This is a genomic window from Ruegeria sp. AK4, from assembly GCF_056541025.1.
Map to the genome: position 1 here is coordinate 167420 of NZ_JBQFXS010000007.1, position 55956 is coordinate 223375.

Consider the following 55956-nt stretch of genomic DNA (forward strand, 5'->3'; position numbering starts at 1 on the left):
CCGGCCAGAGCGCCCGAGATCAGCATGGCGATGATGGTGATCCGCACCGGTGAGATGCCCGCATACACGGCGCCGGTTTCCGAATGGCCATAGGCGCGGATTTCATAGCCCAGACGGGTGCGCCAGATCAGCGCCCAGACCACGAAACAGGCCAGGATCGCCACGAAGAACGAGATATTCGCAGGCGCGCCCCGGAACACCACGTTTTCGGCGGTCGAGAACATCGACTGGAAGGTCGGCAGATGCACCGCCTCGGGGAACCGCGCGGTGGCCGGGTCCTGCGAGCCTTGCGGGCGCATCACGTTGACCAGCATGTAGTTCAGGAAAGCCGCGGCGATGAAGTTGAACATGATTGTGGTGATCACGATATGGCTGCCGCGCTTGGCCTGCAGATAGGCCGGAATCGCGGCCCATGCTGCGCCAAAGATCATCGACCCGACACAGGCGGCCAGCAGGGCGATGCTCCAATGCGGCCACGGGATGTACAGGCAGACCATCGCAACGCCCAGCCCGCCTAGCATCGCCTGACCTTCGCCACCGATGTTGAACAGCCGGGCGTGGAAGGCCACGGCCACCGCCAGCCCGGTGAACATGAAGTTGGTGGCGTAATACAGCGTATAGCCCCAGCCATAGGTCGACCCCAGCGCGCCCGTGACCATCAGGTTCACGGCCTCGACCGGGTTTTCACCAATGGCGAGGATCACCAGCGCCGACAGGATGGCGGCCAGCATCAGACTGATCAGCGGGATCAGAACGACATCGGCCCATTTTGGCATCTTTTCCATATCTTACGCGGCCTCGCCCGCAACACCGGCCATCAGCAGGCCCAGTTCTTTTTCATCGGTCTCTGCGGGCAGGCGCTCGCCCATGATATGCCCGTCGAACATCACCGCGATCCGGTCGGATAGCGAGAAGATTTCCTCCAGTTCCACCGAGACCAGCAGGATCGCCTTGCCCTGATCGCGCAGGGCGACGATCTGTTTGTGAATGAACTCGATCGCGCCGATATCCACGCCGCGTGTGGGCTGGCCGACCAGCAGCAGGTCGGGATTGCGCTCGATCTCGCGCGCGACGACGATTTTTTGCTGGTTGCCGCCCGAAAAGCTTTTGGCCGCAAGCCACGGGTCGGGCGGGCGGACATCGAATTTCTCGATCTTGGCTTCGGTGTCGGCGCGCAGGGCGGCGTTGTCCATGAAAATGCCGCGCTGATAGGCCGGGTCGCGGTGATAGCCGAAGGCGACGTTTTCCCAGGCGTGGAAATCCATGATCAGACCTTCGCGCTGCCGGTCCTCGGGCACATGGGCGATATGCTGGGCGCGCCGCGCCTGCCCGTCCGATCCCGGCCCGCTGAGCGCCAGCGGTGCGCCGTTCAGCCGGATCGTGCCCTGACCGGGGCGCATCCCGCCCAGAACTTCCAGCAGTTCCGACTGACCGTTTCCCGCAACACCGGCAATGCCCACGATCTCACCGGCGCGGACGGTCAGGTCGATGCCTTTGACCCGCTCAACCCCGGCCTGATCGAACACGCGCAGGTTTTCGACCTCGAGAACCGGCTTGCCTGGCCGCGCGGGAACCTTGTCGACCTGCAACAGCACCTTGCGGCCCACCATCAGCTCGGCGAGGTGTTCTGGGCTGGTCTCAGAGGTTTTGACCGTGGCCGTCATCTCACCCCGGCGCATCACCGACACGGTGTCGGTGTTTTCCATGATCTCGCGCAGCTTGTGCGTGATCACGATGATCGTCTTGCCCTCGGACCGCAGCCGGTCGAGGATGCGGAACAGCTGATCCGCCTCGGCAGGCGTCAGCACGCCGGTGGGCTCGTCAAGGATCAGAATCTCGGCCTTGCGGTATAGCGCTTTGAGGATCTCGACCCGCTGCTGCATCCCCACGCCGATCTCGTCGATGCGCTTGTCGGGGTCGACGAACAGCTCGTATTCTTCCTCGAGCTCTTTCAGTTCCTTCCGGGCCTTGGCCAGCGACGGGGCCAGCAGCCCGCCATCCTCGGCCCCCAGAACGATGTTTTCCAGAACGGTGAAGTTTTCCACCAGTTTGAAATGCTGGAACACCATCCCGATACCCGCAGCAATCGCCGCCTGGCTGTCGGGGATGTCCGTCCGGGTCCCGTTGATCCAGATCTCGCCCTTGTCGGCCTTGTAGAAGCCGTAAAGGATGCTCATCAGCGTGGATTTGCCCGCACCGTTTTCACCGATGATCCCGTGGATCGTGCCGGGGGCGACGCTGATGGAAATGTCTTTGTTGGCCTGAACCGGCCCAAAGGCCTTGGAAATCCCTTTGAGCTCTATGGCGGGGACGGTCATGTCTTGTCCTCAGTTGCCGAAAGGGCCGCGCGGATCGCGGCAGAGTGGAAAGCGGGGCGGCAGCCAGACCCACCGCCCCGCATGATATCAGAACTGCAGTGCCGGGCAGCTGTCGTTCTCGTAATAGCTGACGACGGAAATGTCGCCATCGATGATGCTCTTGCGTGCGGCATCGACCGCATCGCTCATCTCGCCCGAGACAAGCTCTTTGTTGTTGTCATCAATTGCAACGCCAACGCCATCTTCGGCCAGACCCATGGTGAACACACCGGTTTCAACGCTGTCACCCGCCTTCATCGCTTCGTAGACGGCAACGTCCACGCGTTTCAGCATCGAGGTCAGGACCTTGCCGGGGTGCAGGTGGTTCTGGTTGCTGTCCACGCCGATCGACAGGATGCCTTCGTCGGCTGCGGTCTGCAGAACGCCCACGCCGGTGCCGCCTGCGGCAGCATAGATCACGTCAGCGCCCTGGCTGATCTGCGCCTTGGTCAGTTCGGACCCCTTCACCGGGTCGTTCCACGCTGCCGGAGTGGTGCCGGTCATGTTGGCGACCACGTTGATATCCGGATTCACCGCCTTGGCCCCTTGCGCGTAACCGCAGCCGAAATGGCGGATCAGCGGAACGTCCATGCCGCCGATGAAACCGACCGTGCCGGATTTCGAGGCCATCGCGGCCATCATGCCGACCAGGTACGAGCCCTCATGCTCGGCAAAGCCCACCTGACGCAGGTTCGGCGCGTCCAGCCAGGTTACGTCGACCACAACAAAGGTTGTATCCGGATAATCGGGGGCAACGGCGCTGAGCGGATCAGCCATGCCAAATCCCATGGTGATGATCGGGTTCGAACCCGCTTCGGCAAAACGGCGCAGCGCCTGTTCGCGCTGGGCTTCGGACTGCATTTCGATCTCGCGATAGGTGCCGCCGGTTTCATCCGCCCAACGCTGCGCACCGTTATAGGCCGCTTCGTTGAACGACTTGTCGAACTTGCCGCCCAGGTCAAAGATCAGGGCCGGTTCGGCCAAAGCTGCGCCAGCCGTCAGTGCAACCGCAGCGGCCGCGCCCATCAAAGATTTCATCAGGGTCATTTGTTACTCCCGTTGGTTTTATCGGTTCCGGACCAAGATAGCCCTGTTTACCCACTCAGAGCGAGCATAACCGTTGTGATGGCGGGAATTAAGGACGTTTGCAACAGGAAGGGTCAACTGGTTTTTGACCAGTTGGTCGAAAAATATGCGTTTGCAGTCAGGGCAGGCTGCGTTCCATCATGATCGCATCGGTGTTTTCACCGTTTTTGCCGGCGTAATAGGCTTTGCGCAGGCCGCAGGGGCGGTAATTGCAGCTTTCGTAGAGTGCAATTGCGGCTGCATTATCTGCCGCCACGTCAAGAAATGCGCGCCGCGCGCCCAGTTCCCGGGCGCGGATATGCCAGGTTTCCATGCCCTGCCGCGCCAGACCCTGCCTTTGATGAGCGGGGTGAGTCGCAATGGTCAGCAACTCGGCCTCATCCGCGATGACTTGAAACAGGGCGAAGCAGTGCGCGTTGCCTGTCGCATGGGTGAATCGGTTGGCCAGAAGGTCGGCGAACTCGTCAGCGGTCCACGGGCGCGCCTGTGTGAAGGCCGCGGCGTGGATCAGGGCCATGTCCTGCGGGGTCATCCGTCCAGAAGCGCCGGCGGAATATCGCTGGACGGCGCGGCGTCGGCGGGGCGCACATATAGCGGTGCCGGAGAGGTGCGCGTGTCAGGCCAGCGCTGCGCTGCGATCCGGGCGATGGCCTGTGCTTGCCGAGCCGGATCGTCGTTGAAATACAAGGGTCCCAAGATTTCCGCCTCGGCCCTTGGCAGCAGGCGCGACGCGGTCTCGGGCAACTGGACATAAACCTGATCTCGGGGCGCGGAAATGGCCGGAAGCCGTCCTTGCGGGGCAAGCGCGGTCAGGGCGTCGAACCCTGAAACGCCCACAGCGGGAACACCCAGCCCAAGGGCGAGCCCGCGCGCTGCTGAGACCGAGATGCGGATGCCGGTGAAGTTGCCGGGGCCAACGCCGACGCCGATAGCATCCAAGGTGCGCCACGTGCAGTTCGCCTCGGCCAGAACCTCTTCCAGCAGGGGCATCAGCCGTTCTGCCTGCCCGCGCGACATTGCTTCGGCGTGCGCGGTGACAATCTCATCACCACGCAACAAAGCGGCCGCGCAATGCGCGGCCGATGTGTCGAAAGCCAGTATCGTTGCGTCAGACAGCAACAGGGCGTACCTCGGTCACTTCGGGAATGTAGTGGCGCAGCAAGTTCTCGATGCCCATTTTCAGCGTCAGGGTCGAGGACGGGCAGCCCGCGCAGGCCCCCTGCATGTGCAGATAGACCACGCCGCGATCAAACCCGTGGAAGGTGATGTCGCCACCGTCCTGAGCCACCGCCGGACGCACCCGGCTGTCCAGCAGGTCTTTGATCTGGTTGACGATTTCGGCGTCCTCGCCGGAATGCTCGGCATGGCCCGAGGCGGTTTCGGCACCGGCACCCATGACCGGCTGACCGGACTGGTAATGCTCCATCACGGCACCAAGGATCGCGGGTTTGATGTGATCCCACTGCACGTCGTCGGATTTGGTCACGGTGACGAAATCATTGCCGAAAAACACGCCGGTGACGCCGTTCACCGCAAAGATGCGCTTGGCGAGCGGGGATTTCTCCCCGGCCTCGGCGGTTGGAAAGTCCGCAGTTCCGGCCTCAAGCACCGTTTGGCCGGGCAAAAACTTCAGGGTCGCCGGGTTCGGGGTGGATTCGGTCTGAATGAACATGGGGACAGCTCCGTCTATGGTGCCCCTGATATGCGGGCAGGCGCTTGGGAAGTCAAGATTTGGAACCGTTCTAAATTGCCGTGGCGTGGTTTATTGCGCTCTTAAGCCGGTCATCGCCCCAAAACAGCTCATCCCCGACCACAAAGCTGGGCGCGCCGAACAGGCTGTTTTCCTTGGCGCGCGTGGACTGATCAAACAAGGCGGCTTTGATCTCCGGCTCTTTTGCGCGATCCATCAGGTCCAGCGGCAGCCCTGCCTTGGCAAGGCAGTCGCCAAGCACATCTGAATCCGAGATATTGCGGCCTTCCCCAAACTCCGCCGCATAAACCGCCCGCACAAACGCCGCGCGCTGGTCGGCATGGTCAATCACCAGGGTCAGGCGCGCCGCGTGCAGGCCGTTTTGCGGAAAGGGATCGGGCCGGTGGAACGGCAAACCGCGTTCGGCACACAGCCGTTCCATGTCGCGCCACATATAGCGCCCCTTGGCGGGGTAGATATTGAACGGAGAGTTATCCCACCCCTGTTCCGCAAAGATCGGCCCCAACAAGAACGGCTGCCAATCGACAGAGACGCGTTTCTCCGCCGCAAGCCGCTCGATGCGCATCGCGCTCAGATAGGAGTAGGTCGAGGCGAATTCGAACCAGAACTGAACCGTTGCGCCCATAGCCAGACCTCAGGTGATTTCTTCCAGCTTTTCCTTGCTCAGATCGCCGGGCACGATGGTGATCGGAATCGGCAGGCTGCCCGAGTTGCGGGTCAATTGGGTGACCAGCGGGCCGGGGCCTTTCTTGTCGGTGCCGGCGCCCAGCACCAAAACACCGATTTCCGGGTCGGCCTGGACGTGTTCGATGATCTGCGGAACCGGGTCGCCTTCGCGAATGGCCAACTCGGGTTCAACGTCCTGCTTGTCGCGCATCCATTTCGCAAAAACCTCGAAATGGGCGTGGATACGTTCGCGCGCTTCTTCGCGCATGACCTCGGCAACACCGATCCAGTGGTTGAACTCATCGGGCGGAATGACCGACAGGATGGTCACACCGCCGCCGGTATGCGCCGCGCGCATCGCGGCAAACCGCATCGCGTTCAGGCATTCGCGGCTGTCATCCAGAACTACTAAGAACTTGCGCATGGGTGTCCTCTGTACTTTCGGGGATCATGCCCCACCGCGTGCGGGCTGGCAACTCGGGCGATCCCTCTACCCGTGCTAGCGTTCACTTGCCGCCCAATCCCAGTAAAGCGCGCGGGCGCGGCGGGCGATAGGGCCAATCTGGAATTGTGTATCGTCCAACGCCGTGACCGGGGTGATCTTGTTCATGTTTCCGGTCATGAACACCTCATCCGCCTGATGGAAATCGTCGAAGCCAAGGATGTCTTCGTGCACCGTCACCCCATCGGCGCGCAGGTTGTCGATGTGGCGCGCACGGGTGATCCCGGCCAGGAACGTGCCGTTGGGGACCGGGGTGAACACCTCACCATCCTTGACCAGAAAGATATTGGCGGTCGCGGTTTCCGCCACATTCCCCATCGCATCGGCGACTAAAGCGTTGGAAAAGCCCTTGGCGCGCGCCTCTGTCAGCATCCGCGCATTGTTGGGGTAAAGGCACCCGGCCTTGGCGTTCACCACGGCGTTTTCCAGAACCGGACGCCGGAACCGCGTGGTCGTCAAAGTGGCCGAGGCGGTTTCCGGCGCCATCGGAATTTCCTCAAGGCAGATTGCAAAGCCGGTGCTGTTTTCCTGCGGGACGATGGCGGTATGATCGCCGTCCAGCCCCCAATACATCGGCCGGATATAGACCGCAGCGCCAGGCGCATAGGCCTGCAACCCGTCCCGGACCAGATCGACCATCTGCTCGGCCGTAACAGTCGGGGTCAGCATCAGCGCCTCGGCCGAGCGATTCACGCGGGCGCAATGGGCCAGAAGATCGGGGGCCAGACCCTCGAAAAACCGCGCGCCGTCAAACACCGATGACCCCAGCCATGCGCCGTGGTCCGCCGCCCGCATGATGGGGGCGTCGCCGTCATGCCACCGGCCTTCGAAATAGGTTCGGATGTTTTGTCCAACCGCCATGGTCCCCTCCGCTCGTTCCGGCGAAACCTAGGAGCGTGCGGCTGAGACGTCCAGAAGATTATCCCACCGGCAGCGGCAGAGCCTCGCGCTTGACCATCGTGCGCAGGGCAAAGTTTGAGCGGAGGTTGCGTATGCCCCGTATCTGCATCAGCCGATGTTCCAGAAACGCATCAAAGGCTTTCAGGTCCTTGGCGACAACGCGCAGCAGAATGTCACGCGACCCGGTCATCAGATAGCACTCCATCACCTCATCACAGCGGCGGATGGCCTTTTCGAACGAGTCGATGGCGGATCGGTCCTGCTTTTCCAGTTCGACCGAGATGAAGATCGTGACCCCGTAGCCCAGCAATTCGGGATCGACCTGCGCAGCGTAGCCCGTAATCAGCCCGTCGCGCTGCAACCTGTCCAGCCGTCTGGCGCAGGGGGTCGGCGACAGGCCGACATGCTCGGCCAGATCGATGACGGTCATGCGGCCATCTTTCTGCAACGCGCGTACTATTTTCCTATCAATTTTATCCATAGAGAAATTCTCCAACCAATCCCGCCAATGTAGAGTATTTCGCCAAAGTCGGTCAACACGAGGGCGTGCATTGGCGAAATTCGTTCCGATATTCGTGGCAGACTCGGTTCAACTTTTTCGGAGGAGAGCCATGGAAGTCACCCAGATAGACGCGCCGGGGCACGAGCGTGTGGTGGAATTCAAAGATCAAGCCTGCGGTCTTTCGGGCTATGTCGCAATTCACTCGACACAGTTGGGCCCGGCGGCGGGCGGCGTACGGATGCGGCATTACGGGCATCCCGCCGAGGCGCTGAATGACGCGCTGCGCCTGTCGCGGGGGATGACGTTCAAGAACGCCGCTGCGGACCTGCCATTGGGTGGTGGCAAGGCCGTGATCATCGGCGATCCGGCCTCGGACAAATCGCCGGAACTGCTGCGGGCCTTCGGGCGCGTGGTCCAGCACTTGGGCGGCCAGTACTGGACGGCCGAGGATATGGGCATGACCCCCGCCGACATGGCGCAGATCGGGTCCGAGACCAAATTTGTCGCCGGGCTGTCCGAGGGTGACTTTGCCAGCGGCGATCCGTCGCCGATCACGGCGCGGGGTATTTTCAACGCGATCCGTATTGCGGCGGCGCATCGGTTCGGCTCAGCCGATCTGACGGGGCACACGGTCTCGGTTCAGGGGTTGGGCAATGTCGGCTGGCACCTGTGCTGTCTGCTGCATGACAGCGGTGCGCACCTGATCGTCACAGATATCGATGCGCAGCAGATGGCGCGGGCAGAACGCCAATTTGGGGCGACATTGGTGGAAACGCACGAGATTTACGGCGTCGACGCCGATATCTTCGCCCCCTGCGCAATTGGCGGCATTCTGAACGACTCCAGCATCCCTCTGCTTCAGGTCGGGGCCGTTGCAGGCGGGGCGAACAACCAGCTTGCCACGGATGCGGATGCGGACCGGCTGCACGCGCGCGGTATCCTTTACGCTCCGGACTTTGTGGCAAATGGCGGCGGGATCGTGAATGTTGCCACCGAAATCCTGCAGGTCGCCGAGCGTGAGGTCTGGGTGAACCGCAGATTGCGGGCGCTTGAGCAGACGATGGACCGCATCCTGACCCGCGCCCGGGCCGAAGCGGTCAGCCCGCATGCCGTGGCGGAATCGATTGTTCAGGAGGTGCTGCGCCCGCAGGCCGCCTGACAAAAAACGCCGCCCCTTGGGGCGGCGCTTTCTTTGATTTGGATCAGGACTTTCCTGCGCCGACCATTCCGACAATGTCATAGGTCTGCTTCAGGATCGGCGCGGCAACCGCACGGGCCTTTTCCGCCCCGCGTGCCAGAATCCGGTCGATTTCAGCCTCTTCCCCCATCAGCCGCGCCATCTCGGACGAGATTGGCGACAGTTTCGACACGGCCAGCTCGGCCAGCATCGGCTTGAACTCACCGAACTGCTTGCCACCGACCTCGGCCAGAACCTGCTCGGCGGTCTGATCGCTTAGCGCGGCGTAGATATTCACCAGATTGCGCGCCTCGGGACGTTCGGACAGACCGTCGATTTCCGAGGGCAGGGCCTCGGGGTCGGTCTTGGCCTTGCGAATCTTCTTGGCAATCGCATCCGCATCGTCGGTCATGTTGATCCGGGTCATGTCGGACGGGTCCGAGGATGACATCTTGCGCGACCCGTCGCGCAGGTTCATCACTCGCGGCGCAGGGCCGCCGATGACCGGTTCGGTCACCGGAAAGAAATCGACGCCATAGTCATGGTTGAACTTGATCGCGATATCGCGGGTCAATTCCAGATGCTGTTTCTGATCCTCACCCACCGGCACATGGGTGGCGTGATAGGTCAGAATATCCGCCGCCATCAGCGCCGGATAGGCAAACAACCCCAACGAGGCGTTCTGGGCATTCTTGCCCGCCTTGTCCTTGAACTGGGTCATCCGCTGCATCCAGCCAATGCGGGCGATGCAGTTGAAGATCCAGGCCAGTTGTGTGTGCTCGGGCACCTGGCTTTGGTTGAACAGGATCGATTTTTCAGGGTCCAGACCTGCGGCGATAAAGCCCGCGCAGACCTCGCGCGTTTTTTCGCGCAGACGGGCCGGGTCCTGCCAGACGGTGATCGCGTGCAGGTCGACCATGCAATAGATGGTCTGGAAATCTTCGCCCTGCATATCCACAAAACGCTTGAGCGCACCCAGGTAGTTGCCAAGGTGCAGGTTTCCCGAAGGCTGGATGCCGGAAAACACGCGCGGCGTGAATTGGGTTTCGGTCATCGAAGGGAACTCCCGTCTGGAAAAATCAGCCCCCGTCGCTTACCCATGAGGCCAAGGGACGTCAACAGCCGCGAAAGGCCAGCCCAATGAGCAGTGAGCATTATACGCCGCCCGTGAACCCTTTGCCGCCCGTTGTCGTGGCGCTGACATTGTTCATCATGGGTATCGAGGTGATCCTGTATCTGGGCTCACGCGGTCTTGTGGGCGGGCCATCGGCGGTGGGCTGGCGGCTGGATGCGCTGCAGCGATATACGTTTTCGCCCGATATCTTCGACTGGATGGTGCAGAACGGGCGCTGGCCGTTCGAGCATGTGATCCGCTTTGTCACCTATCCCTTTGTTTCGGCCAATTTCACGCAGGCGATCTTTGTCTGCGTCTTTGTTCTGGCCATGGGCAAGATGGTGGCCGAAGTCTTTGGCAGCGTCGCCATGCTGATCATCTTTGTGCTGTCCGGTGTGGGCGGTGCGCTGGCTTATGCGCTGCTGCTGGACCCGGCCTATCCGCTGGTCGGAGGGTTCCCGCCGGTCTACGGCCTGATCGGCGCATTCACCTGGCTGCTCTGGCGCAAACTGTCGCTGGTGGGGGAAAATCAATCCCGCGCTTTCAGTCTGATTGCGGTGCTGATGGGGATCCAGTTGCTGTTTGGCCTGATCTTTGGCGGAACATTGGATTGGGTGGCCGATCTGGGTGGGTTTGCCACCGGGTTCGGCCTGTCCTTCTTTCTGGCACCGGGCGGATGGGCGCGGATCCGGGGCCGTATCCGGCGCGATTGATCACGACCGGCGCAGGCTCTGTTTGAACTCGGACAGTTTGAACGCCCCCAACAGGTGGCCGAGGATGAAATAAGCGGCTGCCGCGATGGCGATCAGCATCAACAGCGCCAGATAACGCCAGCCCGGCACCTCGAACGTCCAGCCGAACAAGTGGATTGCAGCATAAAGCACGATACCCATCCCGATTGAGGCCCCCACGATCCGCCCCGCGCGCTGCCGGAACCGGTCATCAAAGCGCGCTTCCTCCCCCATCCGGCGCGCGCCGAGGGCCAGAAGCGCGACCATGGCCCAGCCTGCGGCTGAGGCGGCGATGGCCGGTGCGATCCAGCCCACGATCGGGTAAAGGCCAAAGGCCAACGCCGCATTGACGATCATCGCAACGACGGCATAGCGGAACGGTGATTTTGTATCCTCGCGTGCGAAGAACAAAGGCTGCAACAGCTTTTGCAGCATGAAGGCGGGCAGCCCGACGCCATAGATCGCAACGGCTAGAGCGGTGGCGGCGGTATCTTCGGCACTGAACTGACCGCGCTGGAACAGGACCGAGACCAGCGCGTTGGGAATGATCAGAAACGCCACCGTTGACGGCAGGGTCAGTAGCAACGTGAACTCTCCGGCGCGGGAAAAGGCATTGCGGGCCCCGTCCTTATCGCCCGCACGCAAACGGCGCGAGAGGTCGGGCAGCAGGACGATGCCCACGGCGATGCCAACAACACCGAGCGGCAATTGATACAACCGGTCTGCGGCAAACAGCCAACTGACGGCCTTTTCGGTTTTCGAGGCCACCAGTTGCCCCACGACCAGATTGACCTGCGTCACCCCCATCGCCAGCGCGGCAGGGATCGCGATGCGCACCATGCGGCGCATCTCGGGCGTCAAACGCGGCAGGCCGGGGCGGATGCGGATACCCGCGCGTTCGGTGGCGACCCAGACCAGCGCCAGCTGTGCAACGCCTGCGATGGGGATGACGGTGATCAGCCAGCGAATGACCTCGCCCCCCGAGACGGCTCCGGCGATCAGGGCAGTGCAGGCAAAGATGTTCAGCAGGACCGGGGCCGCCGCTGCCGCTGCGAAGCGGCCCGTTGCATTCAGAACGCCGGAAAACAGCGCCGCCAGCGACATGAACAGGATGTAGGGGAAAACCACGTAACCATAATCGACCGCCAGATCGAAGCGTTCGTCGCCATAGAACCCCTCGGCCGTCAGCCAGACCAGGCCCGGCATGAACACCATCGCCAGCCCGACCAGCGCCAGTACAGCCACGGCCAGCAGGTTGAAGGCATCCTGTGCAAAGCCCTGCGCGTCGTCCTCCCCTTCCAGCCGCTTCGAGAACATCGGCACGAAGGCCGCGTTGAACGCGCCTTCGGCGAAGAAACGGCGGAACATGTTGGGCAGGCGGAAGGCGGCGACAAAAGCGTCCATCACCGGGCCGGGGCCGATATAGGCGGTTAGCAGAATCTCGCGCAGGAAGCCTAGTATCCGGCTGGCCAGAGTCCAGAACCCGACCGTGAACAGGCCCGAAAACAGCCGGATTTGCTTCATGACGCGGCGCGCTCCGCACCTTTGGTGATGGCATTGCGCAGCTTGGCCTCAAGGCCGCTCTGTTTGCTTTCCGAATGGTATTTCAGGCCGAACATGTCCTTGACATAGAACGTATCCACCACCTGTTCGCCATAGGTCGCTATCACCGCGTTGGCGATATAGACATTGGCGGCGGCCAGCGTGCGGGTCAGATCATAAAGCAGACCGGGCCGGTCACGGGTGTCGACCTCGATGATCGTGTAGATCTCGGACCCGTCATTGTCGAAGGTGATATGGGTCGGCACGTTGAAAGCCCGCTCGCGTTTCTTGATCTTGTCGCGGGATTTCAGCGCGTCGTGGGCGACGACTTCGCCCTTGAGGGTCTTGTGGATCATCTGGGTCAGGCGGGGCAGGCGGCTGGATTCGAAAGGGTGGCCTTCGGCATCCTGTATCCAGAACGCATCCGTCACATAGCCGTCCTTGGTGGTGTAGCTGCGCGCATCGACCACATTAGCACCGACCAGCGCCAGAGCACCCGCGATGCGGGCAAAGATGCCGGGGTGGTCCGCCATGGCGAAACAGGCCCGCGTGGCGTCGCGGTCTTCATCCGGGTGCAGGCGGATTTCCATCGCGCCGGGATCGCCGCTGGTTTCCAGCGCCAGCAGCATTTCGGCAAATTCCACATGGGTTGACAGGTTCAGACCCTGCCAATAGGGCGCATAATGCCGGCCGGTTTCGGCCTTGAGGTCCGCCTTGGACCACGACCCAAGCTCTGCGCGCAGGGCCTTTTTGGCCTCGGCCCCGCGATTGGCGCGGTTGAGGTCCTCCATCCCCGTCTCAAGCGCCCGCTTGGTTTCGGCATGCAGGGCGCGCAGCAGCGTGGCTTTCCAGTTGTTCCAGGTGTTGGGGCCGACGCCGCGAATGTCGCAGACTGTCAGCACCGTCAGCAGGTCCAGCCGCTTGACCGTCTGCACCGCCTTGGCGAAATCGCGCACGGTGCGCGGGTCCGAGATATCGCGCTTTTGCGCCATGTCCGACATCAGCAGGTGATAGCGCACCAGCCATTCCACCGTCTCGGCATCGGATTTGCTCAGGCCCAGCCGGGGCGCGACCTTGCGCGCAATCTGCGCCCCCAGAATCGAGTGATCTTCGGGCCGCCCCTTGGCGATATCGTGCAGCAGCAAAGCGACATACAGCACCTTGCGGTTGACCCCGCCCTTCAGGATTGACGAGGCCAGCGGCAGCGATTCCACCAGCTCCCCCCGTTCAATCTGGGCCAGGTTGACGATGCACTGGATCGTATGCTCATCCACCGTATAGCTGTGATACATGTTGAACTGCATCATCGCCACGATGTGTTCGAACTCGGGCAGAAAGGCCGACAGCACGCCCAGTTCGTTCATGCGCCGCAGGGCCCGTTCCGGGTTGCCGTGTTTCAGCATCAGGTCCAGGAAAATCCGCTGCGCCTCTTTGTCGTTGCGCATGTCCTTGTCGATCAGCGACAGGTTCGCCGCCACCAGACGCATGGCATCGGGGTGGATCAGCATGCCGGTCCGCAGGCCTTCTTCGAACAGGCGCAGCAGGTTCATCTTGTCGGACAGGAAGGCCTCGGGGTCGGCCACGTCCAACCGGCCATGCACCACCTTGTAGCCCGGTTTGACCCGCGGACGGCGGCGAAAGATGCGCTCCAGCAACGGCGCGGTCTTGATATGCTGCGCCTCGAGCTTGGTGAGGAAAATCCGGGTCAGTTCCCCCACGCGGGTGGCTTCGCGGAAATAGCGCTGCATGAAAACCTCGACCGCGCGGCGACCGGCCATGTCGTGGTATCCCATGCGATCGGCCACTTCGACCTGCAGGTCGAAGGTAAGCTGCTCGGTCGCCCGCCCGGTCACCAGATGCAGATGAGAGCGGACGGCCCAAAGAAAATCCTCGGCCCGGACAAAGGTCTGGAATTCTTCCGGCGTGAACAGGCCCAACGGCACCAGTTCGGCCACATCGTGCACGCCATAGACATATTTTGCGATCCAGTAGAGCGATTGCAGATCGCGCAGGCCGCCCTTGCCCTCTTTCACATTGGGCTCGACCATGTAGCGCTCACCCTGTTTCAGGTGGCGCGCATCCCGTTCCTGCAGCTTGGCTTCGATGAACTCGCGCTCGGTGCCTTTGAACAGATCGGATTTGAGCTGCGCCTCCAGCGCCTCGGCCAGCGCCCTGTCACCCGCAAGGTAGCGCTGTTCCAGCATGGCGGTGCGGATGGTGAAGTCATCGGCCCCCAGACGCAGGCAATCCTTGATGGTGCGCGAGGAATGACCGACCTTCAGCCGCAGATCCCACAGGATATAGAGCATGGATTCGATCACGCTCTCGGCCCAGGCGGTGATCTTGTAGGGTGTCAGGAACAGCAGATCAACATCGGATGCCGGGGCCATTTCCCCCCGCCCATAGCCGCCAACGGCCAGCACCGCGATCTTTTCCCCCCGCGTGGGCGTGGCCAGGGGATGCAGCCGCTGGCTCGAGATGCGCATGGCAGTACAGACAAGTTGGTCGGTCAGATAGGTATAGGACCGGGTCAGCGGGCGGGCGCTGAAGGGATGGGCGGCAAAAGCATCGGCAATTGCCTGACGACCCGTCTTTTGAGCCTCGCGCAGGATGCGTACGGTTTCAGACCGCATGGCGGCGTTGTCCGCACAGGACCTGAGCGCTTCGGCAAGCTGTGCCTCAACCCCGGTGCTGTCGAAAATGTCTTCGGCCGGGCAGATCAGGGTGCCGTCGGGCGGGGTGATCACGCCGGGCCGGTCAGAAACCGGCGCCAGAGAAGCTTTGTGGGGCAGGGTCAATCACAACCACCTGTTTATTCTGGATCGTGGCAACAGCCAGACCGCGTTCGTTGGTGCCGTTCGCGCGCAGGCGGAAGATGCCGCCGACGCCCTGAAAACCGGCGTTCTGTGTCAGGGCCGAGGCGGTCAGCGCATCGGATTTGCCCTGGCTCACCAGCGCTCCGATGGCGGCGATCCCGTCATAGGCCAGCCCGCTGATCGGGTGCGGGGCCTGACCGTAGGTGTTGTTGTAGCGCTGGCGATAGGCTTGTGCCTTGGCCGGATCGGGAAGCGCGAACCAGCCGCCCTGCACGCCGGGCAGTTCCAGCGTCTGGGGCGGGATATCCCAGCGGGTCAGGCCGATGAACTGCGTGGTCGACGGCGACACGCCGGCCTCGGGCAGCAGTTGCGAATACAGCGGCAGTGCTCCCGCCGTGGTGGCGGTCAGGAAAATGGAATCGGCCCCGGTAGAATCGACCGTGGCCTTGATCGCAGGAACCGAGTTGATGACCCCCTGCTGCGAGCGGTCATATCCGACGGTTCCGGCATTATTGACCCGGCTGCTGGCCAGCGCGCTGGCAATCGCCGCCTGGCCCAGTTGTCCGGCGGCATCGTTGCTGTGCACGATCACCGTGCCGGTCTTGCCTTGGCTGCCCGCATAGCGGACCAGCCGGTTGGCCGTGTTGTCGAAGGTCGGACCCAGAACAAACACATTGCCACCTGCGATGCTGGTATTGTTCGAGAAGGACAGCACGTTGACATTGTTGCTCAGCACCGCAAGGCCCGCCGCATTGGCGGCCTGCGCATAAACCGGCCCGAGGATGATCTTTGCCCCATCCGCCACCGCCTGCTGCGCCACGGCGGTTGCGGTGCTCGGGTTGCCCGCCGTGTCATAGACGCGCAGGTCGATCTGAACATTCGGCAGATCGGACATCGCCATGCGGGCTGCGTTTTCAAGGCTTTGCGCCAGCGCGGCATCGCCGGATTGCGGAACCAGCAGCGCCACGGGGACCGGATCGGAGGTGTTGATCGACGGCCCGCCGCCCAAGCCGCCCGGTTCACAGGCTGCCAGGAATACAGCGGTGGTCAGGGCAGCAGCGGCCTTCGCCAGCTTGCTTACGGGCTTGCAAACGGTAAACATCTAAATGAAAACTCCCTGATCCGGCGGCGCGGGGCGCTGCTGTTCTATCGAGCCGCGATAATAAACGTCACGCTGTGAGGGTCCAGCTTTGAATTTCCAAAAGATCAGATTGGCTGCGGGCCTGTATTTTGTTGCCACTCCGATCGGGACCGCGCGCGACATTACGCTCAGGGCACTGGATGTTCTGGCCTCGGCGGACATGATCGCCGCCGAAGACACCCGCAGCCTGCGGCGGCTGATGGAGATTCACGGCGTTCCCCTGGAGGGGCGGCGCATTCAGGCCTATCACGATCACAGCGGCGCAGGCGCGCGCGGCAAAATCCTTGAGGCTCTGGAACAGGGCCTCTCGGTTGCTTATGCGTCCGAGGCCGGAATGCCGCTGATCGCCGACCCCGGATACGATCTGGGGCGGCAGGCGTCCGAGGCCGGCCACAGCGTGACCTGCGCCCCCGGCCCGTCCGCCGCGCTGGCGGCGCTGACACTGGCGGGCCTGCCCACGGATGCGTTCTTTTTTGCCGGTTTCCTGCCCAATGCCGCTGGCGCCCGCCGCGCCCGCATCGAAGCGCTGCGCGACATCCCGGGAACGCTGGTGTTCTACGAATCGCCCAAGCGCGTGGCCAATTGCCTGTCGGATCTGGCCGAAGTGCTGGGCGCGGACCGGCAGGGTGCGTTGTGTCGCGAATTGACCAAGAAATTCGAAGAGGTCCGGCGCGGTTCATTGGGTGAGCTGGCCGAAGAGTATCGTGACAAAACCGTCAAGGGCGAGGTCGTCCTGCTGGTGGATCGCAGCCATTCGCAAAGCGTTAACGAATCTGACGTAGAAGAGGCACTTGTAAGAGCCCTGGAAACCCATTCGGTTCGGGACGCGGCGGATTTTGTGTCAGAGATGTACGATCTGCCGCGCCGTCCGATCTATCAGAAGGCTCTGAAACTGGGAAAGGGATAACATGGTCAGGTGCTCGGCTCGCGGTTCGGTTTCTTATCATGCGGGGCATGCCGCGGAATTGCGGGTCGCGAGCGACTATGAACGGCGCGGTTTTTCAATCGCCCACCACCGCTGGCGCGGCGCGGGGGGTGAAATTGATCTGATCGCCCGGGATGGCGACGATCTGATTTTCATCGAAGTCAAGGCAAGCTCCAGTTTCGACGCGGCCGCTGCCCGGATCAACCCGCGCCAGATCAAGCGCATTTATGCCTCTGCGGCGCAGTTTCTGGAAAACGAGCCGGGCGGGCAACTGACGAATGTGCGTTTCGACGCGGCGCTGGTGGACGGAACCGGCGCTGTACAGATCATCGAAAACGCTTTCGGGCACGCCTGACCCATTGAACCCTTTGGCTGGCTGCGCCATGTATCTGCCACACAGCTAAAGGGACACGCCATGAAAATCGCCTTTCAGATGGACCCGATCGGGGCCGTGGATATCAACGCCGACAGTTCCTTCCGTCTGGCGGAAGAGGCGCAGGCCCGCGGGCATCAGCTGTTTTTCTACAGCCCGGATCAACTGGCCTATCAGGAAGGCCGGATTACCGCGCGCGGACAGGACATGACGGTGCAGCGCGTACCGGGCAACCCGGCGGTTCTGGGCCCCGAGCGTGAGGTCGATCTGGCCGAGTTCGACGTGATCTGGCTGCGTCAGGACCCGCCGTTCGACATGCATTACATCACCTCGACCCATCTGCTGGACCGGCTCAAAGGGCAGGCACTGGTGGTCAATGATCCGTTCTGGGTCCGCAACTATCCCGAAAAGCTGCTGGTTCTGGATTTCCCGGACCTGACCCCGCCGACCACGATTGCCCGCGATTTGCAGACCATCAAGGCGTTCAAGGAAAAGCATGGCGATGTCATCCTGAAGCCGCTCTATGGCAATGGCGGTGCAGGTGTGTTCCGGCTGGATGCGAACGACCGCAATCTGACTTCGCTGCACGAACTGTTCACCGGCTTTTCACGAGAACCCCTGATAGTACAAAAATTCCTGCCCGATGTGCGCAATGGTGACAAGCGCGTGATTCTGGTGGACGGGGACCCTGTTGGCGCAATCAACCGGGTCCCTGCCGAAGGTGAGACCCGGTCGAACATGCATGTCGGCGGCCGCCCCGAGAAGATCGGCCTTTCGGATCGCGACCTGGAAATCTGCGCGGCCATCGGGCCCCTGCTGCGCGAGAAGGGGCAGATTTTTGTTGGGATCGACGTGATTGGCGACTACCTGACCGAGATCAACGTGACCTCGCCCACCGGCATTCAGGAGTTGGAGCGGTTCAACGGCGAGAATATTGCCGAAAAGATATGGCAGGCCATCGAGGCGAAGCTTTAGGCCATCACGCGGGCGCTGATGCGAAAGCTCAGCGCTTCGGCAATATGGGGGCGGCGGACGTCTGGCGCATCTTCAAGATCCGCGATGGTGCGCGCGACCCGCAGGATGCGGTGAAAGGCACGGGCGGACAGGCCGAACTTGTCCGCCGCTTTCAGCAACAGCTCTTTGCCTTCGGCATCCGGCGCGGCGACCTCGTCCAGCAGTTTGCCCTCGATATCCGCGTTCTGACGGACCGAGGGCGTGTCGCTGAAGCGCGCGGCCTGAACGGCCCGCGCCTTTTCGACCCGCGCGGCGACCGTGGCAGAGCTGTCGCCCGAGGGCGGCAGGTCAAGGTCCGTGAACCCCACGGGCGGCACTTCGATCCGCAGGTTGAACCGGTCCATCAGGGGGCCGGAGATGCGGTTCAGATAATCCTCGCCGCAACCCGGCGCGCGGGAACAGGCGCGCGCGGGATCGGTCAGATATCCGCATTTGCAGGGGTTGGCCGCCGCGACCAGCATGAAGCGACAGGGGTATTTCACATGGGCGTTGGCGCGGGCCACCATGACCTCGCCGGTTTCAATCGGCTGGCGCAGGGTTTCCAGAACCGTGCGGGGAAATTCGGGGAACTCGTCCATGAAAAGAACGCCGTTATGGGCCAGCGAAATCTCACCGGGTTTGGCCCCCTTGCCGCCGCCGACAATGGCGGCCATGGATGCGGTGTGGTGCGGCTCGCGAAAGGGGCGGGCGCGGCTGATGCCGCCTTCGTCCAGCAAACCGCAAAGCGACTGGATCATCGAGGTTTCCGGCGCCTCGACCGGGGTCAGAGGCGGCAGGATGCCCGGCAACCGCGCCGCCAGCATGGATTTGCCGGAACCGGGTGTGCCGATCATGATCAGGTGATGTCGCCCGGCAGCGGCGATTTCCAGCGCGCGCTTGGCCCGTTCCTGCCCCTTGACGTCGCGCAGATCGCGGGCGCTGGGGGCCAGATTGACCTCGCCGGGCTGCGCTGCTGGCAGTGGCGACTGGCCCGAGAAATGGCGGACCACATCGCCCAAAGACCCGGCCCCGATCACCTGCGTGGCGTCGACCCAAGCCGCCTCGGCGCTTGAGGCGCGGGGACAGAGCAGGGCGCGATCCTCGGCGGCGGCGGTCATCGCAGCGGGCAGGGCACCGACGACGGGCACCAGCGATCCGTCCAGTGACAATTCACCCAGCGCAACGGTTCCTTCGGCGGCGTCCGAGGGGATGATGTCCAGCGCCGATAAAAGCGCTACAGCGATGGGCAGGTCGAAATGGCTGCCCTCTTTCGGCAGGTCGGCCGGAGACAGGTTGATGGTGATCCGCTTGGACGGCAGCGCGATGGCCATCGAACTGAGCGCGCTGCGCACCCGGTCGCGCGCCTCGGACACCGCCTTGTCGGGCAGTCCGACAATGGAAAAGGCGGGCAGGCCGGGGGATACGGCGCATTGCACCTCGACCGGGCGGGCATCGACCCCCTGAAAGGCTACGGTGTGGGCACGGGCGACCATGGCAATCCTGTTTCTTGGTTAACAGGATGTTGCTGCCATGGCGGCGGTTTAGGAATCGTTAACGGCCTCGCGCAGGGCGGTGAATTTGGGCCAGGCCTGCGGATCGGCCACGGTTTTGTCGCGGCAGAACGGGTTGCAGAAGCCCCAGCGCTGCCCGTCGAGCTCCAGAAAATCCGTGACGGGTTTGCCGGAATAGGGGCAGGCGGGGTTGATCGATGGCCCCTCGGTGACCGCTTTGGCCGAGGATTCTCCTCCGATGGGCCACGGCGCGGATGGCAAGTCCTGGGGATAGGGAAACGGATCGTAGGACACCGTCAGACCCATCGCGCGCCATTGCCGGGCGGATATATCCGACAGCAGGTGCAGGCAGTAGTCGCGAGTGGCGGACGACACCGGCAGGCCATAGCCGATGATCCGCGCCGCCACCGGCGTATAGAACACATCCGCCAGCGAATAGGCCCCGAAAAGCGGGCCACTTTCGGCCCCGGAGACCTGCCGCGCGTGCGCCCAAAGCGCCTCGATCCGCTGCAAATCGGCCAGCGTTTCCTCGGATGGGGCAAACCCCTGCCAAACATGCCGCAACTGCATCGCACATTCGCCGCGCAGGGCGTCGAACCCGGCCACCATCTCGGCACACAGCCATCGGGCGGTTGCGCGCGCGGCGGGGTCTTGCGGCCACAGGCCGGCCTCGGGGTGGCGTTCGGCCAGCGTCTCGGCGATGGCCAGGCTTTCGCCGACCACCGTGCCGTCGGGCAAGCGCAGGGCGGGCACCAGACGGGCCGGGGCCAGCGGTTTCATATCTTCAGCCATCGTGCCCGAATAGAGCCCGATCATGTGGCTGCGATAGGGCAGGCCGAACTTTTCCAGCATCAGCCAGCCGCGCAGGGACCAGCTTGAAAACAGGCGGTCGCCGATAAAGAGGTCATAGGTCATGACCCGACGATGGCGCAGGCCCGCGCTTCCGTAAATCAGAGTTTTGTGCGTGGCCGCATCACGGAAGGTGATTGATCGCCCCTGCCGACCATGTCTGACCGTCAAACATGACCTCGGTGACCGAGAGGTTGTCGATCCGATGCGAAAACGCCTGTTGCGCGTTCAGATTCAGGGCGCGCTGGATCTGGGTCAGGATCACGCCGAAATGCGCCACGACCACCAGATCGGACCCCCTATGGGTTGCGATCAGCCTGTCGATCATCGCATCCACCCGTGCGCGCACCTGATTCCAGCTTTCGCCCTGCGGCGGGCGCACCTCGCCGGGGGCGTCCCAATAGGCGAAGGCGAGATCGGGGTCTTCGGCTTCGATTTCGGCGAACGAGCGCAGTTCCCATGTGCCGAAATTGATCTCTCGCAGGTCGGGATGATGTGGCAGTCGGCGGCGCGCGCCTTGAATGGCTGACGCAGTGTCGACGGCGCGGGAAAGGTCTGAGGATACGACCAGCGCATCAGGCGGAAGATGGTTGTGCAGCCGGGCCAGCGCGGCTTTGTCGCTGAGGTCGGCGGGGATGTCGGACCAGCCGACCATGGTTTTGGCGTGCGTCGGCCCGTGCCGGACAAGATGCAGCCGCGTCACGGCAATTGCCCCTTCAGCACCAGCGGCAGGCCCGCCGTGACCTGAACCACCAGATCGGCTTGCGCCCCCAGCGCGATGTTCAGCCGCCCCTGCGCCTCGCGAAATTTACGGGCCATCGCGTTTTCGGGGACGATCCCGTGGCCGACCTCGTTCGAGACGATGACAATTGGCGCAGCGCAGCTACGCAGCGCCCCAAGCAGTGCGGTTTGGGCCTGTTCCAGATCGTTTTCGGCCAGCAGATGGTTGGTCAGCCACATCGTGGCGCAGTCGATCAGGCAGGCCTGATCCGCCGTCAGACCGGCCAGAACCGGAGCAAGGTCAAAAGGGGCCTCGACCGTTTCCCAGCCATCGCCCCGCTGGGCCAGATGGCGCTGAACCTTCTGCCGCATCTCATCATCAAACACTTGTGATGTCGCGATATAGACGCGTTTTTTCCCTGATGAAACAACAAGTTGTTCTGCCAAAACAGACTTCCCCGACGCGGCCCCACCCAGCACAAAGGTTAAATTGGGATACACAATTCTTACCTTCCAAGTGATCCACGTGGTTTTGCTCTGCGTATCGACCCTAGGTCGGCAAGGCAAGCCCGGCCTGCGCCAGCGAAAAAGGGGAGAGTTTCATGGCACTGGACAACGCGACCGATTTTTCGATGTCCCGGCAGGCGATGAAGGCCGAGTTGCTGGATGCAGAGACCGAATTGCAACTGGCCTATGCCTGGCGCGACCAGCGCGACGAAAAGGCCCTGCACCGTCTGATCACTGCCTATATGCGATTAGCTATCTCGATGGCCGCCAAGTTCAAGCGCTACGGCGCGCCGATGAACGATCTGATTCAAGAGGCCGGTCTGGGCCTGATGAAAGCGGCCGACAAGTTCGACCCGGATCGCGGCGTGCGGTTTTCGACCTATGCGGTGTGGTGGATCAAGGCCAGCATTCAGGATTACGTGATGCGCAACTGGTCGATGGTGCGGACCGGATCGACCTCGTCCCAGAAATCGCTGTTTTTCAACATGCGCCGCGTGCAGGCCCGGTTGGAGCGTGAGGCGGCAACCGAAGGGATGCGACTGGACCGGCATCAGCTGCACCAGATGATCGCCACCGAAATCGGCGTTCCCCTGCGCGATGTCGAGATGATGGAGGGCCGCCTGTCCGGCTCGGACTTCTCGCTGAACGCGGTGCAGTCGGCGGATGAGGATGGGCGCGAGTGGATCGACGCGCTGGAGGATGAGCGGGAACAGGCCGCCGAGGCCGTCGAGCATCGCCATGATACACGGCAACTACGCGAATGGTTGTTGACGGCGATGCAGTCGCTGAACGAACGCGAGCGCTTAATCGTGCGCGAACGCAAGCTGCGCGAACCGGCGCGGACGCTGGAAAGCCTGGGCAATGAGCTGGGCCTGTCGAAAGAGCGCGTGCGCCAGCTCGAGGCCGCGGCTTTTGTGAAAATGCGCAAGAACCTTGAAGCGCAATCGCGCGAGGTGCAACACTTCATCGCATGAAACACCTTGCGATTCTGCTGAGTGCTCTGACACTTGTCCTGGCGCGCCCGGGCTTGGCTTCAGGCATGATCACGGATGACGTGGCCGCGTCGATGCAGGCGGCGGATGTGATCCTTCTTGGCGAAATCCACGACAATCCCCGGCACCACAAGGTACAGGCCGAAGCGATTGAGGTGATCGAACCCACTGCCGTGGTCTGGGAAATGATCACCGAAGAAGGCGCGCAGCGCTTGGCGCAAAAGGCCGTTTCCAATACCGAAGAGCTTGAGCGGATCTTGAAGTGGGCCGAAACCGGCTGGCCACCGCTCAGCATGTATTACCCGGTGTTTCAGGCGACGAACGCGCCGGTGTACGGGGCCATGGTTCCGCGCAGCGCCGCCCGTGCGGCGATGGAACGTGGTGCCGCGACAGCGCTGGGCGCGGATGCGGCCCGGTATGGGCTGACAGTCCCGCTGCCGCCCGACGAACAGGCCGCGCGCGAGGCCGATCAACTGGCCGCCCATTGCGACGCCCTGCCGGCCGAGGCTTTGCCTCAGATGGTTGCCATCCAGCGCCTGCGCGATGCGGTTCTGACGCGGGCGATCTTGCAGGCCACCGAGGATACGGGCGGGCCGGTGGCGGTGATCACCGGAAACGGGCATGCCCGCAAGGATCGCGGCATCCCGACCTTCCTGTCGCGCCTGCGTCCGGGGCTGAAGGTCTATGTTCTGGGGCAATCCGAGGATGGCGCTATTGATGGCGAATTCGACGCGGTGATTGACAGCCCCTCGGTCGAGCGCGCAGACCCCTGCAAGGCTTTTGATAAGCAGAATTAACCGCTGGAACTACCTGTTGGCCTTGCCTAATGTCAGGATCGACCGGAACGGGAAGGGCTGAACATGCTGGCATCCAAGCGCATTCTGCTGATCATTGGCGGCGGCATCGCGGCCTACAAGTCGCTGGACCTGATCCGGCGGCTGAAAGAGCGTGGCGCAGCCGTGACGCCGGTTCTGACCCGCGCAGCCGAGGAGTTTGTGACGCCCCTGTCGGTGTCGGCGCTGGCGGGCGAAAAGGTCTTTCGCGATCTGTTCGACCTGACGGATGAGGCCGAGATGGGCCATATCCAGCTGTCCCGATCGGCCGATCTGATCGTTGTGGCCCCGGCGACGGCGGACATGATGGGCAAGATGGCGTCGGGTCTGGCCAATGATCTGGCCTCGACCCTGTTGATGGCGACGGATACGCCGGTTCTGTGTGCGCCTGCGATGAACGTGCGCATGTGGGATCATCCCGCGACCCGCCGCAACCTGCAGCAATTGCAGGCGGATGGGGTGCGTTTTGTCGGCCCCAACGAAGGCGATATGGCCTGCGGCGAATATGGTCCGGGCCGTATGTCCGAACCGTTGGAGATTGTTGCGGCGGTCGAAGCGCAACTCGCCGATGGGCCGCTGAAAGGGAAGCGCATTCTGGTGACCTCCGGCCCGACGCATGAACCGATTGATCCTGTGCGTTACATCGCCAACCGGTCCTCGGGCGCACAAGGAACAGCGGTGGCGCGGGCGCTGTCAGCGCTGGGGGCCGATGTGGTCTTTGTCACCGGCCCTGCCGATGTCCCGCCGCCCGATGGCGTGCAGGTCGTGCGGGTGGAAACCGCCCAGCAGATGTTGGATGCGGTCGACACTGCCCTGCCCGTGGATGCGGGCGTGTTTGCCGCTGCGGTGGCCGATTGGCGGGTGGCAACAGCCTCGGACCGGAAGTTGAAGAAAAGCCGCGACGGGCTGCCGTCGCTGGAGTTCGCGGAAAACCCCGACATTTTGAAACGGGTCGCGCAGATGGGATCGGGGCGGCCCGAGCTGGTGGTCGGATTTGCGGCGGAAACCAATGATGTTGTCGAAAACGCAACCGCCAAACGGGCGCGCAAGGGATGTGACTGGATCGTCGCCAACGATGTCAGCCCGGCCACCGGCATCATGGGCGGGTCGGAAAACGCGGTGATCCTGATCTCGGATGACGGGGCCGAAGACTGGCCGCGTATGGGCAAGGATGCGGTGGCGGATCGGCTGGCCAGAAAAATTGCCGACGCTCTGGCGGGGTAAGGCAAAGCAAAAAAGCAAGAGGTGCAATGATGGTAGCAATTCGTGTGATCCGCGAAGACTGGGCCGATGCGTCGGTGGCTTTGCCCTCGTACGAGACAACCGGCGCCGCCGGGGCGGATGTGCGCGCCAACCTGCCGGGTGGCGCTTCCATCATGCTGGAGCCCGGCCAACGCGCTTTGGTGCCCACCGGATTGCGGATCGAGATCCCCAGCGGGTACGAGGTGCAGGTGCGACCCCGCTCGGGCCTTGCGCTGAAACACGGCATCACGCTGCCCAACACGCCGGGCACCATCGACAGCGATTATCGCGGCCCGCTGGGCGTGATCGTGCTGAACGCCGGGCAGGAACGGTTCGAGATCGCCCATGGCGAACGCATCGCGCAATTGGTGGTCGCCCCCGTCGTGCAGGCCGTTTTTGAGCCGGTCGAGGCGCTGGGCGATACCGCGCGCGGGGCCGGGGGTTTCGGCTCGACCGGGCGCAGCTGATGCTGCTGATCCTGATCCTGTGCGCAGGGCTTTGGGGTGTCGGCTATCTGGCGGGCGTGTCCCGCACCGCCCGCACGGTCTCGATTGGCGTGCTGCTGCTGGGGGTGATCATCGCCCAACTGATCCTGCCTGACGGGCACCCCTTGCGTCAGGCAACGGGTGGCACTGCCGCACCGTGGCTGATCCTGGCGGGTTTCGCCGCGCTGATTTTGCTGTATGGCAAAGGGCTGAAGGCGTTGCGCAACCGCGCCACGCCCGCGTCAGATCAGGAGCCCGCCATGCCATCCGACCGATTCAGCGAAACCGAACTGGAACGCTATGCGCGCCATATCGTGCTGCGCGAGCTTGGGGGACCGGGGCAGAAGAGATTGAAACAGGCGCGGGTTCTGGTGATTGGCGCGGGCGGCCTTGGCGCGCCGGTGCTGCAATATCTGGCAGCGGCTGGTGTGGGCACAATCGGAGTGATCGACGATGACGAGGTCGAGAACGCCAACCTGCAACGTCAGGTGATCCACCGCGACGCTGATATCGGCATGCCCAAGGTGTTTTCGGCGCAGCAGGCGATGCTGGCGCAAAACCCGAATGTGGTTGTCTTGCCCTATCACCGCCGCCTGACCGAAGAGATCGCCCAGGACCTGTTCGCGGATTTCGATCTGATCATGGACGGCACCGACAATTTCGAAACCCGCTATCTGGCCAACCGCACCGCCGCTGCCTTGGGCAAGCCGCTGATCTCGGGCGCGCTGTCGCAATGGGAAGGGCAGCTGAGCGTTTTCGACCCCGCGAACGGCGCGCCCTGCTACCAGTGCATCTTCCCCGAAGCGCCCGCTGCCGGCTTGGCCCCCTCCTGTTCCGAGGCCGGGGTGATCGGCCCCTTGCCCGGTGTGGTGGGGTCGATGATGGCGGTCGAGGCGATCAAGCTGATCACCGGCGCGGGGGCGGCCCTGCGGGGTGAGATGCTGATTTACGACGCGCTTTACGGCGAAAGCCGGAAAATCACCCTGTCGCGCCGCGCTGACTGTCCGGTCTGTGGCGCGGCGGATTGATAGCATCAAATCCCCCGGCTGATCTGGATCATCACGGCAGGCTTGCCTAGCTATTGGGGCAAAGGAGATCACAATGACCAACCCGATCCTGTCCGACTGGACCACCCCGTTTGAAATCGCCCCTTTCGCGCAGATTTCTGACGATGACTTCGCGCCCGCGCTGGAACAGGCGATGCAAGCGCATAACGCGCAGATCGATGCGATTGCCGCAAACCCAGAAGTGCCCAGCTTCGCCAATACAATCGAAGCGCTGGAGGCTGCGGGCGAGGCATTGGACAAGGTCCTGTCGGTTTTCTTCACCGTCGCCGGTGCCGACAGCAATCCCCGACGGGAAGAGCTGCAGCGCGAATTCTCGCCCAAGCTGTCAGCGCATTTTTCGGGGATATCGTCGAACAAGGCCCTGTTTCGGCGCGTCGCTGATCTGTGGGACCGCCGCGATGAGTTGGGCCTGAGCGACGAACAGGCCCGCGTTCTGATGTTGACCCATCGGGGCTTCGTGCGGGCCGGGGCCGCCTTGCAGGGCGAGGACGATGCCCGGATGCAGGAAATCAAGTCCCGGCTGGCCTCATTGGGCACATCCTTTACCCAGAACCTGCTGGCGGATGAGCGGGAGTGGTTCATGGACCTGACCGAAGAAGACCTGCAGGGCCTGCCCGATTTCGTCACCGATGCCGCGCGCGCGGCGGGGCTGGAAAAGGGGACCGATGGCCCTGTCGTGACCCTGTCGCGGTCGCTGATCGTGCCCTTCCTGCAATTCTCACCCCGCCGCGATCTGCGCGAAAAGGCACATCGCGCCTGGGCCGCGCGCGGGGCCAATGGTGGCGAAACGGACAATCGCGCCATTGCCGCCGAGATTCTGAAGCTGCGCGAAGAACGGGCTGGTTTGTTGGGCTATGACAGCTTCGCCGACTACAAGCTGGAAACCGAAATGGCGCGGACACCGGACCGGGTGCGCGATCTGTTGATGCAGGTCTGGGAACCCGCCAAGGCGCGCGCCGACGCCGATGCCGACATTCTGACCCGGATGATGCAGGAGGACGGTGTGAACGGCCCTCTGGAAGCTTGGGACTGGCGCTACTATGCCGAGAAACGCCGCAAGGCCGAGCATGATCTGGATGAGGCGGCGCTGAAACCGTATCTGCAACTGGACCGGATGATCGAGGCCGCCTTTGCCTGCGCTGGCCGCCTGTTCGGCTTGGACTTCGCGCCGCTGGACGTGCCGTTGTATCACCCCGATTGCCGCGCCTGGGAGGTCACGCGGAACGGCAGGCATATCGCTGTGTTCATCGGCGATTACTTCGCGCGCGGCTCGAAACGCTCGGGTGCATGGTGCAGCGCCATGCGCGGGCAGGCCAAGTTTCCCAAGGATCAGGCCCCGGTGGTGACCAATGTCTGCAACTTTGCCAAGGGCGAGCCCTCGCTGCTGTCGTATGACGACGCCCGGACCCTGTTTCACGAGTTCGGCCACGCCCTGCATCAGATGCTGTCGGATGTGACCTACGAAAGCATCTCGGGCACCAGTGTGGCGCGGGATTTTGTGGAACTGCCCAGCCAGCTCTACGAACACTGGCTGGAAGTGCCCGAGGTTCTGGCCGAATTCGCCACCCATGCGGAAACCGGTGAACCCATGCCGCAGGAGATGCTTGAGAAGGTTTTGAAAGCCGCCAATTTCGATCAGGGGTTCCAGACGGTGGAATATGTTGCCTCGGCGCTGGTCGATCTGGCCTTTCATGACGGCGACGCCCCGGCTGATCCGATGGCGAAACAGGCCGAAGTACTGGCAGGCATCGGAATGCCAGCCGCCATCGGCATGCGCCACGCCACCCCGCATTTTGCGCATGTCTTTGCGGGCGACGGCTATAGCGCGGGCTACTACAGCTACATGTGGTCCGAGGTGATGGATGCCGACGCCTTCGCCGCCTTTGAAGAGGCTGGCAGCGCCTTTGACCTCGATCGCGCCAAGGCGTTGGAGGAGAACATCCTGTCAACCGGCGGTTCGCGCGAGGCCGAAGACCTGTATCTGGCCTTTCGCGGTCGGATGCCGGGGGTTGAGGCCCTGCTGAAAGGGCGCGGCCTGATCGCGGCCTGAGCCGGACGGGCCGTCAGTATCCCAACTGGCGGTCCACCAGATGCAGGAACGGCTCGCCTGCCTCACCGCGCCGGATGTTGTCGCAGATGACCTGCGCGGCGGTCACCGGGCGGGTTTCCGAGGCGATATGCGGCGTGACCGTCACGTTGGGATGTGCCCAATAGGGATGTTCCGGCGGCAAGGGCTCAACGCGGAACACGTCCAGCGTGGCGTGGCCCGCCTGACCCGAGTTCAGGGCGTCCAGCAGCGCCTCATCGTCGATCAGCGGCCCGCGGCCCGGATTGATGATCTTTGCGCCTTTGGGCAGCAAGGCCAGCGTTTCGGCGTTCAACGTATTCTCGGTGGCGGGCGTATCGGGCAGCAAAAGGATGACGATTTCGGCCTGTGACAGGGCTGTGCGCAGCCCCTCGGGCCCGCTAAGGCAGGTCACGCCGCGGATATCCTTTTGCGTCCGGCTCCAGCCCGTCACCTGAAAACTCAGCGCGGTCAGCGCTTCGGCGGCGGCTTGTCCCAGTGACCCCAATCCCAGCACGCAGACACGGCGCTGGGATGCCAGAGGCGGGGCGTCGGGTGTCCAGACACCGTCCTGAACTGTGATGTGTTTATCCATGCCAAGGTGATAGCGCAGCACATGGCCGACGACCCATTCGGTCATGCCCTGTGTCAGCCCGTGATCCACCATCCGCGCCAGCGGAACGGTCAGGGTTTCATTGCCCGCGATCTGCTCGAGACCGGCCCACAGGCTCAGAACTGCCTTGAGGCGTGTGTAGGGGGTGAAATCCAGCAAGCCGCTATTGGGGGCATAGACGATGTAATCGACCTGATCCGGGGCAATCTCAGTGGCCAGATTGAACTCCAGGCCCGCGTCGTGCAGGCCTTGCGACAAGAGCGGCTCGTAGATCGGCCACAGGGCAGGGCGCGCGGAAAACAGGACGTTCACGGGCATGGAGGGCCTTTCAGATCAGCGGGGACGGTGGATATGGGCGCTTTGCACGATACCGAAGGCGGCCATCAGAACCAGCATCGCCGACCCGCCATAACTGACCAGAGGCAGCGGCACGCCCACAACCGGGGCCAGTCCCATCACCATCGACATGTTGACGGCAAAGAACAGGAAGAAGTTCAGCGCGATGCCCAGCGTGACCAGCGACGAAAACCGGTCTTTGGTCGACAGCGCGGTGACCATACAAAAGACCAGGATCAGCGCATAAAGCACCAGCAGAGTGATGCCGCCGACAAAGCCGAACTCTTCGGCCAGTGTGGTGAAGATGAAATCGGTATGTTTCTCGGGCAGGAAGTTCAGGCGCGACTGGGTGCCCTGCATGAAGCCGCGCCCATTCCAGCCGCCTGACCCCAAAGCGATCTTAGACTGGGTGATGTGATAGCCCGCGCCCAGCGGATCGGTGGAAGGGTCGAGAAAGGTGTCGATGCGGCGGAACTGATAGTCCTTCAGCAACTGCCACTCGGTCCCCCGGCTATTGAACACCGTTGCGATCAGCCCGACAACCGCCGCAATCACGGCGGCGAAATAGGCCCAGTGTACCCCGGCGAGGAACATCAGCCCCCCGCCTGCGGCCAGCAGCAGGATCGAGGTGCCAAGATCCGGCTGGCGCAGGACCATGAAGGTCGGGATCAGGATCAGAATGACCGGGATGATCACCCATAAAGGGCGCGAGGTTTTGTGCGATGGCAGCCAATCGTAATAAGCCGCGAGCAGCATCACCAGCGTGACTTTCATCACCTCAGAGGGTTGCAGCCGCATGAAACCAAGGTCGATCCAGCGCTGCGCGCCCATGCCGATGGTTCCAAACAGCTCGACAAACACCAGCAGGGCGATCGATCCGAGATAGGCCAGAACCGACATGTTGCGCCAGAACCAGATCGGCACCAGTGCGATGATGAACATGGCCGTCAGGCCAAGGCCAAAGCGTTCCATCTGCGGCTCGGCCCAGGGCCGCCATGACCCGCCCGCCACCGAAAACAACATCAGAAATCCGGCGCTGGCGGTGCTGATCAAGAGCAGTGTCAGCGGCCAGTTCATATACAGAAACTTGCGAAACCCCGAAGGCGTGGATTTGACCGCATATTCAAGATAGCTCATGCGCGGTCCTTTTCACTGGGACGCGCTTTGGGGCGGCGGTCGCCCTCGAGCCGTTTTTGCTGTTCCTTGATGCGGTCGCGATCCCCGACCGGATAGGCCTCGAGCGGAGGCGTGCCGTTATAAAGCGCCTGCAGCATGATATCGCGCGCCACCGGGGCCGCCGCCTTGGACCCGCCGCCGCCATGTTCGACCACAACCGCAATGGCGTATTTCGGGTTGTCATAGGGCGCGAAGCTGACGAACAGCGCGTGGTCGCGGCGTTCCCACGGCAGGTCTTCGTTGCGGATTACGCCTGCGGCCCGTTCGGCCTTGGTGATATTGCGGACCTGGCTGGTGCCGGTTTTGCCCGCCATGCGGAAGTCATCCGCGATGATGCGGCTGCGATAGGCCGTCCCGCGCCGGTCGTTCGAGACGGACCACATCGCCTGCCTTATGTACTCAAGATTGGTGGGGCTGATATCCAGCGGTTCCCCCGCACCTGACGGCTGTTCGACCCCGTTGATCGACCGCACCAGGCGGGGCGCGACGGCGCGACCGGTCGCGATCCGTGCCGTCATCACCGCAAGTTGCATGGGTGAGGCGAGCATGAACCCCTGCCCGATCGACGCGTTGGCCGTATCCCCGATCAGCCATTCCTCGCCATGAACCCGGCGCTTCCATTCCTGATTGGGGGCCAAACCGGCGCGTACGGCGGACATGGGTATATCGTGCTTGATACCCAGCCCCAGAGTGCGCGCCATGTCCGAGATCTTGTCGATCCCGACCTTTATCGCGACATCGTAATAGTAAACGTCGCAACTGCGTTTCAGGGACGTGTTGAGGTCCACCATCCCATGCCCCCCGCGTTTCCAGCAGTGGAAGCGGCGGCTGCCGACCTTCAGGTGGCCGGGGCAGTAGACGGTGTTGCCGGGGCCGATGACCCCGGCCTGAAGCGCGGCCAGCGCGGTGATCATCTTGAAGGTCGAGCCCGGCGGGTATGTGCCCTGCACGGTCTTGTTCGCCAGCGGGCGGTACTTGTCCTGCGTCAATATCTGGTAATCCGCGACCGAGATGCCGCGTACGAACAGATTGGGATCGAAACTGGGGGCCGAGGCCATCGCCCGCATGTCACCGGTTTCGCAATCAATGACGACGGCGGCGGCGCTTTCCCCGGCCAGTCGGGCCTGCGCATATTGCTGCAGGTCCGCATCGACCGAAAGCTGCAAGTCCGCCCCCGGCTGACCTTCCTGCCGGTCCAGTTCGCGCATCACGCGCCCGGTGGCGTTGACCTCGACGCGTTTGGCACCGGCCTTGCCGCGCAGTGAGATTTCCTGTTTCGCTTCCAGCCCCACCTTGCCGATCTGGAACCGGGGAATGCGCAGCACCGGCTCGGGGTCTTCGATCTGGCTGAGGTCATAGTCGCTGACCGGGCCGACATAGCCGACGATATGGGCGAAATCCTCGTAGCGCGGGTATTGGCGCGTCAGGCCGACCTCGGGCGTGACGCCGGGCAGGGCGGGGGTGTTGACGGCAACTTTCGAGATATCTTCCCACGTCACCTGATCGGCCAGCGTGACCGGCAGGAACGGGGCGGTGCGGCGCATTTCGGTGCGGGCGCGCTCGATCTCATCCTCATTCAGCGGGATCAGTTCGGACAGTTTGGCGATCACCTTGTCCACGTCGCCCGCATCCTCGCGCACGATCACGATGCGGTAGGACGGCGAGTTCTGGCTGATAATCTGCCCGTTCCGGTCGTAAATCCGGCCCCGGTTTGGCGGGATCAGGCGGATATTGATGCGGTTTTCCTCGGCCAGCAGGCGGTATTCATCCGCCTGATCCACCTGCATGAACCGCATGCGCGCCGCCAGCCCGCCGACAAACGCGGCCTGCAACCCGCCCAGAACCAGCGCCCGCCGTGGCAGCCGTTTATAGGCCAGTCCCTGAGATTTGGGTTTGCGCTGTTTCATACCCGCGACCCCACTGCGCTTGCATCCGCCGAGGACATGCGGCGGATGCCAAAGACGCTTTGGCTGAGCCACACGATCAGCGGATAGGCCAAAACGGTCAGAACCAGTTGCACGACCACCGGGGCCAGTGCGGTTTGTTCAACGGACAGAACGGACAGGACAATGCGGTTGGTCAGAAAGATGGCGGTGATCACGACAGCGACCGAGGTCCACTCGCCCACGAAACCGGCATCCCGCATTCCGGGGGCCGCAGATCGCAGGTAAGCCGCGCCGATCACCACCAGCGCCGCCATCAGGCCGGGCGGGCGTTGCAGCAGCAGGTCCGACATCAGCATCGCGGCGGCAATCAGCAGGGTCGGCACATAGTCCGGTCGCCGCAGGACCCAGGCAAAGGTCAGCGCGATCAGAATGTCGGGAAATGGCCAGCGATCCGGCGGCGTGTTCAGTGGCAGCAGGTGCAGGAACAGCACCAGAACTGTCAGACACACGTAAAGCCCGCGCATTCCCCAGTTGTGAGAGGCCGGTTTATCCATCCACGGCCTCCTCGGGGGTCAGGGCGGCTTCGGGGCGTGCGGGGCCGACGATGCCACCGGGGTCGTTGATGTGCGGGGCTGCGTTAAAGCGCAGAACCCGCAGGAATTCCAGCCGTTCGAAATCGGCCGACAGGCGTACGCGCAACCGGCCACCGGGATCGGCGGCGATCTGTCCGATCAGCAGACCGGCGGGAAACACGCCGCCGTCACCGGAGGTGATCACCCGGTCACCGGGGCGGACAAGCTCGCGGTTTTCCAGAAACTCGACGGCGGGGGCGGGGGTGTTGTCGCCCTTGATCAGGGCGGTCTGGCCCGAGGGCTGAATGGTGGCCGGTATCGCGCTTGAGGCATCGGTCATCAGGATCACCCGCGCGGTGTCCGCGCCGACGCCGGAAATCCGCCCGACCAGCCCGATCCCGTCCATCGTGGCCCAGCCATCGACGATCCCGTCGCGTTCGCCCACATTCAGCAGAACCGACTGCCGGAAGGGCGAACCGCTATCGGCCATCACGACGCCGGTGATATAAGTCAGACGCGGATCGAGGCGGACGTTGTTGAGGTCCAGCAGCCGCGCGTTTTCCTGCTCCAGCTGCAGGGCAGCCTCTTTCCAGGCGCGCATCAGGCGCAGCTCGCTGCGCAGCTCGCGGTTCTGCTCGCTCAGCCGCTGATAGCTTTTGAAATCGCGGATCAGGTTCACGGTGGCGGTGACAGGCACCATCGCCCATTCCATCGAGGGCACAACCTTGTCCACCACCTGCGCGCGAAAACGTTCCACGCGCGGGCTGTCGATGCGCCAGACCAGAAAGATACCCAGCAGGCACAGAACGACGATCCCCAACAGCAGGCGGCGCAGGGGGGTCGTGTATTCGTCGCGCTGTGATCGGTCTTTTGCCACAGGTTACCTTCCCGTGCTGCTCGTGCCGAATTTACCCTATGTGCAAAGGGTGCGCGCCTTAGCTTTCGTAGTCAATCGCGTGGCGCAGCTGTTTTTCATATTCCAGGGCTTTGCCGGTCCCCAAAGCCACACAATTCAAGCTTTCGTCAGCAATCGACACGGCCAGGCCGGTCTGTTCGCGCAGAGCCAGGTCCAGATCGCCCAGCAACGCGCCGCCGCCGGTCAGCATCACGCCCCGGTCGACGATATCCGCTGCCAGATCGGGCGGCGTGGTTTCCAGCGCGGTCATCACCGCCTCGCAAATCTGCTGGACGGGTTCCGAAAGCGCCTCGGCCACCTGCGCCTGACTGATCTCGATTTCCTTGGGGACACCGTTCAGCAGGTCGCGGCCCCGGATATGCATCGACTGGCCACGGCCATCGTCGGGCATCCGGGCGGTACCGATGGTGGTCTTGATGCGCTCGGCGGTGGATTCGCCGACCAGCAGGTTCTGCTGACGGCGCAGGTACGAAATGATGGCTTCGTCCATCCGGTCTCCGCCCACGCGGACCGAGCGGGCGTAGACGATGTCACCCAGCGACAGCACCGCCACTTCGGTGGTGCCGCCGCCGATATCGACGACCATGTTGCCGGTCGGGTCGGTGATCGGCATGCCCGCACCAATCGCGGCAGCGATGGGTTCCGCGATCAGGCCCGCGCGGCGGGCACCGGCAGACAGAACCGACTGGCGGATTGCGCGCTTTTCGACGGGTGTTGCGCCATGGGGGACGCAGACGATGATCTTGGGCTTGGAAAAGGTCGAGCGTCTGTGCACCTTGCGGATGAAATGCTTGATCATTTCCTCGGCGGTGTCGAAATCGGCAATCACGCCTTCGCGCATCGGGCGGATCGCCTCGATCGAGCCGGGGGTTCTGCCCAGCATCAGCTTGGCGTCCTCGCCCACGGCCAGAACCTTCTTCACGCCATCCTTGACGTGATAGGCCACGACCGAGGGTTCCGACAGGATCACACCGCGCCCTTTGACATAGACCAGCGTGTTCGCTGTCCCGAGGTCAATTGCCATGTCCGCTGTGAACAGGCCGCCCAGATTGCCAAAGATGCCCATGTTTTCCGTGATCCTGTATGTCGGTTTTTCTACTGCCCGCGACTCGACGGTTCCGGGACGGATGCCTTATAGGGTGCCAACACGCCCGATAAAAGGGTTGATTCCGCGACAATCAGCACCTTTCCGCCTTATTGATAGGGACTTTAGAAGGCAAAATGCTCTCATATCAACACATTTACCACGCGGGAAATCTGGCTGATGTACAAAAGCACGCTTTATTGGCGTGGACGCTGGATTACCTGACGCAAAAGGACAAACCGATCAGCTATATCGAGACGCATTCGGGGCGCGGTTTGTACCACCTGGACGCGGCCGAGGCTGTGCGGACAGGCGAAGCCGCCGCCGGGATCGCACGCGCGCAGCGCGAGGGCTGGTTCGGCCCCGAACATCCGATGGCGCGGGTGCTGCAGGCGGTGCAAGATCGCCATGGTGCGGCGGCTTATCCGGGATCGCCGCTGATTGCGGCCAACCTGTTGCGCGCGCAGGACAGTCTGCACTTCGCCGAGCTGCATCCGCAGGAACACGCGGCGTTGTCTCTGGCGGTGTCGCCCTTCCGGGCGAAAGTGTATCCGCAGGATGGGTTTGCGCTGGCGCAGTCCCTGCTGTCACCGACACCCCGGCGCGGTATGCTGCTGATTGATCCCAGCTATGAGGTGAAGGCGGATTACGACCGCCTGCCGGGGGTGATCGCCAAACTGCATCGCAAGTGGAATGTCGGGGTGATTGCGCTTTGGTATCCGATCCTGACGGATGCGCGCCACAGGCCCATGATCGCGGCCCTGAAATCCGCGGGCTACCCAAAGACGATTTGCCACGAGGTGACGTTCCCACCGGCGCGCGAGGGGCATCGGATGGTCGGATCGGGCATGTTCGTGCTGAACGCGCCCTTTGGACTGGTGCAGGAGGCTGAACGCCTGACGGCTTTGTTCGCCCGGCTCTGAGCGGGTGGCGGGGGGCCTGAAACTTCGAAAGTTTCAGGCACGGTTTCTTTTCAAGAAACCGGTCCCACCCGCCGCGCTCAGGTCAGGTCTTTGTAGCTGATCTCGCGCGCATCCGCACCCGGACCGGCCTTTTCGCGGCGCACGATCAGACGGTTCAGCGCATGAAGATAGGCCTTGGCCGAGGCAACGACCGTATCGGTGTTCGCCGACTGGCCGGTGGCGATCATGCCGTCCTCTTCCAGACGCACCGAAACCGTGGCTTGCGCGTCGGTGCCTTCGGTCACCGCATGGACCTGATACAACTGCAGATGCGCCTTGTTCGGGTAGATCGCGCGGATCGCCTTGAAACTCGCATCGACCGGGCCGTCGCCGTGTTCGGTGGCGATGACATCCTTGCCATCGACCTCCAGTTCCACGGTCGATTCCGCCTGACCGCCTGTGCCGCAGGTGACTTTCATCGACACCAGTTGCAGGTGATCATTGGCCTCGTCCAGGGTCATCAGGGCGATCAGGTCGTCGTCGAACACCTCTTTCTTGCGGTCGGCCAGATCCTTGAACCGCACGAAGATGTCCTTGAGCTGGTTGTCGCCAACTTCAAACCCCAGCGTTTCCAGCTTGTCGCGCAACGCAGCGCGGCCCGAGTGTTTGCCCAAGGGCAAAGACGTGCCCGACAGGCCGATATCCTCGGGGCGCATGATCTCGAAGTTTTCGCGGTTCTTCAGCATCCCGTCCTGATGAATGCCGCTTTCATGGGCAAAGGCGTTCTTGCCGACGATGGCCTTGTTGAACTGCACGTTGAAGCCCGACACGGTCGCGACGCGGCGCGAGATATGCATGATCTTGGTGGTGTCGATGCCCGTATTCCACGGCATGATGTCGTTGCGGGTGCGCAGCGCCATCACCACCTCTTCCAAAGCGGTGTTGCCTGCGCGCTCACCCAGCCCGTTGATGGTGCATTCGACCTGCCGCGCGCCGCCCGCGACGGCGGCCAGCGAGTTCGCCGTCGCCATGCCCAGATCGTTGTGGCAATGGGTGGCAAAGATGACCTCATCCGCGCCCGGCACCGTTTCGATCAGGCGTTTGATCAGGTCGGCGGATTCCATCGGGGCCGTATAGCCCACCGTGTCAGGGATGTTGATCGTGGTCGCGCCCGCGTTGATCGCAATCTCGATCACGCGGCACAGGTAATCCCACTCGGTCCGCGTCGCATCCATCGGCGACCATTGCACGTTTTCGCACAGGTTGCGCGCATGGCTGACGGTTTCGTGGATCTTGTCGGCCATCTCATCCATGGTCAGGTTCGGGATGGCGCGATGCAGCGGAGAGGTGCCGATGAAGGTGTGAATGCGGTTCTTGCCCGCGTGTTTCACCGCTTCCCAGCAGCGGTCGATATCGGCGAAATTGGCGCGGGCCAGCCCGCAGATGCGGCTGTTCTTCGACCGTTCGGCAATCTCGGTGACCGCCTTGAAATCGCCTTCGGAGGCGATGGGGAACCCGGCTTCGATGATGTCGACGCCCATCTCGTCCAGCAGCTCGGCAATCTCGAGCTTTTCGTTGTGGGTCATGGTTGCGCCGGGGCTTTGTTCGCCGTCGCGCAGCGTTGTGTCAAAGATCAAGACGCGGTCTTGGTCGGTCACGTTTGTCATGGGATACTCTTTCTTCTTCTGTCCTAAAGCCTATGGCGCGCGGGCGTCCTCCTCTGAGCGGGCGCGCCGGTTGGCACGCTCAGAGGCGGATTAGGATCAGTAGGCCACGCAGAGACGCACCGCGAAGGGCGGTGGCGGCAAAAGGGATATCTGCGCGGTTGATCATGCCGTCAGGTTATACAGCCCGCGCCGGGAATGAAAAGAACCAAATTGCAAGGGGCTGCTTCCCGCGCGTTGCATGTTGATTGCCCGAGTGATGCCGCTAGGTGTGGGGCATGAAAACGGCACTGATCATCGGCGCGACGGGTGGCATCGGCGGCGCAATTTGCGACCGGTTAGTGGCAAAGCAGGTGGCGGTGACGCGGCTGTCCCGGTCCGTTGATGGGTTCGATCTGACCCGACCGGATGCGGCGCTTGGGATACTGGACGCGCACCCCGGCCCGTTTGACCTGGTGCTGGTCGCCTCGGGCGCGTTGGAAATCAACGGAGCGGAGCCCGAAAAGACCCTGCGCGCGGTGTCGGCACCGGCGATGATGGATCAGTTTGCCCTGAACGCTGTCGGCCCGGCGCTGGTTCTGAGCCGGGCGCAACGTTTGTTACCGCGCAAGGGGCGGTCGGTCTTTGCGGTGTTGTCGGCGCGGGTCGGGTCGATCGGGGACAATCGCGCGGGCGGCTGGGTCAGCTATCGCGCGGCGAAGGCTGCAGTGAACCAGATCGTGCATACGGCGGCCATCGAACTGGCGCGCACCCATCCCGACGCGATCTGCGTCGCGCTGCATCCCGGAACGGTCAAAACGGCGTTTACGCAGAAATACCTTGGCAGGCACCCGGCGGTCGAGCCGCAGGACGCTGCCGGAAATCTGCTGAATGTGTTCGGGGCACTGACACCTGCCGATACGGGCGGCTTTTTCGACTGGGCCGGGAAACCGGTGCCGTGGTGACGGCTCAGCCGTCGGATGGTTCGGTTGTTGCGTCGTCTTCGGCGTTCTCGGCTGCAGGGGGCTGATCTTCTGCCTCGGTCGCGTCAGAGGCCGCATTTCGGTCAGGCAGCTCGTCATTCTCCCAGACGCCCGATTCCTCCTGCCCGTTGGCGTAGCGCATGGTCCCTTCGCCCTGACGTTTGTTGTCGAGGAAGCCGCCCTCGTACACATCGCCGGTGCTGTAGGTGGCTACGCCAATGCCGGTGATCTTCCCCCCGGCCCAATCGCCGGAATAGGTGAAGCCGCCGGGCGTTGTGATGGTGCCAGTGCCATGGCGCTTGCCATCAAGGAAATCGCCTTCGTATTTGGTGCCGTCCGAAAAGCTGGACTTGCCTTTGCCCTGCCGGACGCCCTCGACCCAGTCGCCTTCATAGCGATAGCCGTTCGCAAAGGTGATGACGCCGGTGCCGTGGCTGACCGCGTTGCGGAACTGGCCGGTATAAACGACGCCGTTTGGATAGGTTGCCTTGCCGGTGCCTTCGAAAACGCCGGCAATCCATTCTCCGTCATAGATCGTGCCGTTGGGATAGGTGTTCTGTCCCTTGCCGTGCGGCAGGTCGGCGCTGAGCTCGCCAATATAGGTCGCGCCGTCAGGATAAGTGATTTCGCCGAAGCCTTCGATCTGGCCATCCGCCCAGTCGCCGGTATAGCGGTAGCCATCGGTGCCTACGAAAGTGCCCTTGCCGTGGCGGTTGTCATCCACATAGTCGCCTTCGTAGGTATTGCCGTTGGCATAGATCTCTTTGCCCTTGCCCTGACGGCGACCCTCCAGCAACTCGCCCTCGTAGACATCGCCATTGGCAAGTGTCAGCCGCCCGGTGCCGGTCATCAGGTTGTCCACCCATTGCCCGTCATATTCGATGCCGTCGGATTGCACCAACCGGCCCTTGCCGTGGCGCTGGCCGTTCTGCACCTCGCCCTCGTAAACCGAACCGTCGGCCAGGGTGATCTTGCCTGTGCCCTGTTTCGCGCCGTCCAGCCAGTCGCCTTCATAGGTATAGCCGCTGGGATCGGTCAGTTTGCCCTTGCCATGATGGCGGCCATCTTTGAATTCGCCCTGGTAGCTGACCCCGTTGGCGTATGTGGCAACGCCGGTGCCGTTGATCGCACCACCGGCCCAGTCGCCTTCGTAGCTGCCGCCATTGGCATAGGTGATCTTGCCGCGCCCCTCGGGCTGGCCCTTGGCAAAGGTGCCTTCGTAGATCGACCCATTGGCGAACCGGGCGATGCCTTCGCCCTGAATCTCGCCCCCGACCCATTGGCCGGTGTATTCGAACCCGCTGGGCAGACGATAGGTGCCGGTCCCGTGGCGCAGGCCGTTTTCAAACGTGCCTTCGTAGACGCCGCCGACCTCGTCATCCTTGATGATAACATCTGCGTTCTGCGCGGCGGCGAAACCTGCCGCCACGGCCAGAATCCCTGCGGTGACTGAGATGCGGATCACGTTCATGGTTGCTTCTGCCTGCCCGGTCATCTTTGTTGCTTTCCCGCGCGCAAAACTAGGGCACCGCACCGGGCAGAGCAACGGGTTTTGCCGCATTGGTCTTCCACTCAGGCGGTGATCTGCTAAATGGCAATAGAAGGACGAGGGCAAGAGGGCAGCATGGCCGACCGTTTCCGCATTACTCTGGCGCAGCTTAACCCCGTTGTCGGGGATATCGACGGCAACGCAGCCAAGGCGCTGGCCGCCTGGGAAGAGGCGCGCGCGGAAGGGGCCGATCTGGTCGCCTTCCCCGAGATGTTCATCACCGGCTACAACACGCAGGACCTTGTTATGAAACCGGTGTTTCACCGCGCCGCCATGGCTGCGGTCGAGGCGCTGGCGGCGCAATGCGCCGAAGGTCCGGCGCTGGCCATCGGCGGGCCATGGGTCGAAGGCGAAAGCCTGCACAATGCCTATCTGATCCTGAAAGGGGGCCGGATCACCAGCAGGGTGCTGAAACATCACCTGCCGAATGAGACGGTTTTTGACGAGGTCCGCCTGTATGACTCGGGTCCGCTGGGGGGGCCCTATTCTGTGGGCAATTCCCGAATCGGCAGCCCGATCTGCGAGGACAGTTGGCACCCTGACGTGGCCGAAACGCTGGAAGAGACCGGGGCCGAGTTTCTGCTGATCCCCAATGGCTCGCCCTATTTCCGCGACAAATACGATGTGCGCCTGAATCACATGGTCGCCCGCGTGGTCGAGACCGGCTTGCCGCTGATCTATCTGAACATGGTGGGCGGTCAGGACGATCAGGTGTTTGACGGCGCCACCTTTGGCCTGAACCCGGGCGGCGAACTGGCTTTCCGCATGCCCGTCTTTGATGAGACCATCGCCCATGTCGATCTTGAACGCGGCGACGAAAGCTGGCGGATCGTCCCGACTGAGGTTGTGCCGCAACCCGACGCGTGGGAGCAGGATTACCGCGCCATGGTGCAGTCCCTGCGCGACTACATGGGCAAGACCGGCTTCAAGAAGGCGCTGCTGGGCCTGTCAGGCGGGGTCGATTCCGCGCTGGTTGCCGCCATTGCGGTGGATGCGATCGGGGCCGCAAACGTGCGCTGTGTGATGCTGCCCTCGGAATATACCAGCCAGTCCTCGCTGGACGATGCCGAGGCGGTCGCCAGGGCGCTGGGCGTTCACTATGACTTCGTGCCGATCTCGGACAGCCGCGCCGCGGTGACCGACACGCTGGCGACGCTGTTTGCCGGGCGTGACGAAGACCTGACCGAGGAAAACATCCAGTCGCGCCTGCGCGGCCTGCTGCTGATGGCGATCTCGAACAAGTTTGGCGAGATGCTGCTGACCACCGGCAACAAGTCCGAGGTCGCGGTGGGGTATGCCACGATCTATGGCGACATGAATGGCGGCTACAATCCGATCAAGGACCTGTACAAGACCCGCGTGTTCGAGACCTGCCGCTGGCGCAACGCCAATCACCGCGACTGGATGATGGGCCCCGAAGGTGAGGTCATTCGCCCCTCGGTCATCGACAAGCCCCCCAGCGCGGAATTGCGCGCGGATCAGAAAGACAGCGACAGCCTGCCGGACTACCCGGTGCTGGACGGGATTCTGGATATTCTCGTCGATCAGGACGGCTCAATTGCCGATTGTGTCGCCGCCGGGTTCGACGAAAGCGACGCCCGCCGGGTCGAGCATCTGATCTACATCAGCGAATACAAACGGTTCCAATCGGCCCCCGGAACCCGCCTGACCAGCCGCGCCTTCTGGCTGGACCGGCGCTATCCAATTGTGAATCGCTGGCGGGATCGCGGCTGAATTTGCTCAAATTAAGGGACAGTGCGGGCCGGGAATCATCGACTGTTTCCGGTTCCTTTTCAATCGAGCATGTTTTTGCCAGATTCTGGCTATCTCACTTGTTTGACTGACATTTTTCCGCCACATTTATGCTTGGAAGTTGCCTCATGTGGGGTGGGTGTGACGCAAGGCTGCACAGTTTGCAGATCGTCGGCGAAAGCTGATCTGGATGTGGCGCACCCCGGGGCTGTTTATCTGAGTTAACGGTGTGGTGTTAAAATGTACGAGGAATATGACACGAGCCTTCACGGGCCATTGAGGTACAAGACGATGGAGTCTCCGGCGCAGGAGCTGGATGAAGCCAAGCTGGACGCGGCCATCGCGGATATGCTCAAAGAAGACCGCGTGGTGGACAACAAGGTCGAGCCCATCCGCCGTCCTGAATTCCCGGATCTGAAATCGCAGGAAGACGTGACGGCGCTGGACGTGCACAAGGATGCCGGCTTGTCGGCGGTCCTGCGTCAGAAATGGGCCGAATTCTCGGGCGCAGCTTAAGCACCTTACCTTACCCAAAGTCAGCCCGGGCCCAAGTTCTGGCCCGGGCTTTTGCACGTTGGCCACAGGTTGCGACAATCGTCGCGGCGACCCGGCCAAAGCGGTTGCCTGCATCCGTTTCCTGCGCATCCATAGCGGTCCGAGCGATTGAGTAAGAGCCGTTGATGCCCGGTCCCAAACCGACCCCCGTGGAATCAGACCTGTCTTTGCCCAAAACGGTGGATGTCGTCGTGATTGGCGGCGGCATCATCGGTGCATCGACCGCGCTTGAACTGGCGGAACGCGGTGTCTCGGTGCTGCTGTGCGAAAAGGGCCAGATCGCGGGCGAACAAAGTTCGCGCAACTGGGGATGGGTGCGGCAGGGACTGCGCGACCCGCGCGAAATCCCCCTGATGCAAGAGGCGTTAGGCATTTGGCAGGGGCTGGACGCGCGCTTGGGCCGCCAGACCGGATACACGCAATCCGGCATAGTGTTCGGGGCCTCTGGTGGACGGTCCGCCGGAAATCTGGACCGTTGGATGCGCCATGTCGATGGCCTTCAGACCGGTGCGCGGATCGTTTCGGGTACCGAACTTAACGACCTGTTGCCGGGTCTTCAGAACGGTTCCGATTGCGCGCTTCACATGCCGCAGGATGGCCGGGCCGAGCCGCAATGGGCCGCACCCGCCATTGCGGAAGGGGCCCGCGACAATGGCGCTGTGATCATGACCAATTGCGCCGTGCGCAGCGTCGATATGCAGGCGGGCCGCATCGCCGGGGTCTTTACCGAGCGCGGGCGGGTGGCCTGCGCAGGCGTTGTTCTGGCCGGGGGCGCGTGGTCGCGCCTGTTTGCCGGAAATGCCGGGATCAGCCTGCCGCAGCTAAAGGTGCTGAACACGGTGATGCGCATATCACCCGCCGAGGATGGACCCGAGACCGCGCTGTGGTCCGACGGGTTTGCCATCCGAAAACGGGCGGATGGCGGCTATACGATTGCATCGGGCCACGAAAACACGGTGGATCTGGTGCCCGACAGTTTCCGGCTGGCCTGGCGGTTCCTGCCCGCCTTTGCGCAGGAATGGAGATCGCTCCGCTTCCGCCTGTCCAAGCGCTGGATGGCCGAGGCGGCCGAGGACAGGTCGTGGCTGCCCAGCGACGTGACCCCGTTCGAACATTGCCGGGTGCTGGACCCCGAACCTTCGCAGAAGATTCTGCGCAAAACATGGGCCAAGGCGCGCAAGGGCTTTCCGGTGCTGGAACAGGCTGAAATCGTGCAAAGCTGGGCAGGCATGATTGATGTGACGCCGGACGCTATACCGGTGATCTCGGGCGTGGACACGTTGCCGGGGATGTTCATCGCAACCGGGTTCTCCGGCCACGGTTTTGGCATCGGCCCCGGTGCGGGCCGGTTGATGGCTGATCTGGTGACAGGCACAACGCCATGTGTCGATCCGGCCGCCTTCCGCCTGTCCCGTTTCACGGATGGCTCAAAGGTACGGCCGGACCCGGGGTACTGAGCCCCTTAACCCGCCATCTGATAGCTGACCGGAACAAACCGGAAGCCATCGCCGCGCGTTTCGACATAACCGGCGGCGGGGAAGGGCATGTGATAGCCGATCATCGGCACCTTGTCGGCGGCCAGCAGGCCCAGCACATTGCGGCGGGATTCAGTGGCGGCCGCCTTGTCCATGTCAAACTTGAACCCCCATTCCGGGTGGGCGAAGGACCAGACATAATGGTTGGCCAGATCCGCCGTCAGAATCAGACGCTGACCGTTGCTTTCCAGATGATAGACCGTGTGGCCGGGTGTGTGCCCGAACGCCGACATTGCCGTCACGCCGGATACGACGTCACTGCCATCTTCGATAAAGGTCATCTTTTCGGCCTGCGGTGTCACCTTGGCGGCGACGATATCGCCGACGCGGTTGCCGGCTTCCTGCGCGGACCAGAAATCATATTCCGGCGCCGCGGTCACGTAGCGCGCATTGGGGAAGGTCGGGGCGTCATTTGTGGTCATGCCGCCGATATGGTCCGGATGCATATGGGTGATCACCACGACGTTGATCTGATCCGGGGTAACGCCCGCATCTGCAAGCGCGGCCTGAATGCCGCCCTGCCCAAGCCCTGTGTCGAACAGAACAAGCTCGGACCCGGTGTTGACCAGCGTCGGGGTAAAGGGCAGCTGTGCCTTGTCCGGCGAGATGAAATTTTCGGATGAGACCCGGGCAAACTCCTCATCCGGGACACCGTCGCCGAACATCTCTTTGACGTCGTCGCGCGGAGCGCTGCCATCCAGCAGCGTGGTGACGGTGAAATCGCCCAGCTTGAAGGATCTGGCGATGGTCGAGTTGGCCTTGGCCTCGGTTCCTGCGGCCAGAACCGGGGCGGCGGCGGATGCGAAGGGCAAGGCTGCTGCGGCGCCAAGCGCCGCTCTGCGTGTCAGATTGATGGTCATTTTGGTTCTCCCTGTCAGAACATCAGAACTTGAACTAGGTCGGTCAGTGTCGTCTGCCACTTTGTACCCGCAACACATGGGCTGCGCAGATGAACATTACGTGTTAATATTTGTTCATGCCGCGATCAGAAAACAAAACCGTTCCAACCGGGCTCGGTGTCGAGCGTTTTCTGGACGCGGTCCAACCCGCACGGAAGGCGGACGAGGCGCACATATTGGATGCACTATTCCGTAAAGTGACCGGCTATGCACCGGTTATGTGGGGGCCTTCTATGATCGGATATGGGAAATACCGCTACCGCTACAAATCCGGGCGTAAGGGTGAATTTCTGGCCACCGGGTTTTCGCCCCGCAAGGCGGCGCATTCGATTTACATCATGCCCGGCTACACCGATTTCGGTGATATCCTGTCCCGGTTGGGAAAACACAAGCTGGGCAAGTCCTGCCTGTATGTGAACAAGCTGGCGGATATTGACCTGGATGTTTTGTCCGAGTTGATCCGCGCCGGGCTGGATGATCTGAACGGCGTGTGGCCGGTCGAGCCGACCTGAACCTCTTCATCTTTTTCCAAATACTCTCGCCGAAGGCACGCGTCGTTAGACGCGTTTACCGCCATCTGCTGGACAATCCGCCGATCCTGTGACAAGAGCCGCGCCAACAGGAGACACCCATGACCACCACCCGTTTTGCCCCGTCGCCCACCGGTTACATCCATGTGGGCAACTTGCGCACCGCCCTGATGAACTATCTGATCGCCCGCAAGGCGGGTGGCACGTTCATCCTGCGCATCGACGACACCGACCCCGAGCGGTCGAAGGAAGAATATGTCGATGCCATCAAGCAGGATATGGAGTGGCTGGGCCTGCACTGGGACCGGGTGGAGCGTCAGTCGGATCGTCTGGACCGCTATGCCGAAGCTGCGGATAAGCTGCGCGAGATGGGTCGGTTCTACGAGGCGTTCGAGACGCCGACCGAACTGGACCTGAAGCGCAAGAAGCAACTGAACATGGGCAAACCGCCGGTCTATGACCGCGCCGCGCTGAACCTGAGCAATGCCGAGAAAGAGGCGCTGCGGGGTGAACGTGGCAACGGCGTCTGGCGCTTCAAGCTGGATCACGAACGGATCGAGTGGAATGACGGCATTCTGGGCGATATCTCGATCGATGCGGCCTCGGTCTCGGATCCGGTTCTGATCCGGGGGGACGGTCAGGTTCTCTATACGATTGCATCCGTGGTGGACGATACCGAGATGGGCGTGACCGATGTGGTGCGCGGCTCGGACCATGTGACCAACACCGCAACGCAGATCCAGATCATCGGGGCGCTGGGCGGTTCCTGCCCGCGTTTTGCCCACCATTCGCTGCTGACCGGTCCGCAGGGCGAGGCGTTGTCGAAACGGCTGGGTACGCTGGCGCTGCGTGACCTGCGCGATCAGGGTGTACAGCCGATGGCGCTGCTGAGCCTGATGGCGCGGCTGGGCTCGTCTGATCCGGTGGAACTGCGCGCAGATATGGCTGAACTGATTGACGGCTTTGACGTCAGCCGGTTCGGTGCCGCGCCGACCAAGTTTGACGTGCAGGACCTGTTCCCGCTGACCGCCAAGCACTTGCAGTCTCTGCGGCTGGCCGATGTAGCCGATGCGGTGGCAGATGCAGGGGTTCCTGCTGAACTCGCCGAACCCTTCTGGGCGATGGCGCGCGAGAACATCACCACTCTGGCGGATCTCAAAGGCTGGTGGGAGTTGTGCCGCGACGGGGCCGAGCCGCTGATCGCCGATGAGGACCGTGACTTTATCGCCGAGGCCGTCGCGCTGCTGCCCGAAGGCCCGTTCGATGGCGAGACATGGGGTGTCTGGACCAAAGCGGTGAAAGAGGCCACAGGCCGCAAGGGCAAGGGCCTGTTCATGCCGCTGCGCAAGGCGCTGACCGGGATGGAGCGGGGGCCTGAGATGGCCGCGCTCTTGCCGCTGCTGCAGGTGATCCGCGCGCGGGGGTGAACGCCGTAACCTCAGGGCCGACGACGTCTAGAACTTGAACGAGGCAGGCAGGTTGTCTGCCTCATTTTGTTGGTGCGGTTGGATTACCTTCACCGACGCGCGTTTCAGGCAGTCATCCACGAATGCGGTCTCGTCAGGTTTGAGCTGTTGGTGGCGTGGATATCTCGGCTCGGCCCTGTCATTCAGAACAGGCGCGCCCCAGCCGTCGGTTGTGGCAAAGAAACGGTCGACCCCACCCGGTCCGAATACACGCAGATACCCCTGCACGACGACATCAATGTAGCTGAGCAGCAATGGATGAAGATTGGTTGGCGCATTGTGCCGGTCTTTCGGCACGGCGTAGACCGCGATTTCAACTTCATGGGTCAGCGGATGCGTGACCGATTGCGTCGCGGGAATTCGGTCATAGGCCCATTCCCGCTCGTCCAGCGCGGTCCAGTCGTCTTTGGGCACATGGGCGATCATGCCTTCGATCTCGGAACTGGGATCGGGGATCGCGGTCAGAAAGGCAACCGGGCGCAGGTCGGTGTGCCGCCAGGCCCGCCGCCAGCCTTTCAGTTTTGCGGGCCGGGGGTCGGGGAAGTCGTGCGTCGCCAGGTTCACAAGGCTGCCATAGCCAAAGAAATAGGGGTCTGCCATGGGATGCGCGGTCCTTTGTGAGCGATTGATGTATGTCAAACCGCTTTTTAGTCGGACATGCAATAAGGTTGCATCTTGATTTTCGGGAGATCCTCATGCGGATTACCAAACGAACGAATATTGCCGTGCGCCTGCTGATGTATTGTGCGGCCCATCCGGACCGGCTGGTGACGAAATCCGAGATCGCCGAAGTATGCAACATTTCGGAGAATCATCTTGCGCAGGTCATCAACCAACTGAGCCAGTTGGAGTTTCTGAGCACCCAGCGCGGACGCAATGGCGGCATGTCGCTGGCGCGCCCGGCGGATCAAATTCAGATCGGCGCAGTTTTTCGCCATGTGGAAGGATCGCTTCCCATCGCTGAATGCTTTGCGGATGCCGACAATACCTGCCCGTTGACCGATGCCTGCCGTCTGCGGCTGGCCCTGCAGGACGCTGCCGAGGTGTTTTATGCCTCGCTCGACGACATCACGCTGGACGCGCTGGTCTGCGACAATGATCCGCTGCTCAAAATCCTGCAGCCGGTCGCCTGTGTGCGCTGAGATCAGTCGCTGGCGCGCAGGATGCGGGCCGGACGGACGGACAATGGACGCAGGGCAAAGACAAGGCTTGCGCCCAGCGTGACGACGATTCCGGCCACGACGATGCCAAGCGCCGAGGGCCAGATGATCGAGAAACTGGTGTCGAAGATATAGGTGGCAACGGCCCACCCGCCCAGAATACCGGCAAAGAGTGCAACGCACCCGGCGGCGGCCCCCAGAAGGATGGCGCGCAGGGCAAAGCTGAGCAGGATGCGGCGTCGGTCGGCCCCCAGTGTTTTCAGAATCGCGGCCTCGTATCGGCGCGCGGGTTCGCCCGCAGCCGCCGCGCCGATCAGGACCAGAAACCCGGTCAGCAGTGACACGCCCGCCCCGTAAGAAGTGGCCGCCGCAATCCCGGCCAGCAGCCCCGAAACCCGGTCGATGGCATCCCGGACGCGGATGGCGGTGATGTTGGGATACTGCCCGGCCAGATCGCGCAGAATGGCGGCCTCGGCCTGTTCTTCGGCATAGACGGTGGCGATGAAGCTATGCGGGGCCCCGGCCAGTGCCGATGGGTTCATCGACATGATGAAACCCATGCCAGCGGTAGAAAAATCAACCTCGCGCAGCGAGGTCAGTTCAGCCGTGATATCGCGCCCCAGAATGTTGACGGTGAGCTGATCGCCCAGTTTCAGGCCCATTTCCTCGGCTTCTTCTGCAGCGAAGCTGACCTGTGGCGGGCCTGTGTAGCCCTCGGGCCACCAGTTGCCTGCGGTGATCCGGGTGTTCTCTGTCGGCAGGGCGGAATAGGTCACGCCGCGATCGCCTTCCAGCACCCAGTGGTCGCCTGCAACTTCGGCGGCGGGGCGGTCGTTGATCCGTGTGATGATGCCGCGCAGCATCGGGGCGCTTTCGATGCGGCTGACAGCGGGGTCGGTTTCAAGCCGTTCGGTGAAACCCGGCATCTGGTCCTTTTGGATATCGACAAAGAAATAGGACGGGGCGATTTCAGGCAGATTGCCGGATATCGCATTGCGCAGGGTGCCGTCGATCTGCCCCACCGCCGCCAGCACCGACAGGCCGAGGCCAAGGGACAGGACAACCGAACCGGCCCCTTCGCGCGGGTCCGAGATGGCCGACAGCGCCCAGCGGAATGCAGGCCGTCCACGCGCCCAGGGTGCCCCGGACCGGGCAAACCGTCGGATTGCAAATGCGGATAGCGACAGCAGGATCAGCGCCCCGGCCAGCCCGCCGCTGGTCCAAAGGGTCAGTTGGGTCGAACCGCTGAACCATGCCGCCGAGGCAACGAGTAGAGCCAGACCAAATCCGGTTGCGATGACATAGGTCGCGCGCGGAATGGCGCTGGCCGAGGTCAGCGCGTCGCGGAACAGGGTGGCGGCGCGGACCTTCTCGGTTCTGGCCAGCGGCCAGAGGGTGAACAGGAAGGCGGTTAACACACCATAAAGCGCCGCCTCGGCCAAGGGTTGGGGGTAGAGTGAAAACACTGCCGGCACCGGCAGGCGGCTTTCGAGGATCGGGGCCAGAGCCAAAGGCGCCAACCCGCCCAGCAGCACGCCGATGACGATGCCGATGCCTGACAGGACGGCGATCTGGATCATGTAGGTCTGGAAAATCGTTGCCCGGTCCGCCCCCAATGTCCGCAGGGTGGCGATGGTCTCGGTCTTTTGGGTCAGGTAGGCGCGGACGGCGGCGGACACGCCGATGCCGCCAACCGCCAGACCGGACAGGCCGACCAGCACCAGAAACGCGCTGAGGCGGGTGACGAATTCGGTGATCCCCGGCGCGCCGTTGCGGGCGTCGGTCCAGCGCATGCCGGTGCCGTCAAACGCGGTGCTGGCCTGTGTGGGCAGGGTGGCGAGTTCGGCATCGTCCGGCAGGTCCAACCTGTATTTGGTTGAAAACAGGGTGCCGGGGGCCAGCAGGCCCGAGGTTTGCAGGGCCTGCGTTCGCACCAGCGTACGGGGCCCGAGGGCGAACCCGTCTGCCGCGCCGTCCGGTTCCTGTGTCAAAGCGGCCATCAGGACAAAATCCTGCGTGCCAAGGGCAAACCTGTCGCCGATAGCAAGGCCCATGCGGTCGATCAGTAGCGGGTCCATGACTGCGCCGGGCAGGCCATCGGCTCCGGCAAGTGCCGCGGGCAACGGCATTTCGGGGTCCAACGTGACCGCTCCGATCAGCGGATAGGCGTCATCCACGGCCTTGACCTGTGTCAGCGCCCGTTCCGGCCCAGTGTCGCGGGGCGCGATGGCCATGGAGCGGAAATCCACCACCTCGGAAACCTGTTCAGCCGCGCCGTCCATCCATGCACGTTCTTCGGCACTGGCGAAGCGATAGGTGAACTCCATCTGCGCGTCGCCCCCCAGCAACGAGGCGCCTTCGCGGGTCAGGCCAGCCTGAATCGCATGCCGCACCGACCCTACAGCAGCGATGGCGGCGACGCCGAGGGCGAGACAGGCCAGAAAGATGCGAAACCCGCGCAAGCCGCCGCGCAGCTCGCGCCGGGCCAGCCTTCCGGCCAGTTTCAGGCTCATTCCGCCGCCTCGCTCTGGGTGTCTTCGGCAATGCGCCCGTCGCGCAAACGGACAACCCGGTCGCATCGTGCCGCCAGCGCGTGGCTGTGGGTGACCAGAACCAACGTGGCCCCATGCCTGTCGCGCAGCCCGAACAGCAGATCGACTATGGCCGTGCCGTTTGCCTCATCCAGGTTGCCTGTGGGCTCGTCCGCCAACAGGATCTGCGGACGCGGGGCCGAGGCGCGGGCCAGCGCAGTGCGCTGCTGCTCACCCCCCGACATCTGCGCCGGATAATGATCGCGCCGGTGCGACAGGCCAACGGCATCAAGCTCGGCCTCGGCGCGGGCAAAGGCATCCTTGTGACCGGCCAGTTCCAGCGGCGTGGCCACGTTTTCCAGCGCCGTCATGGTCGGGATCAGATGGAAATTCTGAAACACCACGCCCATCCGGTCGCGGCGAAAACGGGCCAGACTGTCTTCGTCCATGCCACTCAGGTCCTGACCCAGCGCGGTCACATTGCCGCCGGTGGCCTGCTCCAACCCGCCCATCAGCATCAGCAGCGAGGATTTTCCCGAACCCGACGGCCCGACCATCCCCAGCGTTTCGCCCTGCTGGACGGTCAGAGAAATGTCGCGCAGGATATTCACCCGCCCGGCATTGCCATCCAGCGACAATGCGGCATTTTGAAGGGTCAGGACAGGATGCGTCATGGGGCTTTCCGAAAGGGACCGGTCATTTGGGATATGGAGCAGTTACAGATTTGCGCAAGACTTTGATCCCGGGGCTGTTTGTATGCTGCGGTTTTGCGGCCACAGCCGAACCCGTGGTGATTGCCGCTTTGGGGGATTCGCTGACCCAGGGCTATGGGCTGGTTCAGGAGGACGGGTTTGTCCCCCAGCTTGAACGCTGGTTGCAGGCGCAGGGCGCAGAGGTTCGGCTGATCAATGCGGGCGTGTCCGGCGACACGACAGCGGGAGGCGCGGCGCGCGTGGGCTGGACGCTGACGCCAGAGGTGGATGGGATGATCGTGGCGCTGGGCGGCAATGACCTTTTGCGCGGAATCGACCCGGCGGTGTCTCGCGCCAATCTTGAAAAGATCCTGACCGCTGCCGAGGCGGGGGATGTTGCCGTCCTGCTGATTGGAATGCAGGCCCCCGGAAACTATGGCGTCGCATACAAGCAGGATTTCGACGCGATGTATCCGGAACTGGCGCAGGCGTATCAGACCCTGTTCGCGCCCGGTTTCTTTGACGGGCTGGCTGCGGAGGGCGATCCAAACGCCGCAGGTCAATTCATGCAACCCGACGGCATTCACCCCAACGCCGAAGGGGTTGCCCGGATTGTCGAGGCGCTGGGGCCTTATGTGCTGGACCTGACAACCGAAGCTGCAAAACGGGAGTAAGCTGTGCCGGGGCGTTTCTTTCTGACCCGACCTTTGTCCGAGATTGCCGAAACCCTCGGCACCCCCGACGTTGCCGCGCAGCCGCCGCGCCGGAACATTCAGCCGGGACAGGAGGTGATGGTGCTGACCTCGGGCGGGTTGGTGCCGATGCGTTGGGGCATGATCCCGGTGGGTCGGGTTAACGCGCGCGGGCGGCCCGTGATGGAAACCATCATCAATGCCAGATCGGAAACCGTGTTTGACAAAACCGCGTTCGAGGGCGTGGGCCGCGCGGTGGTCCCCGTGGACGGCTGGTATGAATGGACAGGTGAGAAGCGCCGCAAAACCGCATGGCGCATTGCCTCGGCAGATGGCGCGCCTTTGTTCTTTGCCGCGATCACCGACAGGTGGCAGGCTCCGGGCGGTCTGACGGTTGATCAATTCGCGGCGGTCACCTGTGAGCCGAATGGCGATGTGAAACCGATCCATCATCGCATGGGCGTCTTGTTGGATCGGGATGGGGTGGATGTCTGGCTCACCGGGTCCGAGGATCAGGCAAAGGCCCTGGCCCAGCCGTGGCCGGACGGGCTGTTGCAGATCGAAGAAGCGACGGATGTGGATTGGACGGCGCCCTGAGCGGGTGCTTAGACAACCGTCACAACCGTTCCGATCGGAACCCTGTTATACAGATCAATGACGTGCTCGTTCAGCATGCGGATGCACCCGTTCGATGCGGCGCGCCCGATGGTCTGCGGTTGCGTGGTTCCGTGGATGCGGAAATAGGTATCGACCCCGTTCTGGAACAGATACAGCGCCCGCGCGCCCAGAGGGTTGTCGCCGCCGCCGGGCTGGACATAGTCGTTGTCCTTGAACTTGGCGTAGGCCACGGGATCACGCTCGATCATCTCTTCGGTTGGCCGCCAGGTGGGCCATTCCTTTTTGACATCGATTGTCGCGGTGCCGGTGAATTCCAGCCCCGCCTTACCAACGCCGCAGCCATAGCGGACCGCCTTGCGCGGCTCGGTCACGTAATACAGGTAGAACGAGCGTGGAACGACCAGAAGCTGGCCGGGGACAAACTGCTTTTTGATCCGCACAAATTGCGGCGTCGGGTCGTATTCGACGGCCTTCTTGGCGCTTGCGACTCCGGGCAGCAGGCTGGCTGCCGTTCCGGCCAGAAATACGCGGCGAGTGAACATTGCGAACCCCTTCAAAGGATCAAATAAATCTTAGCACTATTTCAAAATGATAGCTGATTTGGTCAATTGTAGGGCGAAAATAACTGAAAATTGATGTGTTCTGCGTGCCACTCTGACCATTGCCAGTGGCAGTGCGCAGGGCGCGTAAATGAAAAGGGTGAGAGAAACCCCTCACCCTTTCAGAAGCTTATGCAAGCTCGATATTGTCGGCGCTTTCGCGGCCATCGCGACCGGCGCGCAGTTCGTACGTGACTTTCTGGTTGTCAGCCAGACCGGTCAGGCCCGAGCGTTCAACGGCAGAGATGTGCACGAAGATGTCTTTGCCGCCCTCTTCGGGCGCGATGAAGCCGTAGCCTTTGGTGGTGTTGAACCATTTTACGGTGCCTGCGGGCATATCCGTTATCTCCTGTTTTGTGCTGCCCACGGGGATGCGGCAGCCTGGCGTCGTCGTCTGTATCGATAGACTGAGCGCCGTGAGAGGAGACAGCAGGTCGAAATAGAAAAACGTATGCCCTTTGGATATGGCATCGGCGAGGGCGTGTGGCAAGGGTGGATTGGGCGGAATTCACTTTGCTTTCAGGGCCCAACGGGCGTTTTGGTCGGAAATCCGCCGAGCAATTGGCATCTGGCCGCGTGGCCGTATTCGTAGGTTCGTCGCGATTTCCGCGTGGGCGGGGGCGAAATATCGGGTTGTTTGCACCCTGCGCCCGGCACCGCGGGATGCGATTCCGCCAGCGTCATGCGCCGGGGTTCAACGCCTGACGGCAGTTCCGGGCAAGCGTCCCGTTCAGCGCTTGCTCAAGCAGGCTGCCCGACGGAAGCTGGTCATAGGAGTTTGTTTCGGGGTTCCAGTACGGGCCGCACGCCTTGCGCACCATTGAGCCGAAGAAGTGGATGGATTCGCTGTGTTTCGGATAGGCGAGTGGAAACCCGATGGGATCGTGCGTGTTCTTTCGAAGTTTAGGAGCCCCGAACGGATAGTGGACCCGAGGGGGGATAAGGTCCGATTGCTGGTGATCCCGGGCCAGCAGGGTCAGCAAGATCGGGCCGAAAAAGTTCCGCGGAAGGTCGTCGGAGAAGAAATTCACCTGTCCCAACCTGTCAAACATGTCCCGTGCCGATTTGTTTTCGACACCGGTTTCCACATTGGTGTCCCAACTGTCACGGAATTGGATTGTGTCGGCGGAGGTCAGCGACAGGTAGTCGGCAATCAGATCCGAGGCCGGGTTCAGATACATGACGCCGTTCCACAGAAACCGGGTGCCATCCCGGAACGCGCGCCCAATCGTGATCAGGTTTTCCTCGAAAGTGACCGGCTTCAACAGATAGACATCGCAATCGATCCAGACCAGATTTTCCGCCTGCATCATCTTCAGCCGGAACAGATCGGAAAAGCGGGCTGTATGCGTTGAAAGTATGCGTTCCAAACCGTCTGTCAGGGCCAGAACCTGTGACGCGTGCCGCAGGGCGACCCCGTCCGGGACGCCCGCAACACACGGGTCGTAGGAATACAGGGTGATCGGTTGACCGGCCTGCACGAAGGACGACAGGCAGGCCTGTTCCAGCGGGCCGAGGGATGGACCAGACCAGAAAGTTCCGTAACCGTTATGGCCCATGACCCGGTCCCTTTTGGAGTGGCCGGCTATTCAGCCTGCGGACTTGCATTTATCTTGATCATCGCCACCCATCCCGCCAGGTGTCACCGCGCAAACTTCTTATGCTTCAACCGCTTGGGCTCCAGCGCGTCCGGTCCCAGACGGCGCTTTTTGTCCTCTTCATAATCCTCGAAGTTGCCCTCGAACCACTCCACATGGGCGTCGCCCTCGAAAGCCAGAATATGCGTGCAGATCCGGTCGAGGAAGAAGCGGTCGTGGCTGATGACTACGGCGCAGCCGGCGAAATCGACCAGCGCGTCTTCCAGTGCGCGCAGGGTTTCGACGTCGAGATCGTTTGTCGGTTCGTCGAGCAGCAGGACGTTGCCGCCCTCTTTCAGCAGACGCGCCATGTGGACGCGGTTGCGTTCACCGCCGGATAGCAGCGAGACCTTTTTCTGCTGGTCGCCGCCCTTGAAGTTGAAGGACGAGCAATAGGCGCGGGAATTGACCTGCGCGTCGCCCAGTTGGATGATCTCGGCCCCGCCGGTGATCGCCTCCCACACCGAGTCGTTGTCTTTCAGGTCGTCGCGTGACTGGTCGACATAGGACAGTTGCACGGTATCGCCCAGCGTGATCGAACCGCTGTCGGGCTGTTCCTGACCGGTGAGCATCTTGAACAGGGTTGATTTACCGGCGCCGTTGGGGCCGATGACGCCGACGATGCCGCCGGGGGGCAGGGCGAAATCCAGCCCTTCGATCAGTTGCTTGTCGCCCATGTGTTTCGACAGACCCTCGACCTCGATCACCTTGCCGCCAAGGCGCTGGCCCGAGGGGATGACGATCTGCGCGCGCGTGAGCTTTTCGCGTTCGGACTGCTCGGCCAGTTCGTTATAGGCGTTGATGCGGGCCTTGGATTTGGCCT

General features: G+C 62.6%; 55 protein-coding genes (2 of these 55 only partly in view). 21 read left to right on the forward strand and 34 right to left on the reverse strand.

Annotated elements, in window-relative coordinates:
* The 10 genes from ACR0EZ_RS14690 to ACR0EZ_RS14735 form a co-directional block, all read right to left on the reverse strand.
* Positions 1-785, reverse strand: partial view of an ABC transporter permease gene (locus tag ACR0EZ_RS14690; protein WP_480614256.1) — the 5' portion only. The gene continues 310 nt to the left of window position 1, outside the view; 785 of the gene's 1095 nt are visible here — the first part of the coding sequence; it begins with the start codon at positions 783-785; its stop codon lies beyond the left edge, outside the window.
* A 3-nt stretch (positions 786-788) separates the two neighbouring features.
* A complete protein-coding gene (locus tag ACR0EZ_RS14695; protein WP_480614258.1) occupies positions 789-2318 on the reverse strand; it encodes an ABC transporter ATP-binding protein in 1530 nt (509 codons plus the stop codon).
* An 87-nt stretch (positions 2319-2405) separates the two neighbouring features.
* Positions 2406-3404, reverse strand: coding sequence for a BMP family lipoprotein (locus ACR0EZ_RS14700; protein WP_480614260.1), 999 nt, complete (start codon positions 3402-3404; stop codon positions 2406-2408).
* A 157-nt stretch (positions 3405-3561) separates the two neighbouring features.
* Entirely contained in the window at positions 3562-3975 is a 414-nt protein-coding gene (locus ACR0EZ_RS14705) for a GNAT family N-acetyltransferase (protein ID WP_480614262.1), read from the reverse strand.
* A complete protein-coding gene (gene tsaB / locus ACR0EZ_RS14710; RefSeq protein ID WP_480614264.1) occupies positions 3972-4562 on the reverse strand; it encodes a tRNA (adenosine(37)-N6)-threonylcarbamoyltransferase complex dimerization subunit type 1 TsaB in 591 nt (196 codons plus the stop codon). Before tsaB ends, ACR0EZ_RS14705 begins: the two co-directional genes overlap by 4 nt.
* Positions 4552-5115: a NifU family protein gene (locus ACR0EZ_RS14715; protein WP_480614265.1), complete on the reverse strand. Its 564-nt coding sequence runs from the start codon at positions 5113-5115 to the stop codon at positions 4552-4554. The genes tsaB and ACR0EZ_RS14715 overlap by 11 nt, the downstream gene beginning before the upstream one ends.
* 70 nt (positions 5116-5185) lie before the next feature.
* On the reverse strand, positions 5186-5779 hold the full coding sequence (locus tag ACR0EZ_RS14720) for a DsbA family protein (RefSeq protein ID WP_480614267.1): 594 nt from the start codon (positions 5777-5779) through the stop codon (positions 5186-5188).
* A gap of 9 nt (positions 5780-5788) precedes the next feature.
* The gene (locus ACR0EZ_RS14725; protein WP_480614269.1) at positions 5789-6244 is read right to left on the reverse strand and encodes a universal stress protein; all 456 of its coding nucleotides are present in this window, start codon (positions 6242-6244) and stop codon (positions 5789-5791) included.
* 75 nt (positions 6245-6319) lie between these two features.
* Positions 6320-7183, reverse strand: coding sequence for a branched-chain amino acid aminotransferase (locus tag ACR0EZ_RS14730; protein ID WP_480614271.1), 864 nt, complete (start codon positions 7181-7183; stop codon positions 6320-6322).
* Positions 7184-7241: 58 nt separating this feature from the next.
* On the reverse strand, positions 7242-7703 hold the full coding sequence (locus ACR0EZ_RS14735; RefSeq protein WP_480614273.1) for an Lrp/AsnC family transcriptional regulator: 462 nt from the start codon (positions 7701-7703) through the stop codon (positions 7242-7244).
* 130 nt (positions 7704-7833) lie between these two features.
* On the opposite strand from ACR0EZ_RS14735, the gene ACR0EZ_RS14740 reads away from it, so the two are divergent.
* A complete protein-coding gene (locus tag ACR0EZ_RS14740; RefSeq protein ID WP_480614275.1) occupies positions 7834-8883 on the forward strand; it encodes a Glu/Leu/Phe/Val family dehydrogenase in 1050 nt (349 codons plus the stop codon).
* Positions 8884-8926: 43 nt separating this feature from the next.
* Here the strand turns inward: ACR0EZ_RS14740 and trpS are convergent, their stop codons facing one another.
* Positions 8927-9955, reverse strand: coding sequence for a tryptophan--tRNA ligase (gene trpS / locus ACR0EZ_RS14745; RefSeq protein WP_480614277.1), 1029 nt, complete (start codon positions 9953-9955; stop codon positions 8927-8929).
* An 86-nt stretch (positions 9956-10041) separates the two neighbouring features.
* On the opposite strand from trpS, the gene ACR0EZ_RS14750 reads away from it, so the two are divergent.
* Positions 10042-10728 (forward strand): rhomboid family intramembrane serine protease, encoded by a 687-nt coding sequence (locus tag ACR0EZ_RS14750; protein ID WP_480614279.1) that lies wholly within the window; start codon positions 10042-10044, stop codon positions 10726-10728.
* Here ACR0EZ_RS14750 and murJ read toward each other — a convergent pair whose 3' ends face one another.
* From murJ to ACR0EZ_RS14765, 3 genes are read right to left on the reverse strand one after another with little or no spacing between them, the layout of a single operon-like run.
* Positions 10729-12270, reverse strand: a complete 1542-nt coding sequence (gene murJ, locus ACR0EZ_RS14755; protein WP_480614281.1) for a murein biosynthesis integral membrane protein MurJ — start codon at positions 12268-12270, stop codon at positions 10729-10731.
* Positions 12267-15086 carry a [protein-PII] uridylyltransferase gene (locus ACR0EZ_RS14760; RefSeq protein WP_480614283.1) on the reverse strand — a complete coding sequence of 940 codons (2820 nt, stop codon included), beginning with the start codon at positions 15084-15086 and terminating at the stop codon, positions 12267-12269. Before ACR0EZ_RS14760 ends, murJ begins: the two co-directional genes overlap by 4 nt.
* Positions 15046-16206 (reverse strand): penicillin-binding protein activator, encoded by a 1161-nt coding sequence (locus tag ACR0EZ_RS14765; protein WP_480614285.1) that lies wholly within the window; start codon positions 16204-16206, stop codon positions 15046-15048. The genes ACR0EZ_RS14760 and ACR0EZ_RS14765 overlap by 41 nt, the downstream gene beginning before the upstream one ends.
* A gap of 88 nt (positions 16207-16294) precedes the next feature.
* On the opposite strand from ACR0EZ_RS14765, the gene rsmI reads away from it, so the two are divergent.
* From rsmI to gshB, 3 genes are read left to right on the forward strand one after another with little or no spacing between them, the layout of a single operon-like run.
* Complete coding sequence (gene rsmI, locus ACR0EZ_RS14770; protein ID WP_480614287.1) at positions 16295-17152, forward strand: 16S rRNA (cytidine(1402)-2'-O)-methyltransferase; 858 nt, start codon at positions 16295-16297, stop codon at positions 17150-17152.
* Position 17153: 1 nt separating this feature from the next.
* The gene (locus tag ACR0EZ_RS14775; protein WP_480614290.1) at positions 17154-17525 is read left to right on the forward strand and encodes a YraN family protein; all 372 of its coding nucleotides are present in this window, start codon (positions 17154-17156) and stop codon (positions 17523-17525) included.
* A 60-nt stretch (positions 17526-17585) separates the two neighbouring features.
* Positions 17586-18518 (forward strand): glutathione synthase, encoded by a 933-nt coding sequence (gene gshB / locus ACR0EZ_RS14780; protein ID WP_480614293.1) that lies wholly within the window; start codon positions 17586-17588, stop codon positions 18516-18518.
* Here gshB and ACR0EZ_RS14785 read toward each other — a convergent pair.
* The 4 genes from ACR0EZ_RS14785 to cobU are packed head-to-tail and all read right to left on the reverse strand — an operon-like array spanning position 18515 to position 22117.
* Positions 18515-20029, reverse strand: coding sequence for a YifB family Mg chelatase-like AAA ATPase (locus ACR0EZ_RS14785; RefSeq protein ID WP_480614296.1), 1515 nt, complete (start codon positions 20027-20029; stop codon positions 18515-18517). The two genes, gshB and ACR0EZ_RS14785, sit on opposite strands and share 4 nt — an antisense overlap.
* Before the next feature lie 48 nt (positions 20030-20077).
* Positions 20078-20962 (reverse strand): glutathione S-transferase N-terminal domain-containing protein, encoded by an 885-nt coding sequence (locus ACR0EZ_RS14790; protein WP_480614298.1) that lies wholly within the window; start codon positions 20960-20962, stop codon positions 20078-20080.
* A 58-nt stretch (positions 20963-21020) separates the two neighbouring features.
* The gene (locus ACR0EZ_RS14795) at positions 21021-21599 is read right to left on the reverse strand and encodes a histidine phosphatase family protein (protein WP_480614300.1); all 579 of its coding nucleotides are present in this window, start codon (positions 21597-21599) and stop codon (positions 21021-21023) included.
* Positions 21596-22117: a bifunctional adenosylcobinamide kinase/adenosylcobinamide-phosphate guanylyltransferase gene (gene cobU / locus ACR0EZ_RS14800; protein WP_480614303.1), complete on the reverse strand. Its 522-nt coding sequence runs from the start codon at positions 22115-22117 to the stop codon at positions 21596-21598. The genes ACR0EZ_RS14795 and cobU overlap by 4 nt, the downstream gene beginning before the upstream one ends.
* 101 nt (positions 22118-22218) lie before the next feature.
* Here cobU and ACR0EZ_RS14805 point away from each other — a divergent pair, with 101 nt between their 5' ends.
* The 6 genes from ACR0EZ_RS14805 (at position 22219) to ACR0EZ_RS14830 (ending at position 28792) form a co-directional block, all read left to right on the forward strand.
* Positions 22219-23097 (forward strand): RNA polymerase factor sigma-32, encoded by an 879-nt coding sequence (locus tag ACR0EZ_RS14805; protein WP_480614306.1) that lies wholly within the window; start codon positions 22219-22221, stop codon positions 23095-23097.
* Positions 23094-23912, forward strand: coding sequence for a ChaN family lipoprotein (locus tag ACR0EZ_RS14810; protein ID WP_480614309.1), 819 nt, complete (start codon positions 23094-23096; stop codon positions 23910-23912). Before ACR0EZ_RS14805 ends, ACR0EZ_RS14810 begins: the two co-directional genes overlap by 4 nt.
* A gap of 63 nt (positions 23913-23975) precedes the next feature.
* A complete protein-coding gene (gene coaBC, locus ACR0EZ_RS14815) occupies positions 23976-25172 on the forward strand; it encodes a bifunctional phosphopantothenoylcysteine decarboxylase/phosphopantothenate--cysteine ligase CoaBC (protein WP_480614312.1) in 1197 nt (398 codons plus the stop codon).
* Between the two features lie 26 nt (positions 25173-25198).
* Entirely contained in the window at positions 25199-25657 is a 459-nt protein-coding gene (dut, locus tag ACR0EZ_RS14820; protein WP_480614315.1) for a dUTP diphosphatase, read from the forward strand.
* Positions 25657-26703, forward strand: coding sequence for a HesA/MoeB/ThiF family protein (locus tag ACR0EZ_RS14825; RefSeq protein WP_480614318.1), 1047 nt, complete (start codon positions 25657-25659; stop codon positions 26701-26703). The genes dut and ACR0EZ_RS14825 overlap by 1 nt, the downstream gene beginning before the upstream one ends.
* Positions 26704-26776: 73 nt before the next feature.
* Positions 26777-28792, forward strand: coding sequence for a M3 family metallopeptidase (locus ACR0EZ_RS14830; protein WP_480614320.1), 2016 nt, complete (start codon positions 26777-26779; stop codon positions 28790-28792).
* Between the two features lie 13 nt (positions 28793-28805).
* Here ACR0EZ_RS14830 and ACR0EZ_RS14835 read toward each other — a convergent pair whose 3' ends face one another.
* The 6 genes from ACR0EZ_RS14835 to ACR0EZ_RS14860 are packed head-to-tail and all read right to left on the reverse strand — an operon-like array spanning position 28806 to position 35372.
* Entirely contained in the window at positions 28806-29738 is a 933-nt protein-coding gene (locus tag ACR0EZ_RS14835; RefSeq protein ID WP_480614323.1) for a 2-hydroxyacid dehydrogenase, read from the reverse strand.
* A 15-nt stretch (positions 29739-29753) separates the two neighbouring features.
* Complete coding sequence (gene rodA / locus ACR0EZ_RS14840) at positions 29754-30893, reverse strand: rod shape-determining protein RodA (protein ID WP_480614326.1); 1140 nt, start codon at positions 30891-30893, stop codon at positions 29754-29756.
* On the reverse strand, positions 30890-32839 hold the full coding sequence (gene mrdA, locus ACR0EZ_RS14845; RefSeq protein ID WP_480614329.1) for a penicillin-binding protein 2: 1950 nt from the start codon (positions 32837-32839) through the stop codon (positions 30890-30892). The genes rodA and mrdA overlap by 4 nt, the downstream gene beginning before the upstream one ends.
* Positions 32836-33372: a rod shape-determining protein MreD gene (locus tag ACR0EZ_RS14850; RefSeq protein WP_480614332.1), complete on the reverse strand. Its 537-nt coding sequence runs from the start codon at positions 33370-33372 to the stop codon at positions 32836-32838. The genes mrdA and ACR0EZ_RS14850 overlap by 4 nt, the downstream gene beginning before the upstream one ends.
* Complete coding sequence (mreC, locus tag ACR0EZ_RS14855) at positions 33365-34267, reverse strand: rod shape-determining protein MreC (protein WP_480614334.1); 903 nt, start codon at positions 34265-34267, stop codon at positions 33365-33367. Before mreC ends, ACR0EZ_RS14850 begins: the two co-directional genes overlap by 8 nt.
* Before the next feature lie 58 nt (positions 34268-34325).
* On the reverse strand, positions 34326-35372 hold the full coding sequence (locus ACR0EZ_RS14860) for a rod shape-determining protein (RefSeq protein WP_480614337.1): 1047 nt from the start codon (positions 35370-35372) through the stop codon (positions 34326-34328).
* A gap of 155 nt (positions 35373-35527) precedes the next feature.
* Here ACR0EZ_RS14860 and ACR0EZ_RS14865 point away from each other — a divergent pair, with 155 nt between their 5' ends.
* The gene (locus ACR0EZ_RS14865) at positions 35528-36313 is read left to right on the forward strand and encodes a 23S rRNA (adenine(2030)-N(6))-methyltransferase RlmJ (RefSeq protein WP_480614340.1); all 786 of its coding nucleotides are present in this window, start codon (positions 35528-35530) and stop codon (positions 36311-36313) included.
* 77 nt (positions 36314-36390) lie between these two features.
* On the opposite strand, the gene ACR0EZ_RS14870 is transcribed toward ACR0EZ_RS14865, so the two are convergent.
* Positions 36391-37959 carry a 2-isopropylmalate synthase gene (locus ACR0EZ_RS14870; RefSeq protein WP_480614342.1) on the reverse strand — a complete coding sequence of 523 codons (1569 nt, stop codon included), beginning with the start codon at positions 37957-37959 and terminating at the stop codon, positions 36391-36393.
* A 275-nt stretch (positions 37960-38234) separates the two neighbouring features.
* On the opposite strand from ACR0EZ_RS14870, the gene ACR0EZ_RS14875 reads away from it, so the two are divergent.
* A complete protein-coding gene (locus tag ACR0EZ_RS14875; protein WP_480614344.1) occupies positions 38235-38900 on the forward strand; it encodes an SDR family NAD(P)-dependent oxidoreductase in 666 nt (221 codons plus the stop codon).
* A gap of 4 nt (positions 38901-38904) precedes the next feature.
* Here ACR0EZ_RS14875 and ACR0EZ_RS14880 read toward each other — a convergent pair whose 3' ends face one another.
* Positions 38905-40413, reverse strand: a complete 1509-nt coding sequence (locus ACR0EZ_RS14880) for a 2-isopropylmalate synthase (RefSeq protein ID WP_480614346.1) — start codon at positions 40411-40413, stop codon at positions 38905-38907.
* A gap of 129 nt (positions 40414-40542) precedes the next feature.
* Between ACR0EZ_RS14880 and ACR0EZ_RS14885 the strand changes: the two genes are divergently transcribed.
* The 3 genes from ACR0EZ_RS14885 to ACR0EZ_RS14895 all read left to right on the forward strand — a co-directional run bounded on the left by ACR0EZ_RS14885 (position 40543) and on the right by ACR0EZ_RS14895 (position 44231).
* A complete protein-coding gene (locus tag ACR0EZ_RS14885; protein ID WP_480614348.1) occupies positions 40543-42201 on the forward strand; it encodes an NAD+ synthase in 1659 nt (552 codons plus the stop codon).
* 258 nt (positions 42202-42459) lie between these two features.
* On the forward strand, positions 42460-42735 hold the full coding sequence (locus ACR0EZ_RS14890) for a hypothetical protein (RefSeq protein WP_480614350.1): 276 nt from the start codon (positions 42460-42462) through the stop codon (positions 42733-42735).
* 164 nt (positions 42736-42899) lie between these two features.
* On the forward strand, positions 42900-44231 hold the full coding sequence (locus ACR0EZ_RS14895) for an NAD(P)/FAD-dependent oxidoreductase (protein ID WP_480614352.1): 1332 nt from the start codon (positions 42900-42902) through the stop codon (positions 44229-44231).
* Positions 44232-44236: 5 nt separating this feature from the next.
* Here ACR0EZ_RS14895 and ACR0EZ_RS14900 read toward each other — a convergent pair whose 3' ends face one another.
* The gene (locus ACR0EZ_RS14900; RefSeq protein WP_480614355.1) at positions 44237-45169 is read right to left on the reverse strand and encodes an MBL fold metallo-hydrolase; all 933 of its coding nucleotides are present in this window, start codon (positions 45167-45169) and stop codon (positions 44237-44239) included.
* A 116-nt stretch (positions 45170-45285) separates the two neighbouring features.
* On the opposite strand from ACR0EZ_RS14900, the gene ACR0EZ_RS14905 reads away from it, so the two are divergent.
* The gene (locus tag ACR0EZ_RS14905) at positions 45286-45720 is read left to right on the forward strand and encodes a DUF1801 domain-containing protein (RefSeq protein ID WP_480614357.1); all 435 of its coding nucleotides are present in this window, start codon (positions 45286-45288) and stop codon (positions 45718-45720) included.
* 119 nt (positions 45721-45839) lie between these two features.
* Positions 45840-47165 (forward strand): glutamate--tRNA ligase, encoded by a 1326-nt coding sequence (gene gltX, locus ACR0EZ_RS14910; RefSeq protein WP_480614360.1) that lies wholly within the window; start codon positions 45840-45842, stop codon positions 47163-47165.
* Positions 47166-47192: 27 nt separating this feature from the next.
* Here gltX and ACR0EZ_RS14915 read toward each other — a convergent pair whose 3' ends face one another.
* Positions 47193-47804 carry a gamma-glutamylcyclotransferase family protein gene (locus tag ACR0EZ_RS14915; protein ID WP_480614363.1) on the reverse strand — a complete coding sequence of 204 codons (612 nt, stop codon included), beginning with the start codon at positions 47802-47804 and terminating at the stop codon, positions 47193-47195.
* Positions 47805-47899: 95 nt separating this feature from the next.
* Here ACR0EZ_RS14915 and ACR0EZ_RS14920 point away from each other — a divergent pair, with 95 nt between their 5' ends.
* A complete protein-coding gene (locus ACR0EZ_RS14920; RefSeq protein ID WP_480614365.1) occupies positions 47900-48346 on the forward strand; it encodes an RrF2 family transcriptional regulator in 447 nt (148 codons plus the stop codon).
* 2 nt (positions 48347-48348) lie between these two features.
* Here the strand turns inward: ACR0EZ_RS14920 and ACR0EZ_RS14925 are convergent, their stop codons facing one another.
* Entirely contained in the window at positions 48349-50877 is a 2529-nt protein-coding gene (locus tag ACR0EZ_RS14925) for an ABC transporter permease (RefSeq protein WP_480614368.1), read from the reverse strand.
* Entirely contained in the window at positions 50874-51569 is a 696-nt protein-coding gene (locus tag ACR0EZ_RS14930) for an ABC transporter ATP-binding protein (RefSeq protein WP_480614371.1), read from the reverse strand. The genes ACR0EZ_RS14925 and ACR0EZ_RS14930 overlap by 4 nt, the downstream gene beginning before the upstream one ends.
* Before the next feature lie 50 nt (positions 51570-51619).
* Here ACR0EZ_RS14930 and ACR0EZ_RS14935 point away from each other — a divergent pair, with 50 nt between their 5' ends.
* Together ACR0EZ_RS14935 and ACR0EZ_RS14940 are read left to right on the forward strand one after the other, a co-directional pair.
* Entirely contained in the window at positions 51620-52261 is a 642-nt protein-coding gene (locus ACR0EZ_RS14935; RefSeq protein ID WP_480614374.1) for an arylesterase, read from the forward strand.
* A 3-nt stretch (positions 52262-52264) separates the two neighbouring features.
* Positions 52265-52876 (forward strand): SOS response-associated peptidase, encoded by a 612-nt coding sequence (locus ACR0EZ_RS14940; protein ID WP_480614375.1) that lies wholly within the window; start codon positions 52265-52267, stop codon positions 52874-52876.
* 8 nt (positions 52877-52884) lie between these two features.
* Here the strand turns inward: ACR0EZ_RS14940 and ACR0EZ_RS14945 are convergent, their stop codons facing one another.
* From ACR0EZ_RS14945 to ettA, 4 genes are all read right to left on the reverse strand, one after another.
* Entirely contained in the window at positions 52885-53439 is a 555-nt protein-coding gene (locus tag ACR0EZ_RS14945; protein WP_480614378.1) for a L,D-transpeptidase, read from the reverse strand.
* A gap of 187 nt (positions 53440-53626) precedes the next feature.
* A complete protein-coding gene (locus ACR0EZ_RS14950) occupies positions 53627-53833 on the reverse strand; it encodes a cold-shock protein (RefSeq protein WP_480614380.1) in 207 nt (68 codons plus the stop codon).
* A gap of 343 nt (positions 53834-54176) precedes the next feature.
* Entirely contained in the window at positions 54177-55055 is an 879-nt protein-coding gene (locus tag ACR0EZ_RS14955) for a hypothetical protein (RefSeq protein ID WP_480614383.1), read from the reverse strand.
* 83 nt (positions 55056-55138) lie between these two features.
* Positions 55139-55956 carry the 3' end of an energy-dependent translational throttle protein EttA gene (ettA, locus tag ACR0EZ_RS14960; RefSeq protein ID WP_480614386.1) on the reverse strand. 850 nt of this gene lie beyond the right edge of the window, so 818 of the gene's 1668 nt are visible here — the last part of the coding sequence; its start codon lies beyond the right edge, outside the window — the gene reads right to left on this strand; the stop codon is at positions 55139-55141.

Excerpts from the sequence above, each read along its gene's own strand:
- ACR0EZ_RS14860 (WP_480614337.1), bottom strand. The coding sequence starts at position 35,372 with ATGGGCATCTTTGGCAATCTGGGCGGCCTGTTCACAGCGGACATGGCA.
- ACR0EZ_RS14925 (WP_480614368.1), bottom strand. The coding sequence starts at position 50,877 with ATGAGCCTGAAACTGGCCGGAAGGCTGGCCCGGCGCGAGCTGCGCGGC.
- ACR0EZ_RS14705 (WP_480614262.1), bottom strand. The coding sequence starts at position 3,975 with ATGACCCCGCAGGACATGGCCCTGATCCACGCCGCGGCCTTCACACAG.
- ACR0EZ_RS14915 (WP_480614363.1), bottom strand. The coding sequence starts at position 47,804 with ATGGCAGACCCCTATTTCTTTGGCTATGGCAGCCTTGTGAACCTGGCG.
- ACR0EZ_RS14720 (WP_480614267.1), bottom strand. The coding sequence starts at position 5,779 with ATGGGCGCAACGGTTCAGTTCTGGTTCGAATTCGCCTCGACCTACTCC.
- ACR0EZ_RS14890 (WP_480614350.1), top strand. The coding sequence starts at position 42,460 with ATGTACGAGGAATATGACACGAGCCTTCACGGGCCATTGAGGTACAAG.
- mrdA (WP_480614329.1), bottom strand. The coding sequence starts at position 32,839 with ATGAAACAGCGCAAACCCAAATCTCAGGGACTGGCCTATAAACGGCTG.
- ACR0EZ_RS14870 (WP_480614342.1), bottom strand. The coding sequence starts at position 37,959 with ATGACAAACGTGACCGACCAAGACCGCGTCTTGATCTTTGACACAACG.
- ACR0EZ_RS14895 (WP_480614352.1), top strand. The coding sequence starts at position 42,900 with ATGCCCGGTCCCAAACCGACCCCCGTGGAATCAGACCTGTCTTTGCCC.
- ACR0EZ_RS14740 (WP_480614275.1), top strand. The coding sequence starts at position 7,834 with ATGGAAGTCACCCAGATAGACGCGCCGGGGCACGAGCGTGTGGTGGAA.
- gshB (WP_480614293.1), top strand. The coding sequence starts at position 17,586 with ATGAAAATCGCCTTTCAGATGGACCCGATCGGGGCCGTGGATATCAAC.
- ACR0EZ_RS14880 (WP_480614346.1), bottom strand. The coding sequence starts at position 40,413 with ATGACCGGGCAGGCAGAAGCAACCATGAACGTGATCCGCATCTCAGTC.
- ACR0EZ_RS14865 (WP_480614340.1), top strand. The coding sequence starts at position 35,528 with ATGCTCTCATATCAACACATTTACCACGCGGGAAATCTGGCTGATGTA.
- rodA (WP_480614326.1), bottom strand. The coding sequence starts at position 30,893 with ATGAGCTATCTTGAATATGCGGTCAAATCCACGCCTTCGGGGTTTCGC.
- ACR0EZ_RS14805 (WP_480614306.1), top strand. The coding sequence starts at position 22,219 with ATGGCACTGGACAACGCGACCGATTTTTCGATGTCCCGGCAGGCGATG.
- ACR0EZ_RS14850 (WP_480614332.1), bottom strand. The coding sequence starts at position 33,372 with ATGGATAAACCGGCCTCTCACAACTGGGGAATGCGCGGGCTTTACGTG.
- ACR0EZ_RS14785 (WP_480614296.1), bottom strand. The coding sequence starts at position 20,029 with ATGGTCGCCCGTGCCCACACCGTAGCCTTTCAGGGGGTCGATGCCCGC.
- ACR0EZ_RS14905 (WP_480614357.1), top strand. The coding sequence starts at position 45,286 with ATGCCGCGATCAGAAAACAAAACCGTTCCAACCGGGCTCGGTGTCGAG.
- ACR0EZ_RS14730 (WP_480614271.1), bottom strand. The coding sequence starts at position 7,183 with ATGGCGGTTGGACAAAACATCCGAACCTATTTCGAAGGCCGGTGGCAT.
- ACR0EZ_RS14875 (WP_480614344.1), top strand. The coding sequence starts at position 38,235 with ATGAAAACGGCACTGATCATCGGCGCGACGGGTGGCATCGGCGGCGCA.
- ACR0EZ_RS14775 (WP_480614290.1), top strand. The coding sequence starts at position 17,154 with ATGGTCAGGTGCTCGGCTCGCGGTTCGGTTTCTTATCATGCGGGGCAT.
- ACR0EZ_RS14715 (WP_480614265.1), bottom strand. The coding sequence starts at position 5,115 with ATGTTCATTCAGACCGAATCCACCCCGAACCCGGCGACCCTGAAGTTT.
- gltX (WP_480614360.1), top strand. The coding sequence starts at position 45,840 with ATGACCACCACCCGTTTTGCCCCGTCGCCCACCGGTTACATCCATGTG.
- ACR0EZ_RS14825 (WP_480614318.1), top strand. The coding sequence starts at position 25,657 with ATGCTGCTGATCCTGATCCTGTGCGCAGGGCTTTGGGGTGTCGGCTAT.
- ACR0EZ_RS14790 (WP_480614298.1), bottom strand. The coding sequence starts at position 20,962 with ATGACCTATGACCTCTTTATCGGCGACCGCCTGTTTTCAAGCTGGTCC.
- dut (WP_480614315.1), top strand. The coding sequence starts at position 25,199 with ATGATGGTAGCAATTCGTGTGATCCGCGAAGACTGGGCCGATGCGTCG.
- coaBC (WP_480614312.1), top strand. The coding sequence starts at position 23,976 with ATGCTGGCATCCAAGCGCATTCTGCTGATCATTGGCGGCGGCATCGCG.
- ACR0EZ_RS14725 (WP_480614269.1), bottom strand. The coding sequence starts at position 6,244 with ATGCGCAAGTTCTTAGTAGTTCTGGATGACAGCCGCGAATGCCTGAAC.
- ACR0EZ_RS14950 (WP_480614380.1), bottom strand. The coding sequence starts at position 53,833 with ATGCCCGCAGGCACCGTAAAATGGTTCAACACCACCAAAGGCTACGGC.
- murJ (WP_480614281.1), bottom strand. The coding sequence starts at position 12,270 with ATGAAGCAAATCCGGCTGTTTTCGGGCCTGTTCACGGTCGGGTTCTGG.
- ACR0EZ_RS14735 (WP_480614273.1), bottom strand. The coding sequence starts at position 7,703 with ATGGATAAAATTGATAGGAAAATAGTACGCGCGTTGCAGAAAGATGGC.
- ACR0EZ_RS14930 (WP_480614371.1), bottom strand. The coding sequence starts at position 51,569 with ATGACGCATCCTGTCCTGACCCTTCAAAATGCCGCATTGTCGCTGGAT.
- ACR0EZ_RS14695 (WP_480614258.1), bottom strand. The coding sequence starts at position 2,318 with ATGACCGTCCCCGCCATAGAGCTCAAAGGGATTTCCAAGGCCTTTGGG.
- ACR0EZ_RS14700 (WP_480614260.1), bottom strand. The coding sequence starts at position 3,404 with ATGACCCTGATGAAATCTTTGATGGGCGCGGCCGCTGCGGTTGCACTG.
- ACR0EZ_RS14920 (WP_480614365.1), top strand. The coding sequence starts at position 47,900 with ATGCGGATTACCAAACGAACGAATATTGCCGTGCGCCTGCTGATGTAT.
- ACR0EZ_RS14835 (WP_480614323.1), bottom strand. The coding sequence starts at position 29,738 with ATGCCCGTGAACGTCCTGTTTTCCGCGCGCCCTGCCCTGTGGCCGATC.
- ACR0EZ_RS14885 (WP_480614348.1), top strand. The coding sequence starts at position 40,543 with ATGGCCGACCGTTTCCGCATTACTCTGGCGCAGCTTAACCCCGTTGTC.
- ACR0EZ_RS14955 (WP_480614383.1), bottom strand. The coding sequence starts at position 55,055 with ATGGGCCATAACGGTTACGGAACTTTCTGGTCTGGTCCATCCCTCGGC.
- ACR0EZ_RS14750 (WP_480614279.1), top strand. The coding sequence starts at position 10,042 with ATGAGCAGTGAGCATTATACGCCGCCCGTGAACCCTTTGCCGCCCGTT.
- ACR0EZ_RS14900 (WP_480614355.1), bottom strand. The coding sequence starts at position 45,169 with ATGACCATCAATCTGACACGCAGAGCGGCGCTTGGCGCCGCAGCAGCC.
- ACR0EZ_RS14945 (WP_480614378.1), bottom strand. The coding sequence starts at position 53,439 with ATGTTCACTCGCCGCGTATTTCTGGCCGGAACGGCAGCCAGCCTGCTG.
- ACR0EZ_RS14765 (WP_480614285.1), bottom strand. The coding sequence starts at position 16,206 with ATGTTTACCGTTTGCAAGCCCGTAAGCAAGCTGGCGAAGGCCGCTGCT.
- ACR0EZ_RS14830 (WP_480614320.1), top strand. The coding sequence starts at position 26,777 with ATGACCAACCCGATCCTGTCCGACTGGACCACCCCGTTTGAAATCGCC.
- ACR0EZ_RS14810 (WP_480614309.1), top strand. The coding sequence starts at position 23,094 with ATGAAACACCTTGCGATTCTGCTGAGTGCTCTGACACTTGTCCTGGCG.
- trpS (WP_480614277.1), bottom strand. The coding sequence starts at position 9,955 with ATGACCGAAACCCAATTCACGCCGCGCGTGTTTTCCGGCATCCAGCCT.